Source organism: Streptomyces tibetensis (assembly GCF_007655005.1).
GTDB classification, from domain to species: domain Bacteria; phylum Actinomycetota; class Actinomycetes; order Streptomycetales; family Streptomycetaceae; genus Streptomyces; species Streptomyces tibetensis.
In genome coordinates this window covers 115,344-170,128 of the sequence record NZ_SZVW01000015.1, presented here as the reverse complement: position 1 = coordinate 170,128, position 54,785 = coordinate 115,344, and the positions used below count along the sequence as shown (strand labels likewise).

The 54,785-nt window shown below is 72.5% G+C and carries 54 protein-coding genes and 2 pseudogenes (1 of these 56 only partly in view); 28 read left to right on the top strand and 28 right to left on the bottom strand.

Annotation, left to right across the window (positions count from 1 at the left end):
• Positions 1–5: 5 nt before the first annotated feature.
• Positions 6–374, bottom strand: coding sequence for a hypothetical protein (locus FDO69_RS25760; protein ID WP_104782327.1), 369 nt, complete (start codon positions 372–374; stop codon positions 6–8).
• A gap of 250 nt (positions 375–624) precedes the next feature.
• Between FDO69_RS25760 and FDO69_RS25755 the strand changes: the two genes are divergently transcribed.
• Complete coding sequence (locus FDO69_RS25755; RefSeq protein ID WP_104782228.1) at positions 625–2,703, top strand: SpoIIE family protein phosphatase; 2,079 nt, start codon at positions 625–627, stop codon at positions 2,701–2,703.
• A gap of 6 nt (positions 2,704–2,709) precedes the next feature.
• Here FDO69_RS25755 and FDO69_RS25750 read toward each other — a convergent pair whose 3' ends face one another.
• Positions 2,710–3,513 (bottom strand): putative protein N(5)-glutamine methyltransferase, encoded by an 804-nt coding sequence (locus FDO69_RS25750; RefSeq protein WP_104782227.1) that lies wholly within the window; start codon positions 3,511–3,513, stop codon positions 2,710–2,712.
• A gap of 230 nt (positions 3,514–3,743) precedes the next feature.
• Between FDO69_RS25750 and FDO69_RS25745 the strand changes: the two genes are divergently transcribed.
• From FDO69_RS25745 to FDO69_RS25710, 8 genes are all read left to right on the top strand, one after another.
• Positions 3,744–4,220 carry a MarR family winged helix-turn-helix transcriptional regulator gene (locus tag FDO69_RS25745; RefSeq protein ID WP_389830929.1) on the top strand — a complete coding sequence of 159 codons (477 nt, stop codon included), beginning with the start codon at positions 3,744–3,746 and terminating at the stop codon, positions 4,218–4,220.
• A gap of 87 nt (positions 4,221–4,307) precedes the next feature.
• Positions 4,308–4,913, top strand: coding sequence for a sulfite oxidase-like oxidoreductase (locus FDO69_RS25740; protein WP_104782225.1), 606 nt, complete (start codon positions 4,308–4,310; stop codon positions 4,911–4,913).
• Between the two features lie 7 nt (positions 4,914–4,920).
• Positions 4,921–5,676 (top strand): ferredoxin reductase, encoded by a 756-nt coding sequence (locus FDO69_RS25735; protein ID WP_104782326.1) that lies wholly within the window; start codon positions 4,921–4,923, stop codon positions 5,674–5,676.
• Between the two features lie 99 nt (positions 5,677–5,775).
• Complete coding sequence (locus FDO69_RS25730; RefSeq protein WP_104782224.1) at positions 5,776–6,357, top strand: Rv1733c family protein; 582 nt, start codon at positions 5,776–5,778, stop codon at positions 6,355–6,357.
• 113 nt (positions 6,358–6,470) lie between these two features.
• Positions 6,471–7,439, top strand: a complete 969-nt coding sequence (locus FDO69_RS25725; protein WP_104782223.1) for an acetylxylan esterase — start codon at positions 6,471–6,473, stop codon at positions 7,437–7,439.
• 111 nt (positions 7,440–7,550) lie between these two features.
• Positions 7,551–8,717, top strand: a complete 1,167-nt coding sequence (locus FDO69_RS25720) for a serine hydrolase domain-containing protein (protein ID WP_104782222.1) — start codon at positions 7,551–7,553, stop codon at positions 8,715–8,717.
• Between the two features lie 127 nt (positions 8,718–8,844).
• Positions 8,845–9,654 carry a GntR family transcriptional regulator gene (locus tag FDO69_RS25715; RefSeq protein ID WP_104782221.1) on the top strand — a complete coding sequence of 270 codons (810 nt, stop codon included), beginning with the start codon at positions 8,845–8,847 and terminating at the stop codon, positions 9,652–9,654.
• Positions 9,655–9,709: 55 nt separating this feature from the next.
• Positions 9,710–10,531: an alpha/beta fold hydrolase gene (locus FDO69_RS25710; protein WP_104782220.1), complete on the top strand. Its 822-nt coding sequence runs from the start codon at positions 9,710–9,712 to the stop codon at positions 10,529–10,531.
• A gap of 3 nt (positions 10,532–10,534) precedes the next feature.
• Here FDO69_RS25710 and FDO69_RS25705 read toward each other — a convergent pair whose 3' ends face one another.
• Together FDO69_RS25705 and FDO69_RS25700 are read right to left on the bottom strand one after the other, a co-directional pair.
• Entirely contained in the window at positions 10,535–11,278 is a 744-nt protein-coding gene (locus tag FDO69_RS25705) for a class I SAM-dependent methyltransferase (RefSeq protein ID WP_104782219.1), read from the bottom strand.
• A 4-nt stretch (positions 11,279–11,282) separates the two neighbouring features.
• Positions 11,283–11,846 carry a PadR family transcriptional regulator gene (locus FDO69_RS25700; protein ID WP_104782218.1) on the bottom strand — a complete coding sequence of 188 codons (564 nt, stop codon included), beginning with the start codon at positions 11,844–11,846 and terminating at the stop codon, positions 11,283–11,285.
• A gap of 68 nt (positions 11,847–11,914) precedes the next feature.
• On the opposite strand from FDO69_RS25700, the gene FDO69_RS25695 reads away from it, so the two are divergent.
• The 4 genes and pseudogenes from FDO69_RS25695 to FDO69_RS25680 form a co-directional block, all read left to right on the top strand.
• Complete coding sequence (locus FDO69_RS25695) at positions 11,915–12,313, top strand: nuclear transport factor 2 family protein (RefSeq protein WP_104782217.1); 399 nt, start codon at positions 11,915–11,917, stop codon at positions 12,311–12,313.
• 69 nt (positions 12,314–12,382) lie between these two features.
• Entirely contained in the window at positions 12,383–13,210 is an 828-nt protein-coding gene (locus FDO69_RS25690; protein ID WP_104782216.1) for a class I SAM-dependent methyltransferase, read from the top strand.
• 267 nt (positions 13,211–13,477) lie between these two features.
• The gene (rho, locus tag FDO69_RS25685; RefSeq protein WP_167526678.1) at positions 13,478–14,620 is read left to right on the top strand and encodes a transcription termination factor Rho; all 1,143 of its coding nucleotides are present in this window, start codon (positions 13,478–13,480) and stop codon (positions 14,618–14,620) included.
• Positions 14,621–14,657: 37 nt separating this feature from the next.
• Positions 14,658–15,545: pseudogene (locus FDO69_RS25680) on the top strand (D-alanyl-D-alanine carboxypeptidase family protein); the annotation flags it as partial.
• Between the two features lie 59 nt (positions 15,546–15,604).
• Here the strand turns inward: FDO69_RS25680 and FDO69_RS25675 are convergent.
• A complete protein-coding gene (locus FDO69_RS25675; RefSeq protein ID WP_104782214.1) occupies positions 15,605–16,987 on the bottom strand; it encodes a glycosyltransferase 87 family protein in 1,383 nt (460 codons plus the stop codon).
• Positions 16,984–18,378 (bottom strand): polyprenol phosphomannose-dependent alpha 1,6 mannosyltransferase MptB, encoded by a 1,395-nt coding sequence (gene mptB, locus FDO69_RS25670; RefSeq protein ID WP_104782213.1) that lies wholly within the window; start codon positions 18,376–18,378, stop codon positions 16,984–16,986. Before mptB ends, FDO69_RS25675 begins: the two co-directional genes overlap by 4 nt.
• A 163-nt stretch (positions 18,379–18,541) precedes the next feature.
• Here mptB and FDO69_RS25665 point away from each other — a divergent pair, with 163 nt between their 5' ends.
• Positions 18,542–19,303, top strand: coding sequence for an alpha/beta fold hydrolase (locus tag FDO69_RS25665; RefSeq protein ID WP_104782212.1), 762 nt, complete (start codon positions 18,542–18,544; stop codon positions 19,301–19,303).
• A gap of 28 nt (positions 19,304–19,331) precedes the next feature.
• On the opposite strand, the gene FDO69_RS25660 is transcribed toward FDO69_RS25665, so the two are convergent.
• The 11 genes and pseudogenes from FDO69_RS25660 to FDO69_RS25610 form a co-directional block, all read right to left on the bottom strand.
• A complete protein-coding gene (locus FDO69_RS25660) occupies positions 19,332–20,255 on the bottom strand; it encodes a glutaminase (protein ID WP_104782211.1) in 924 nt (307 codons plus the stop codon).
• A gap of 43 nt (positions 20,256–20,298) precedes the next feature.
• Positions 20,299–21,708: an aspartate ammonia-lyase gene (aspA, locus tag FDO69_RS25655; protein WP_104782210.1), complete on the bottom strand. Its 1,410-nt coding sequence runs from the start codon at positions 21,706–21,708 to the stop codon at positions 20,299–20,301.
• Between the two features lie 120 nt (positions 21,709–21,828).
• The gene (locus FDO69_RS25650; protein ID WP_104782209.1) at positions 21,829–22,845 is read right to left on the bottom strand and encodes an asparaginase; all 1,017 of its coding nucleotides are present in this window, start codon (positions 22,843–22,845) and stop codon (positions 21,829–21,831) included.
• Positions 22,846–22,877: 32 nt separating this feature from the next.
• Positions 22,878–24,320: an amino acid permease gene (locus tag FDO69_RS25645; protein WP_104782208.1), complete on the bottom strand. Its 1,443-nt coding sequence runs from the start codon at positions 24,318–24,320 to the stop codon at positions 22,878–22,880.
• Complete coding sequence (locus tag FDO69_RS25640; protein WP_104782207.1) at positions 24,317–24,994, bottom strand: FadR/GntR family transcriptional regulator; 678 nt, start codon at positions 24,992–24,994, stop codon at positions 24,317–24,319. The genes FDO69_RS25645 and FDO69_RS25640 overlap by 4 nt, the downstream gene beginning before the upstream one ends.
• A gap of 173 nt (positions 24,995–25,167) precedes the next feature.
• Positions 25,168–26,004: an undecaprenyl-diphosphate phosphatase gene (locus tag FDO69_RS25635; RefSeq protein ID WP_104782206.1), complete on the bottom strand. Its 837-nt coding sequence runs from the start codon at positions 26,002–26,004 to the stop codon at positions 25,168–25,170.
• 81 nt (positions 26,005–26,085) lie between these two features.
• Entirely contained in the window at positions 26,086–26,433 is a 348-nt protein-coding gene (gene crcB, locus FDO69_RS25630; protein WP_104782205.1) for a fluoride efflux transporter CrcB, read from the bottom strand.
• Positions 26,430–26,810: a DUF190 domain-containing protein gene (locus FDO69_RS25625; protein ID WP_104782204.1), complete on the bottom strand. Its 381-nt coding sequence runs from the start codon at positions 26,808–26,810 to the stop codon at positions 26,430–26,432. The genes crcB (FDO69_RS25630) and FDO69_RS25625 overlap by 4 nt, the downstream gene beginning before the upstream one ends.
• Positions 26,807–27,262 carry a fluoride efflux transporter CrcB gene (crcB, locus tag FDO69_RS25620; RefSeq protein WP_104782203.1) on the bottom strand — a complete coding sequence of 152 codons (456 nt, stop codon included), beginning with the start codon at positions 27,260–27,262 and terminating at the stop codon, positions 26,807–26,809. The genes FDO69_RS25625 and crcB (FDO69_RS25620) overlap by 4 nt, the downstream gene beginning before the upstream one ends.
• A 193-nt stretch (positions 27,263–27,455) precedes the next feature.
• Positions 27,456–28,413 (bottom strand): annotated as a pseudogene (locus FDO69_RS25615) (SMP-30/gluconolactonase/LRE family protein).
• 48 nt (positions 28,414–28,461) lie between these two features.
• Positions 28,462–28,719, bottom strand: coding sequence for an ArsR/SmtB family transcription factor (locus FDO69_RS25610; RefSeq protein WP_104782202.1), 258 nt, complete (start codon positions 28,717–28,719; stop codon positions 28,462–28,464).
• A gap of 409 nt (positions 28,720–29,128) precedes the next feature.
• On the opposite strand from FDO69_RS25610, the gene FDO69_RS25605 reads away from it, so the two are divergent.
• Together FDO69_RS25605 and FDO69_RS25600 are read left to right on the top strand one after the other, a co-directional pair.
• On the top strand, positions 29,129–30,160 hold the full coding sequence (locus FDO69_RS25605) for a LacI family DNA-binding transcriptional regulator (protein ID WP_104782201.1): 1,032 nt from the start codon (positions 29,129–29,131) through the stop codon (positions 30,158–30,160).
• Positions 30,161–30,291: 131 nt separating this feature from the next.
• Complete coding sequence (locus tag FDO69_RS25600) at positions 30,292–30,681, top strand: MarR family winged helix-turn-helix transcriptional regulator (protein WP_104782200.1); 390 nt, start codon at positions 30,292–30,294, stop codon at positions 30,679–30,681.
• A gap of 10 nt (positions 30,682–30,691) precedes the next feature.
• Here the strand turns inward: FDO69_RS25600 and FDO69_RS25595 are convergent, their stop codons facing one another.
• The gene (locus FDO69_RS25595; protein WP_234388096.1) at positions 30,692–30,946 is read right to left on the bottom strand and encodes a hypothetical protein; all 255 of its coding nucleotides are present in this window, start codon (positions 30,944–30,946) and stop codon (positions 30,692–30,694) included.
• An 8-nt stretch (positions 30,947–30,954) separates the two neighbouring features.
• Between FDO69_RS25595 and FDO69_RS25590 the strand changes: the two genes are divergently transcribed.
• Together FDO69_RS25590 and FDO69_RS25585 are read left to right on the top strand one after the other, a co-directional pair.
• Positions 30,955–31,281 carry a type 2 periplasmic-binding domain-containing protein gene (locus FDO69_RS25590; protein WP_199838312.1) on the top strand — a complete coding sequence of 109 codons (327 nt, stop codon included), beginning with the start codon at positions 30,955–30,957 and terminating at the stop codon, positions 31,279–31,281.
• A gap of 33 nt (positions 31,282–31,314) precedes the next feature.
• Positions 31,315–31,668 (top strand): FAD-linked oxidase C-terminal domain-containing protein, encoded by a 354-nt coding sequence (locus FDO69_RS25585; protein WP_324827395.1) that lies wholly within the window; start codon positions 31,315–31,317, stop codon positions 31,666–31,668.
• Between the two features lie 36 nt (positions 31,669–31,704).
• Here the strand turns inward: FDO69_RS25585 and FDO69_RS25580 are convergent, their stop codons facing one another.
• Complete coding sequence (locus tag FDO69_RS25580) at positions 31,705–32,103, bottom strand: SseB family protein (protein WP_104782199.1); 399 nt, start codon at positions 32,101–32,103, stop codon at positions 31,705–31,707.
• Between the two features lie 280 nt (positions 32,104–32,383).
• Between FDO69_RS25580 and FDO69_RS25575 the strand changes: the two genes are divergently transcribed.
• The 3 genes from FDO69_RS25575 (at position 32,384) to FDO69_RS25565 (ending at position 36,571) form a co-directional block, all read left to right on the top strand.
• Positions 32,384–33,565: an MFS transporter gene (locus tag FDO69_RS25575; protein WP_234388094.1), complete on the top strand. Its 1,182-nt coding sequence runs from the start codon at positions 32,384–32,386 to the stop codon at positions 33,563–33,565.
• A gap of 32 nt (positions 33,566–33,597) precedes the next feature.
• On the top strand, positions 33,598–35,364 hold the full coding sequence (locus FDO69_RS25570; protein WP_104782198.1) for a glycoside hydrolase family 35 protein: 1,767 nt from the start codon (positions 33,598–33,600) through the stop codon (positions 35,362–35,364).
• Positions 35,365–35,500: 136 nt separating this feature from the next.
• Positions 35,501–36,571, top strand: a complete 1,071-nt coding sequence (locus FDO69_RS25565; protein WP_104782197.1) for a LacI family DNA-binding transcriptional regulator — start codon at positions 35,501–35,503, stop codon at positions 36,569–36,571.
• 10 nt (positions 36,572–36,581) lie between these two features.
• On the opposite strand, the gene FDO69_RS25560 is transcribed toward FDO69_RS25565, so the two are convergent.
• Positions 36,582–38,549, bottom strand: coding sequence for a heavy metal translocating P-type ATPase (locus FDO69_RS25560; protein ID WP_104782196.1), 1,968 nt, complete (start codon positions 38,547–38,549; stop codon positions 36,582–36,584).
• Between the two features lie 258 nt (positions 38,550–38,807).
• Entirely contained in the window at positions 38,808–39,512 is a 705-nt protein-coding gene (locus tag FDO69_RS25555) for a helix-turn-helix transcriptional regulator (RefSeq protein WP_104782195.1), read from the bottom strand.
• Positions 39,513–39,596: 84 nt separating this feature from the next.
• Here FDO69_RS25555 and FDO69_RS25550 point away from each other — a divergent pair, with 84 nt between their 5' ends.
• Positions 39,597–40,034: a hypothetical protein gene (locus tag FDO69_RS25550; RefSeq protein ID WP_104782194.1), complete on the top strand. Its 438-nt coding sequence runs from the start codon at positions 39,597–39,599 to the stop codon at positions 40,032–40,034.
• 259 nt (positions 40,035–40,293) lie between these two features.
• Here FDO69_RS25550 and FDO69_RS25545 read toward each other — a convergent pair whose 3' ends face one another.
• Positions 40,294–40,905 carry an NUDIX domain-containing protein gene (locus tag FDO69_RS25545; protein ID WP_104782193.1) on the bottom strand — a complete coding sequence of 204 codons (612 nt, stop codon included), beginning with the start codon at positions 40,903–40,905 and terminating at the stop codon, positions 40,294–40,296.
• 184 nt (positions 40,906–41,089) lie between these two features.
• On the opposite strand from FDO69_RS25545, the gene FDO69_RS25540 reads away from it, so the two are divergent.
• Both FDO69_RS25540 and FDO69_RS25535 read left to right on the top strand, forming a co-directional pair.
• Positions 41,090–42,028: a MerR family transcriptional regulator gene (locus FDO69_RS25540; protein WP_104782192.1), complete on the top strand. Its 939-nt coding sequence runs from the start codon at positions 41,090–41,092 to the stop codon at positions 42,026–42,028.
• Between the two features lie 53 nt (positions 42,029–42,081).
• The gene (locus tag FDO69_RS25535; protein WP_104782323.1) at positions 42,082–42,648 is read left to right on the top strand and encodes a GNAT family N-acetyltransferase; all 567 of its coding nucleotides are present in this window, start codon (positions 42,082–42,084) and stop codon (positions 42,646–42,648) included.
• 94 nt (positions 42,649–42,742) lie between these two features.
• On the opposite strand, the gene FDO69_RS25530 is transcribed toward FDO69_RS25535, so the two are convergent.
• Genes FDO69_RS25530 through FDO69_RS25520 form a run of 3 tightly spaced genes read right to left on the bottom strand, consistent with a single transcriptional unit; the run spans position 42,743 to position 48,311 of the window.
• A complete protein-coding gene (locus FDO69_RS25530) occupies positions 42,743–44,182 on the bottom strand; it encodes an NAD-dependent succinate-semialdehyde dehydrogenase (protein ID WP_104782191.1) in 1,440 nt (479 codons plus the stop codon).
• Positions 44,179–47,046 carry an FAD-binding and (Fe-S)-binding domain-containing protein gene (locus tag FDO69_RS25525; protein ID WP_104782190.1) on the bottom strand — a complete coding sequence of 956 codons (2,868 nt, stop codon included), beginning with the start codon at positions 47,044–47,046 and terminating at the stop codon, positions 44,179–44,181. The genes FDO69_RS25530 and FDO69_RS25525 overlap by 4 nt, the downstream gene beginning before the upstream one ends.
• Entirely contained in the window at positions 47,043–48,311 is a 1,269-nt protein-coding gene (locus tag FDO69_RS25520) for an aspartate aminotransferase family protein (RefSeq protein ID WP_104782189.1), read from the bottom strand. Before FDO69_RS25520 ends, FDO69_RS25525 begins: the two co-directional genes overlap by 4 nt.
• A gap of 227 nt (positions 48,312–48,538) precedes the next feature.
• Here FDO69_RS25520 and FDO69_RS25515 point away from each other — a divergent pair, with 227 nt between their 5' ends.
• From FDO69_RS25515 to FDO69_RS25500, 4 genes are all read left to right on the top strand, one after another.
• Complete coding sequence (locus FDO69_RS25515; RefSeq protein WP_104782188.1) at positions 48,539–50,188, top strand: PucR family transcriptional regulator; 1,650 nt, start codon at positions 48,539–48,541, stop codon at positions 50,186–50,188.
• A 62-nt stretch (positions 50,189–50,250) separates the two neighbouring features.
• Positions 50,251–50,856 (top strand): RNA polymerase sigma factor, encoded by a 606-nt coding sequence (locus tag FDO69_RS25510; protein WP_104782187.1) that lies wholly within the window; start codon positions 50,251–50,253, stop codon positions 50,854–50,856.
• Positions 50,853–51,386: a hypothetical protein gene (locus FDO69_RS25505; RefSeq protein WP_104782186.1), complete on the top strand. Its 534-nt coding sequence runs from the start codon at positions 50,853–50,855 to the stop codon at positions 51,384–51,386. The genes FDO69_RS25510 and FDO69_RS25505 overlap by 4 nt, the downstream gene beginning before the upstream one ends.
• On the top strand, positions 51,383–52,639 hold the full coding sequence (locus FDO69_RS25500; protein WP_234388093.1) for an acyltransferase family protein: 1,257 nt from the start codon (positions 51,383–51,385) through the stop codon (positions 52,637–52,639). Before FDO69_RS25505 ends, FDO69_RS25500 begins: the two co-directional genes overlap by 4 nt.
• Here the strand turns inward: FDO69_RS25500 and paaE are convergent.
• The 3 genes in view from paaE to paaC are tightly spaced (each overlapping or abutting the next) and all read right to left on the bottom strand, a layout consistent with a single transcriptional unit that may run on beyond the window.
• On the bottom strand, positions 52,576–53,691 hold the full coding sequence (gene paaE / locus FDO69_RS25495) for a 1,2-phenylacetyl-CoA epoxidase subunit PaaE (protein ID WP_420878540.1): 1,116 nt from the start codon (positions 53,689–53,691) through the stop codon (positions 52,576–52,578). The genes FDO69_RS25500 and paaE overlap by 64 nt on opposite strands.
• Positions 53,691–54,206, bottom strand: coding sequence for a 1,2-phenylacetyl-CoA epoxidase subunit PaaD (paaD, locus tag FDO69_RS25490; RefSeq protein WP_104782184.1), 516 nt, complete (start codon positions 54,204–54,206; stop codon positions 53,691–53,693). The genes paaE and paaD overlap by 1 nt, the downstream gene beginning before the upstream one ends.
• A protein-coding gene (gene paaC / locus FDO69_RS25485) for a 1,2-phenylacetyl-CoA epoxidase subunit PaaC (RefSeq protein ID WP_104782183.1) crosses the window boundary here: on the bottom strand, positions 54,200–54,785 show its 3' portion. The gene runs 242 nt beyond the window's last position; only the last 586 of its 828 coding nucleotides appear in the window; its start codon lies off the right edge, out of view — the gene reads right to left on this strand; the stop codon is at positions 54,200–54,202. The genes paaD and paaC overlap by 7 nt, the downstream gene beginning before the upstream one ends.

Sequence of the window (54,785 nt, the reverse complement as noted above, 5' to 3'; positions counted from 1 at the left end):
AGCGGTCAGCGGCTCTGCAGACGCACGTGCAGTTCCTTCTCCTGGTCGCCGGAGACCGTGCTGAGATCGTGCACGTCGAACAGCGAGTCCAGGGTCGTGCGGAACCGTTCGATCGCCCAGTAACCGCCGTGCAGGTCGGCCTCGACGGAGGACGACAGGTGAACCGGCCGCGCGCCCTCGTGCTCGTCGGCGACGTCGAAGGTTCCGAGCCACACCGTCGGGCGGGTCTCGTGCAGTTCCTCGGGCACGTCGTCGGCACACCGGTCGGACTCGAAGCAGGAGCACAGTGCGTCGAACACGATCCGGGCGTCGTGCTTGCTGCACCCGCTGATCTCCACCGAGACGGAGTGGGGGTGTGGTCGCTCCTCGTCCATCGCCATCGTGATCGCTCCTCTCGAGGCCACCGGCTGCCGTATCCGCCCCTACCCCAGCAAAGCACCACCTTCCGGCGAGCACTACCTGCGGTGCAGTTCTCCCGGTGACGGTTTTGCGGGGCGGTCCGCGCCGCGGTGGGAGATGGTGGAAGGTGACGGAAAGGGGCCTTCGGGATACGGCTCCGCGCGGTAGAACTTGGGGTGTCGGCACACGACGGCGTGCCGCGAGGACGGCGAAGGCGGGCGTGGGATGGGTGCAGCCGGGTCTCCCGAATCCGCAGGCGACGGTCCGGTGCGCGGATCGGCGCGCCCGAGCGGGCTGCTGGACGTGCTGCGCGTGGCCTCGGTGGTCCTCGACGCCGAGGGCCGCATCGTGCTCTGGAGCCCGCAGGCGGAGGAGCTGTTCGGATACGACGCCCAGGAGGCGCTCGGGCAGTACGCCGCCCGGATCATGGTCCACGAAGAGCACGTCGATCTCGTCGTCAAGTTGTTCGCCGACGTCATGGGCACCGGTCAGAGCTGGGCGGGGGCCTTCCCGATCCGCCGCAAGGACGGCGGCACCCGGCTCGTGGAGTTCCGCAACATGCGGCTGCTGGACGACCAGGGCGACGTCTACGCGCTGGGGCTGTGCGCCGACCAGGGGACCGTGCGCCGGCTGGAGCGAGAGGTGGCCCTGTCGACGCGGATGATCGCCCAGTCCCCGATCGGGCTGGCCGTACTGGACACCGAGCTGCGGTACGTCTCGGTCAACAAGGCGCTCGAGGAGATCAACGGCGTACCGTCCGAGGAACACCTGGGCCGCACCCCGCGCGAGGTGGTGCCCCGGATGGACGTGGACGCCCTGGAGGCCGCGACACGCCGGGTGCTGGAGACGGGCACGCCGGTCGTCGACCAGTCCACGATCGGCCGCACCCCTGCCGATCCGTACCAGGACCACGCCTGGTCGGTCTCGCTGTACCGGCTGGAGAACGCCTTCGGGACCGTGCTGGGCGTGGCCGTCTCGATCGTCGACGTCACCGAGCAGTACCGGGCGGGCATCGAGGCCGAGGCGGCGCGCCGGCGCCTGGCCCTGATCGCCGACGCCTCGGGTCGGATCGGCACCACGCTGGACCTGGACCGCACGGCCCGCGAGCTGGCCGACGTGGCCGTGCCGGAACTCGCGGACATCGCGGCCGTCGACCTGCTGGACGCGGTGGTGCAGGGGCGGCGCACCAGCCTGGGCCCCGCCGAGTCGGCCGTGATCCGCGCGCTGGCGGTCCAGGGGTTCGACTCCGCCGAGGCGCTGGAGGCGGCCGACACTCCCGGGCAGGTCGCCCGGTACGCACCCGACCGGCTCGTCACCCGGTGCGTGCGCACGGCGAGCCCGGTGATGCTGCCGGAGGTCAAGGACGAGGACCTGGTGCACATCGCCCGTTCCCCGGAGGCGGCCGAGCTGCTGGGCCGGGCCGGGGTGCACTCGTATCTGGCGGTACCGCTGATCGCGCGCGGAGAGGTGCTGGGGGCGCTGGACCTCAAGCGCACCCGCAATCCGCTGCCGTTCAGCGAGGACGACCTGCTGCTGGCACGCGAGCTGGCCGCCCGGGCGGCCGTGCAGATCGACAACGCCCGCTGGTACCAGAGCGCCCGGGAGACGGCGCTCACCCTGCAGCGCAGCCTGCTGCCCAGCCATCCGCCGGTCACGGGCGGGCTGGAGGTCGCCTCCCGCTACCAGCCGGCCGGGGCCACGAGCGAGGTCGGCGGCGACTGGTTCGACGTGATCCCGCTGGACGGCGGCCGGACCGCGCTCGTCGTGGGCGATGTGATGGGCAGCGGCATCCCCGCGGCGGCGGCGATGGGGCGGCTGCGCACGGCGACCCACACCCTCGCCTCCCTCGGCCTCGACCCGAACGTGCTCCTGGAACACCTGGACAAGATCACCGCAGGTCTCGAACAGGCCATCGCCACCTGTGTCTACGCCGTCCACGACCCGCACCTGCGGCAGTGCCGGATCGCCAACGCCGGGCACCTGCCGCCGGTGCGGGTCCGGGCCGGGCGGCCACCGGAGCTGCTCGGTCTGCCGACCGGGGTGCCGCTCGGGGTGGGCGGTGTCGCCTTCTCCACGACCACCGTCGAACTCGAACCCGGGGACCGGCTGGTGTTCTACACCGACGGTCTCGTCGAGACCCGGCGCGACCCGATCGACGAACGGCTCGAGACACTGCTGTCCCTGCTCGACGGGCCCGACCTGCCGCTGGAGGACGTCTGCGACCTGCTGCTGCGCACGCTGCACGAACCGGACAACTTCGACGACGTGGCGCTGCTCATCGCGCGGGCGACCGCACCGGACTGAGAGGCCCTACGGCGCGACGCCGACCACCACGTGGGCGTACAGCTCCTCCGACACGGCCAGGTGGGTCGTGAGGCCGCCGCGCTCGAAGGCCTCGACGGCCGCCGGTGCCTGGTGCCGGCTCGTCTCCACCAGGACGCAGCCCCCGGGGGCGAGCCAGCGGGACGCCTCCGCGGCGACCCGGCGCAGGACGTCGAGGCCGTCGGCGCCGCCGTCGAGGGCGACCAGCGGCTCGTGATCCCGGGCCTCCAGCGGCAGCAGCCCGATCTCGTCGCTCGGTACGTACGGCACGTTGGCCGCGAGGATGCCGACGCGGCCCCGCAGCGCGCGGGGCAGCGCCTCGAACAGATCGCCCTGGTGGACACGGCCGCCGGCGGCGGCGATGTTGCCGCGGGCGCATCGCACGGCGGCCGGGTCGATGTCGGCGGCGTGCAGTTCGACGGGGCCGAGCGCGGCGGCCAGCGCCGCTCCCACGGCGCCCGAGCCGCAGCACAGGTCCACGACGACGGCGGCACCGGACGCCCGCTCCAGGGCCTGCTCCACCAGGAACTCGGTGCGCCGGCGCGGCACGAAGACGCCCGGGGCGACGGCGATACGCAGGCCCCGGAACTCGGCCCAGCCGACGACGAGTTCGAGCGGCAGGCCCGCGACACGACGCTCGACCATGGCGGCGGCCTCGGCCGGGGTGCGCGCGGCGGAGAGGATCAACTCGGCCTCGTCCTCGGCGAAGACACAGCCCGCGGCGCGCAGGGCGAGGACGACGCAGTCACGGGAGGACGGCGCGGAAGGGGGGACAGCGGACACAGACGGCATGGAAGCCCAGAGCCTTTCGGAACCGAAGGGCGCTCCGGCGATCGCCTACGACCGGCGATCCGCGAGACATCGAGAGGAGAGCACCCGAACTGACACAGCGGTAATGGGTCTCACCTCCTCGGCTTCCGACGGCCGGGTCCTCCCCCGGCCGGACGGCAACCCTACCCGACGGGCCCGCAGCCCGTGCGGCCCTCGTGACGGCACCCGGCAGGTGGTTGGGCTGTGCAACCATGGAAGGAGCCGAGCAGCACCGTGGTGAGGGAGGGCCCGTGCACACCGCAGACGCCGTGGAGACCATCCAGCGGGAGATGACGGTCTTCGCCCGCCGGGCCAGAGCCGCGGCGGGCCGGATGCACCCCGAGCTGTCGCTGGTGTCGTACACGCTGCTCGGACACCTGGAGGAGAGCGGTGGGTGCCGGGCCACCGACCTGGCCGTCCACTACGCGCTGGACAAGTCCACCGTCAGCCGCCAGGTGGCGGGGCTGGAGCGCGCCGGACTCATCGAGCGCCGGCCCGACGCGGCGGATCAGCGCGTCCAGGTGCTGCACCTGACCGGGGCCGGGCGGCACATCCTGGCCCAGGTCACCGAGAGCCGCCGCGCGGCCTTCCGGGAGCGCCTGGCCGACTGGCCCGCGCAGGACCTGAGCCGGTTCGCGGACTACCTCGTGCGCTACAACGCCTCGCCCGGTCCCGGCCGGCAGGACTAGGACACCCGGCACGTACGGTTGAGTACGCACACACCGAGCACACCGGTCCGGCGGGGCGCCGCCGGCCCGGCCCGGAGGCACCACCGCATGCACATCACCCGAGGCTTCACCGGGCGCCCGCGCGTCGCCGACCCCGGCCTGCCGCCCGGCCAGTACGACGCGGGCGACGACTGGCCCGTCCTGTCGGCCGAGGTCACTCCCGAGCTGGCGGCCGCCGACTGGACCTTCCGCGTGGACGGGCTGGTGGCCGAGCCCCGCACCTGGGACTGGGAGGCGGCGCACCGGCTGCCGCCGTCGGCGTACGAGGGTGCCATCCACTGCGTGACGAGCTGGTCGAAGTTCGGGGTGCGGTTCGCGGGCGTGTCCCTGGACGCGTTCCTGGACCTGGTCCGGCCCCATGAGTCGGCCACCCATGCCGTCGCCTACTCGCACACCGGCTACACCGCCAACCTCCCGCTCGCCGACCTGACCGGCGGGCGCGCCTGGATCGCCTGGGAGTACGACGGGCAGCCGCTCGCCCCCGAGCACGGCGGTCCGGCCCGGCTGCTGGTGCCGCACCTGTACTTCTGGAAGAGCACCAAGTGGATCGGGGGTCTGCGGATCCTCGACCACGACGAGCCGGGCTTCTGGGAGCGCAACGGCTATCACGAGCGGGGCAACCCGTGGGAGGAGCAGAGGTACTCCGGTGACTGAGACCGCCGTGACAGAGGCCTTCGTGCCGCCCACGCGGTTCGCCGTGCCCGGGCGCATCGCCGTGAGCGAGCAGGCCGCGTCCGAGTGGCAGACCGCCACTCTCACCGAGATCCGCCGCGAGACCCCGCACGTGTCCACCTTCCGGCTCGCCGTGCCGGGCTGGCCGGGGCATCTGCCCGGCCAGCACCTGATGGTGCGGCTGACCGCCGAGGACGGCTACGCCGCCCAGCGGCACTACTCGATCGCGTCCGCGCCGGACGACTCCGGGCAGGTCGAGCTGACCCTGGACCACGTCGAGGGCGGCGAGGTCTCGGGCTGGTTCCACACCGTCGCCCGGCCCGGTGACCGGGTCGAGGTGCGGGGCCCGGTGAGCGGCTTCTTCGCCTGGCCCGGAGACCGCCCCGCGCTGCTGGTCGGCGCGGGCTCGGGCGTCGTACCGCTGATGTCGATGATCCGGCACCACCGGGCACGGAACCTGACCGTGCCGCTGCGGCTGGTGGTGTCCGCGCGCAGTCCCGAGGAGCTCATCTACGCCCGGGAGTTGGGTGCGGAGACCACCACCGTCTTCACCCGGAGCGCGCCGGAGGGTGTGGCGGTCGGACGCATGACGGCCGCACATGTGGCGCCGCTCCTGGCCGAGCAGCCTTCCGGTGGGTGGGAGGCCTATGTGTGCGGCTCGAACTCCTTCGCCGAGCACGCCTCGCGCCTGCTGGTGACGGCAGGTCAACCGGTGGACCGGATCCGCATCGAGCGCTTCGGCTGACCCGGGCGTTTCGCCCCGCTCGCGCCGGGCACCCAGCCGGAGGGCTGCGGCGGCCCGCCGCTGTTGCGCGTGGGTGGGCCGGGTGTTGAGGAGGTGGGCATGCGCACCCCGATGCACGGTTGGCGCCGGCAGCGCAGTCCGCTGCGCCGCCGGTCGGATGTCGTCGAAGCGTGGACGGTGCTGGTGGTCGCCGTCCTCGTCGTGGTGGGCGCGCCCCTGGCCGGGGCGGCCGCCGCCCGGTGGGCCCATGGCGAGGCGCGGTCGCTGTCGGTGGAACAGCGGGCCGAGCGGCATCGGGTCCGGGCCGAGGTGGTCGGCGGGAACGACGCATTGCCGTCGGTACGGGCCGGCGGGCAGCACGCGTACCGGGCCACCGTGCGCTGGACGGAGCCGGGCGGTGCCACGCGCACCGCGACGGCCCGGGTCCCCGCGGACTCCCGGCGCGGCGACAGGGTGGACGTCTGGTTCGACCGCCAGGGGCGCAGTGTGCTGCCACCGGTGGACGAAACGGCGGTCTGGGAGCACACCCTCACCATCGGCGCCTGTGCCACGGGCGGTGCGGTGGCCGTGGTGCTCTTCGGTCACCTCCTCGTGCGACGGGTGGCGCTGCGCCGCCGGATGGCCGAGTGGGACCGGGCGTGGGCCCGTGTCGAACCGGAGTGGACGCATCGCAACGCGTGACGGCGCGGGGCCCCGGGGCATCGGAACAAACGCCTGGCCAGTCCTCCGGCCACGGACGTAGTGTGATCATCCGCACTGCCCCTGTAGCTGCTTCTCACCCAAGGCGGTCCTGCATGGCCCTGTTCGACCTTCCGCTCGACGAGCTCCGCGAGTACCGCAGCGCGGTCGCCGAGCCCGAGGACTTCGACGCCTTCTGGTCCAAGACCCTCCAGGAGGCTCGCCAGCACGACCTGGACGCCCGGTTCGAACCGGTCGACACGGGCCTGTCCACCGTCCAGGTCTTCGACGTTACCTTCGCCGGTTTCGGCGGCCACCCGGTCAAGGGCTGGCTGACGCTCCCGGCCGGCGCGGACGGCCCGCTGCCGCTCGTGGTGGAGTTCATCGGCTACGGCGGCGGGCGCGGGCTCCCGCACGAGCACCTGCTGTGGGCGTCCTCGGGCCGGGCTCACTTCGTGATGGACACCCGCGGGCAGGGCAGCGGCTGGGGTGGGGGCGGCGGCACGGCGGACCCGGTGGGCGGCGCGCCCGCGTACCCCGGCTTCATGACGCGCGGCATCGACGCTCCGGAGAACTACTACTACCGCAGGGTCTACACGGACGCGGTGCGTGCCGTGGAGGCGGCCCGATCACACCCCCTCACCGACCCGGCGCGCACGGTGGCCGTCGGTTCCAGCCAGGGCGGCGGCATCACGATCGCGGTCGGCGGACTCGTCCCGGACCTGGCGGGCATCGCGCCGGACGTGCCGTTCCTGTGCGACTTCCCGCGCGCGGCGACGATCACGGACCGGCACCCGTACCGGGAGATCGGTCTCTACCTCAAGACCCACCGTGGCCGCACGGAGGACGCCCTGCGCACGGTGTCCTACTTCGACGGCGTCCACTTCGCCGCCCGCGGCCGGGCCCCGGCGCTCTTCTCGGCCGCCCTGGAGGACCAGACCTGCCCGCCCTCGACCGTCTTCGCGGCCTTCAACGCCTGGAGCCACGAGGACAAGGCGATCGAGGTCTACGACTTCAACGACCACGAGGGCGGCGGCCCCTTCCAGCAGGCGGCCAAGCTGCGCTGGATGCGGTCGTACATCTGATCCGGCCGTTCACCTCCGCCGGGCTTCCGCTCGGTCCGACCAGTCGGTACGTTCATCGCGCCCGGGCCGCGACGCGGCGGTCCGGGCCCGGGACGGTCGGCGGAGGGGTTCATGTCCGAGATCGGGACACAGGTGCACGGTCACTGCGACGCGGCGTTCACGGCGCTGCGCAGGGCGTTCGAGGAGAACTTCCGGGGGCGCGGTGAACTGGGCGCCGCGGTGGCCGTCACCGTCGGCGGCCGGACCGTGGTGGACCTGTGGGGCGGCTGGGCCGACGCGGCGCGCTCCCGGCCGTGGGAGCGGGACGCCGTGGTCAACGTGTGGTCCACCTCCAAGGGGCCGGTGGCGCTGTGCGCGCACATCCTCGCCGATCGCGGACTGCTCGACTTCGACGCGCCGGTGGCCGCGTACTGGCCCGAGTTCGCCGCCGCGGGCAAGGAGAAGGTCCTCGTGCGGCATCTGCTGTCGCACCGCGCCGGTCTGGCCGGTCTGCGTGAGCCGCACTCCCTGGAGCAGCTCTGCGACTGGGAGCTGACCACGCAGCGGCTCGCGGCGACCGAGCCCTGGTGGGAACCGGGCACGCGGTCCGGCTATCACGCGCTGACCTACGGCCATCTGGTCGGCGAGGTCGTACGCCGGGTGTCGGGGCTGCGGCCGGGGGCCTTCCTGACGCGGGAGGTGACGGGGCCGCTCGGCCTCGACTTCCGCATCGGCCTGCCGGAGCGGGACTTCGGCAGGGCGGCCGAGCTGGTTCAGACGCCTCCCACGGCGAACGGTGAACAGGCGGCGATCTTCGCCCAGTCGGCGCCGGCGGCCGTCGCCGCGCTGGCCAACCCGGGGGTGTCCGCCGCGACGGCGAACACCCCGCAGTGGCGGGCCGCCGAGATCCCGGCGGCGAACGGCCATGGCACCGCGCGTGCCGTCGCCGGACTGTACGGCGTCTTCGCGGGCCTCGGCTCCCTCGGGGACCACCGCGTGCTGTCCCCCGAGGCCGCCGAGCGGGTGCGCGAGGGGCAGGGCGGTTGCCGGGACCTGGTGCTCGGCGCCGGCTTCGAGCACGAGACGGAGCTCGGTCTCGGACTCTGGCTCAGCGGCCCCGACGGCTCGTACGGCCCCAACCCGCGGGCTTTCGGACACGACGGCGCCGGCGGCTCCTGCGGGCTCGCCGACCCGGAAGCGGGAGTGTCCCTGGGCTATGTGATGAACCGGATGGGTTCCCGTATCGCCAACGACCCGAGAAAGAGGGCCCTGATCGACGCCCTGTACGACGCGCTGTGAGGGCGGGGCGGGCGACGGTTTCGGCCGAACCACCCGACCGCCCTTCCCAGCTGGTTTAGACCAATGCTAGATCTGGTGGCGCACCGAGCCCGTACGGCTACCGAACGTCACCCACAGGAGGGGCGGCATGGCCCGCACCACCCCGCACGATCCCCCGCCGTCCGAGTCAGAGCCCCTGTACCGCCGGATCGCGGCGGAGCTGCTCGGCGAGCTGCACGACGGCACCATCCCACCCGGTGAACGGCTGCCGAGCGAACGGCGGTTGGCCGGTCGCCTGGGAGTCAGCCGGGAGACCGTACGGCAGTCGCTGGAGCTGCTTCGCCGCGACGGCCTGGTCACCACCGACCGGCGCGGCAGCCACGCCACCCTGCCCGGCCTGCCGGTCGAGACCCCGGCGTCGCTCACCTTCCCGGTGGGCGCCGGGGCCGCGGCCCCGGGCAGTGTCGCCCGCGCCACCGTCACCTGGGAGGCGCCCCGTCCGGACCACGCCGAGGCCCTGGGGCTGGCCCCCGGCCGCCCGACCCTGGTCCACCGCTACCGGTATGCGACCGCCGACGGACAAAGCCTGCGCACCGCCGTGACGTCGTTCTCCGCCGTGGCGCTGGCGGAGGTCGAGGAGCTGGCACGCTACCGCGACCGGGCCGACGGCACCGCCGCCGCGCAGCTGCGCCGGGCCTACGACTGGATGCGCCGGGCCGGTCTGACCCTGCACCACCGCGACGCCATCACCCGCATCGCGAGCGCCCCGTCGGTACGGGTCACCCGGCAGGTTCACGATCAGTACGCCCGCCCGCTGGAGATCACCGATCTCGTGGTGGACGCCCACCAGGACGCGCTGGTCTACGAGTTCACCCTGCCGGGCCGGGCAGCGACGCCCGCGCCCGAAAGCCGCCGGTCACCCGTTCGGCGGACCGCCGACGCGGGTTCCCGGAGATGACGGAGATCATCGAGAGACGGCACGGCTCCCCCAGGCGACCCCCGAGAGGAACCCCATGACCACGTTCACGACCTCCGACGGAACCGAGCTCTGCTACAAGGACTGGGGCGCGGGGCAACCCGTGGTGTTCAGCCACGGCTGGCCCCTCAACGCGGACGCGTGGGACGGGCAGGCCCGGCTGGTCGCCGAGCACGGCTTCCGGGCCATCGCGCACGACCGCCGCGGACACGGACGCTCGGGCCAGCCGTGGCGGGGCAACCACATGGACCGGTACGCCGACGACCTGGCCGAGCTGATCGAGGCACTGGACCTCACCGACGCGGTCCTGGTGGGCCACTCGACCGGCGGCGGTGAAGTGGCCCGCTACATCGGGCGGCACGGGACGGCGCGGGTCGCGAAGGTCGTGCTGCTCGGTGCGGTGCCGCCGCTGATGCTGCGGACGGAGGCCAATCCGCAGGGCACGCCGAAGGACGCCTTCGACGGGATCCGCGCCGGTGTCGCGGCGGATCGCTCGCAGTTCTACTGGGAGCTGAGCGAGGCCTTCTACGGCTTCAACCGGCCCGGTGCCGCAGTGTCGGAGGGCGTGCGGCGGGCGTTCTGGATGCGGAGCATGCAGGCCGGGCTGAAGGGCGCCTACGACTGCGTCGCGCAGTTCTCGGAGACCGACTTCACGGAGGACCTGCGGCGCATCGACGTGCCGACGCTGGTCGCGCACGGGGACGACGACCAGATCGTGCCGATCGCCGCCTCGGCCCACCGGACCTCCCAGCTCGTCAAGGACGCGACGCTGAAGGTGTATCCGGGCGCCCCGCACGGCCTGGTCGGCGACTTCGAGAAGGCGTTCAACGACGATCTGCTGAACTTCCTGCGCGGCTGACCCTCACCTCGGCACCTGGGCCCGGTCCGGCAGCCGGGCCATGACGAGACGCACGCGGGGGCTGCCGTCCGGTCGCCGCCCGAACTCGGGGAGCGGCTGGAGCTCCACCCCGAAACCGACTGCCGCGAGTCCGCGCTGTACGTCCCCGAGACGGAACGCGCGGTAGTACATGACGAACGGAGGCCGCCAGAAGGCGTTGCGCACCCGCATCACGGTGTCGAAGCCGAGCAGCGCCCAGTAGCCGGGCGAGCCCGGGCGGGGCGGGGCGACCAGCGGGAAGGCGAAACAGCCGCCCGGTCGCAGGACGGAGCGGACCTGCGCGAACAGCACGGGCAGTTCGCGGGGCAGGAAGTGCCCGAAGGCCCCGAAGCTCACCACCAGGTCGAAGGCGGGCGCGAAAGGCAGCGCGCGGGCGTCGGCCCGGACCCAGGAGACCGGCGGGCCCGTCGGCGTGACCCGCTCGCGTGCGACGTCGAGCATGCCCGCGCTGAAGTCGACGCCGGTGACCCTCTCCCGGCACACCCCTGCCAGCACACCGACGCCCGCTCCCGTACCGCAGCACAGGTCGAGTCCGGCGTCGAAGGGTCCGGCCGACCGCAGGGCCGAGCCCACGGCGTCGAGGATCGCGTCGGGTGTCCGGAAGGGCGTGTGGTCGAACTTCGGCGCGAGGAGGTCGTAGCCGCGCTCGACGGACGACAGCGCCTGGACGGCGAGTTCGCGCACACTGGGGCCTTCGGGACCGAACATCGGCTCAGCCTAGGGGAGAACGCTGCTGAAGGACGGTGCGTACGCGCTCGCACCAGCGGATGTTCTCCTCCTCGAAGCCGATGCCTCCCATCAGCGTGAGGTAGGGGCCGACACGGTCGGCCTCGCGGAGGTACTCGTCCTCGCTGCGGCCGGCCAGGAGGCGTTCGCGCACGCGCCGGTAGCGGGCGAGCTTGCCGCGGGCCCACGCCTCCCGCTCCTCGATCAGCGCGCGCGTCGCATCCAGGTCCACGCCGTCCATGGCCTGGATCTTGATGAGGAGTTCGTCGCGGATGGTGGTGGGCCGCCGGGGCGGCGTGGCGGCGAACGTGCCGAGGTCCTGTCGGCCGGCTTCGGTCAGCGTGAACATGCGCTTGTCGGGCCGCCGTTCCTGGCGCACCACCCTGGCCTCGATCAGTCCGTCCTGCGCGAGGCGCTCCAGTTCCCGGTAGAGCTGCTGCGGGGTCGAGGCCCAGAAGTTGGCCAGCGACACGTCGAACACCTTGGACAGCTCGTACCCCGAGGCCTCGCCCTCCAGGAGGGCCGCCAGAACGGCGTACTTGAGAGACATGTGGACACCGTATCAAGGGGTGTTATTCTACTCCGCACCTACTCAACAAATTGACCAAGGCGGGTTCGATGCGTGCATTCCGTGAGGCGATCGAGAAGCTCGACCTCGACGCCGCCGAGGCGCTGCTGGCGCCCGATGTCGTCTTCACCAGCCCCGTCGTGTTCAAGCCGTACGCCGGCAAGGCGATCACGGCGGCGATCCTGCGTGCCGTCTCCGGGGTCTTCCAGGACTTCCGCTACGAGCGCGAGATCAACGACGTGAACGGGCGCGACCACGCCCTGGTCTTCGCCGCGCGGGTGGGCGACCGGGAGATCAGCGGCTGCGACTTCATCCATGTCGACGAGGACGGCCTCATCGACGAATTCACGGTGATGGTGCGCCCGTTGTCGGCGGCCCAGGCGCTCGCGGCGGCCATGGGCGAGCAGTTCGAGCGGATCGCCGAGGAGGCACGGACCCGCTCGGTCTGAGCGACACGTCCCGGGTTCCGTTCCCGCGTTCTCCCGGCACTCGCGGCCGGTTCACGGTTTCATGTCCTCATGACGTCCGTCGAGCACGACCGGCTGATGAGGGCCAACCAGGCGAACTGGGACGCCCGCACACCCGTCCATCTCGCCAGCCGCTTCTACGGTCTCGATGAGGACCTCGCACCCGAGCGCTGGTTCGCCCCGTTCGAGTGGGCGGACCTCGGCGAGCTCGCCGGGCGTGACGTGCTGCATCTCCAGTGTCACCTCGGCACGGAGACGATCGCCTTCGCGCGGCGCGGCGCCCGGGCCGTCGGCCTCGACTTCTCGGGCGCGTCGGTGGCGGCCGCACGGGACATCGCGACGAAGGCCGGCACGGACGTGACGTACGTCCGGGCCAACGTGTACGACGCCGTCGAGGCCCTGGAGGGGCGGCGGTTCGACGTCGTCTACACCGGCAAGGGCGCCCTGTGCTACCTCCCCGACCTGGACCGCTGGGCGGGGATCATCGCCCGGCTGCTGCGTCCCGGCGGCCTGTTGTACGTGGTCGAATTCCACCCCCTGCTCAACTCGCTCGGCCCGAAGGCCGCCCCGGGCGAGGGGCCCGAGCTGCTGCTGCGCCACGACTACCTGGGCGGCGGCGGTCCGGTGCGCCGCGACGGGACCCACACCTACACGGACGGTCCGGCCGTCGAAGGTGCCACGGACAGCTACGAGTGGATGCACGGAATGGGCGAGGTCGTGAACGCGTTGACGCATGCGGGACTCGCCGTGCGGCGACTGCGGGAGGGCGACGAGCTTCCCTGGCCGCGCTGGCCGCAGATGGTCCGTACGGAGTCCGGCTGGTGGCGCCTGCCCGAGCCGCGCATCCCATTGCTCTACGGGCTGCTGGCCACGCTGTGACCTGGCTCGCCGAGGCAGGCCCAAGGTAGGCCCACTCGCATTCGCCGCTTTCGGTGGTACATTGCGAAGAGCACTCGTGCACGCCCCTCTTTGCGGGCGCCGGTGCCGTTCTTCATCTCTCTCCTTCATTTCCAGCACCACGACGTGTTCGTCGTATCCGAGGTGCTGTCCCCCGCCGCCCGGAAGCGCGCCACAGGCCCTCCCTTCGCGGCTCTCCCCCCCTTCGCACGTCTCTTGTCCGCCGTCCGTGAAAGGACACACACCACCATGACCACCACACTCGACAACCCACCCGTCCGGCAGCAGTCCCCGGCCCGGACCGTGTCCGGTGTCCTCGACATCGACTCGAACGGGAAGGGGCACCTGCGCGCCGAGCACTGCCTGCCCTCGCCGGCCGACCCGGCGGTCTCCCCCGCGCTGATCCGCCGGTACGGCCTGCGCAAGGGCGACCTCGTCGAGGGCGTGACCGGAGACCGGCGCGCCCTGACCGACGTCGCACACGTCGCCGGCCGTGCGCCCGCGGACCTGCGCGGCAGGCGCCACTTCCGGGACCTGACGCCGTTGCATCCGCACGAGCGACTGCGGCTCGAACACCCGGCCGCCGGCCTCGCCGGCCGCGTCGTCGACCTGATCGCACCGGTCGGCAAGGGCCAGCGCGGGCTCATCGTGGCCCCGCCCAAGACCGGCAAGACCGTCCTCCTCCAGCAGCTCGCCGCCGCCGTCACCGGCAACCACCCCGAGTGCCGGCTGATGATGGTGCTCCTCGACGAGCGGCCCGAAGAGGTCACCGACATGCGGCGCTGCGTACGGGGCGAGGTGTACGCCTCGACCTTCGACCGCAGCGCCCCGCAGCACATCGCGCTCGCCGACCTCGTGATCGAGCGCGCCAAACGGCACGTCGAGGCCGGTGAGGACGTCGTCCTCCTTCTCGACTCGCTGACCCGGCTGTGCCGTGCGCACAACAACGCGGCCGCTTCCGGTGGCCGCACCCTCAGCGGTGGCGTCGACGCGTCCGCGCTGACCGGACCCAAGCGGTTCTTCGGCGCCGCCCGGTCGGCCGAGGAGGGCGGATCCCTCACGATCCTCGCGACCGCCCTGGTGGAGACCGGTTCCCGTGCCGACGACTTCTACTTCGAGGAGCTGAAGAGCACCGGCAACATGGAGCTCCGCCTGAGCCGGGACCCGGCGTCCCGCCGGGTGTTCCCGGCCGTCGACATCACGCCCTCGGGCACGCGCCGCGAAGAACTCCTGCTGCGGGGGCCGGAGTTGGCGGCCGTCCACGGGCTGCGGCGCGTGCTGCAGGGCCGGGACGGGCAGGGCGCTCTGGAGACCCTCCTGGAGCGCATGCGCGAGACGCCGGACAACGCGACGTTCCTGCGGCGCATCCAGCCGACCCTGCCCTCGGGCTGACGCGACGAGATCATCCATCCGGGTGCTAGCGCGCGGAATGCGGCCCCGCCGTCGCCGTGCGGAGCAGGTCCGTTCCTACGTTGATCATATGATCATCGGATTCTCTTCCCGGGTGGCGGCGTCGGCCGGTGCGCTCTGCGTGGCGGGGCTCCTGACGCTGACGCCCGCGGCAGCGGCCGACCCCGGTGGCGCGGAGCCCACGTCACCGGGCGGGCCGAGGGCCGCGGGCCCGCACCCCTCGCTGCTGTACCGACCCGGTATCCAGGTCCGCCCGCGCCCCGGCGCGGCTCGCCTCCCGGAGGTCTCCGCGCTGTCCTGGCTGGTGGCCGACGCCCGCAGCGGCGAGGTGCTCGCCGCCCACAACGCGCACCGCAGGCTGCCCCCGGCCAGCACCCTGAAGACGCTGTTCGCCCTCACCGTGCTGCCCGGGCTGCCGGCGGGCGTCCGGCACACGGTCCGCGAGCAGGAGCTGCGGGGCATCGGTGCCGGCAGCAGCCTGGTCGGGGTCGCCGAAGGCCGCTCGTACCGGATCGCCGACCTGTGGCGCGGTGTCTTCCTCAACTCGGGCAACGACGCCGTGCACGTCCTGGCCGAGCTCAACGGCGGCTGGCGGTTCACGGCCGAGCGGATGCAGGCCAAGGCCCGCTCCCTCGGCGCCCTCGACACCCATGTGGTGTCGCCCGACGGTTACGACGCACCCGGCCAGGTGTCGTCGGCGTACGACCTGGCGGTGTTCGGCCGGGTGGGGCTGCGCAACCCGGACTTCGCCCGGTACTGCGCCACCGTCGAGGCCGCGTTCCCCGGCGACGGCACGTCGTCGTACCCGATCCTCAACACCAACCGGCTGCTGAGCGGCGCCAGGGGCGTGAAGCCGTACCCCGGGCTGATCGGCATCAAGAACGGCTACACCAGCAAGGCCGGCAACACGCTCGTCGCGGCGGCGCGCAGGGACGGGCGCACCCTGGTCGTGACGGTGATGAACCCTCAGGACGGCGGTGGGTCCACCGTGTACGAGGAGGCACGCTCGCTGCTCGACTGGGGTTTCAGGTCGGCCGGGAAGGTCGAGGCGGTGGGCTCGCTCGGCGCGCCGCCCACGTCCACGCGGCCGACGACGACGCCGCCCGCGGTCGCGGCGGCCGTACCGCAGGAGCACACCTCCGCCTGGACGGAGGCGGGGCTGATCGCGGGTGCCGCCGGTACGGGCGCGGCGGTCGTGGTGCTGGTGCTGCGGCTCCCGGTCCGCAGACCGGACCGGAGCTGACCGGCCGGCAGCCACAGCAGCAGACCCAGAGTGATCCAGGCGTAGGTGTTGCTGCCCACGAACCCGTCGATGCCGGAGGCGTCGTCGAACCACAGCCACACCACGCTGGTGCACAGCACCGCGTACAGGGCGCCCGCGATCCTGGGGCGCCCCGCCCGGAGCAGCACGGCGAAGGACGGGAGCAGCCACACCAGATGGTGCACCCACGTGATCGGACTGACGAGACAGGCGGCGAGGCCGGTCAGGGCGAACGCCGCCGTCCAGTCCCCCGCGGCGACCGCCCGGCGCGTCCGCAGCACCCATACGCCGAGGACCGACAGGACCGCCACCGCCCACACTGTGCGGTCCGTTTCACCGAGCCGGGCCAGGATGCCCTGCACCGACTGGTTCGAGACGTAGTCGAGACGCCCCACGCGGCCGGTGTCCCACAGCGCCTCGGTCCAGTAGAAGCGCGAGGCGTCCGGGTCCACCCACGCCGCCAGGGCCGTGGCCCCGAGGGCGACGGCCGTCGCGACCGCCGCCGCGTGCCACCGCCTGGCCACCAGCAGCAGACCGATGAACAGCGCGGGCGTGAGTTTGACCGCCGCCGCGAGCCCGATGCCGGCACCCGCCAGGCGCCCGCGTCCGGTGGCGAGCAGCGTCGCGTCGGCGAGGACGAGTGCCAGCAGCAGCAGGTTGACCTGACCGAAGCTGAAGGTATCGCGCAGTGGCTCGAAGAGGGCGAGCAGACAGGCGATCAGGGCCCAGCCGAACCATCCGGGGCGCCGTCGGTCCGCCCCAGCGAGCAGGCGCAGCACCACGGCGAGGGCGGCGAGGTTGAGCAGCAGGGCGGCGACGATGGCGGTGCGCAGGTCGAGCAGGGCCATCGGCAGCATGGCGACCGCGGCGAACGGCGGGTAGGTGAAGCCGTACGTCGTCCCGGGCACCCGGTAGTCGTACACCCGGCCGTCGTGATGGACCCAGCTGTCGATGCTGCCGTAGTAGACGCGCAGGTCGAACCAGTCGCGCAACAGCGGCACGGTCGCAGTGAAGACCGTCACCAGGGCGGCGAGGGCCAGCACCAGCAGCAGCCGGCCCCGGTCGGTGCGCGGCAGGGCCGGGGTCATGCCGCGCGTCCCGAGGCCGGGGCGAGTTCGGCCTGGTGAGCCTGCCACAGCACGACGAGGGCGAGTGCCGCGCCACAGACGGCCAGCACGAGTTGCCCCGCGTCCGCCGGGCCGCCGCTGGGCAGGACGGACAGCGCGAGCACGCCGGTCACCGCCGCGGTGCGGTGGCGTACGGAGGTGCTGGGTGCGGCGGCGGCGATGAGGAACAGGCCCCACAGGGCGTACCAGGGGCGGATCGCCGGGCCGAGCGCGGCCACCGCGGCCAGGGACAGGCCGAGCGCGTACACCGGCCGCAGGCGCAGCCGCCGCCAGATCACCACGATCGCGACCACGGCGGTCACGACGCCCAGCGCGTGCCAGGCGGGGACGGCGAAGGGGGCGAGACCGCTGCCGAGATGCGTGAGCAGGGCCCGGGTGGCGCGGCCGAGGAGGGTGGTCAGGGCCCAGTTCTGAGAGGAGGCCGGGGTGTTCAGGGCGCCGATCCAGCCGTATCCGGTGCCGGCCACGGCCGTCGCCGCGACGGTGGTCCCCGCGGCCGCGACGGTGGTCCCCGCGGCGGCCTTCGACGGAGCGCGGCCCGCGCGGACCTGGAGGACGACGACGGCGGCGAGACCGAGCACGGCGGGTGCCTTGACCAGAGCGGCGAGGGTGACCAGGACGGCGCCGAGGACGGGCCACCGGCCGCGTGCGGCCACCAGGCCGACGCCGAGCAGGCCGAGCATGACGGCGTCGTTGTGGGCGCCCGCGACCAGGTGCAGCAGGACGAGCGGGTTGAGGGCGCCCAGCCAGAGCGCGGCGCTCGGGTCGGCGCCGTTGTGCCGGGCGAGGCGGGGCAGCGCGGCCGCCATCAGGGCCACGCCGGCCAAGGCGACGAGCCGCATCCCGAGCAGTCCGGCGGGCAGTTCGCCGCTGGTCAGACCCGACAGGGCCGCCGCCACGGCCAGGAACACCGGCCCGTACGGGGCGCCGGTGTGCCGCCAGAGCGGGGCGACCTCGTCGGCGAGCGGACCGCCGAGCAGGGACGGCCCGTGCGCGTAGACGTCCAGGTGCGCCTCCACCATCGCCCCCTGAGCGAGGTAGCTGTAGACGTCCCGGCTGAACAACGGCGGGGCGAGCAGCAGCGGGGCCGCCCATGCCGCGAGCACGAGCAGCAGGGCGCGCGGCGCGGGTGGTCTCGGCCCTCTGACCAGCCGGCCCAGCAGCACCCAGGCCGCGATCAGCAGGACGACGCCGAAGTACGCGCTGACCAGGCCGAGAGCGGCGCGAGCGGAGGCCGGGTGGAGAAGGTCCCCCACGGGCAGGGCACCGGCCGTCTCACCGCCCAGGGCGAGGCAGGCGGTACCGGCCAGACCGAGCATCTGGCAGCGGCGGAGATCGACGGGGAAAGCCATGGCCAACACTCGGGCAGCGTGTCAACGGCGGATGGCCGAAAGGGGACGCGCCCCTCTCCGGAGGGCGGCCCCGCGGTGACCGGCCGGTGATCGCCGGCCGATGAGTTCCCGCCGGGGCGAGAGTCCTACCGGCATCAGCACACCGACGAACGGACGTGATCCCATGACCGGCACCTCGGCCTACGCGAAGGTCAACGGCCTGGAGATGTACTACGAGCTGCACGGCGCCGTCGGCGGGCAGCGGCCCCTGGTGCTGCTGCACGGCGGGGTCCTCACGATCGGCCTGTCCTTCGGGGCCGTCCTGCCGGCGCTCGCGGCCACGCGCCCGGTCGTGGCTCCCGAGCTGCAGGGCCACGGGCACACGGCCGACATCGAGCGGGAGATGAGCGTGCCGGACCTCGCCTCGGACGTGGTCGCCCTGCTGGACGAGCTGGGCATCGAGCGGGCGGATTTCCTGGGCTTCAGCCTCGGCGGACTGACCGCCCTCGAGGTGGGCGTGCGCCACCCCGAGCGGGTGGGACGGCTGGTCCTCGCCGCCACCCACTACCGGCAGGACGGCTACTACGAGGAGGTCCGGGACCCGGAGTACGCCTCACCGCGGCTGCCGAGCCAGGCCGACTTCCAGGAGATGGCCGACGCCTACGCGGCCGTCGCGCCGGACCCCGGGCACTTCGCGGACTTCATGGCCAAGTGCGGGACGGCGGCGCACGCCCCGCTGCCCTGGACCGCGGACGACCTGCGCGCGCTGGCCGCGCCCACCCTCCTGGTGCTCGGCGACACTGACTTCCTGCGCGTCGAGCACGCCGCCGAGATGCGTGACCTGATCCCCGACGCCCGGCTGGCGGTGCTCCCGGACACCACCCACATGGCGCTCATGCGGCGCACGGAGCTGCTGCTGCCGATGCTGGAGGAGTTCCTCGGCTGAGGGCTCGCGGGCGAGGTGGGGCCACCGGTCAGAACACCGACAGGCCGGTCAGGGTCGTGAACCGGTCGAGCGCGGCCACGCCCGCCACCGAGTTGCCCCGCTCGTCCAGGCCCGGGCTCCACACGCACAGGGTGCAGCGGCCGGGTACGACCGCGATGACGCCGCCGCCCACTCCGCTCTTGCCGGGCAGGCCCACGCGGTAGGCGAAGTCGCCTGCCGCGTCGTAGGTTCCGCAGGTCAGCATGATGGCGTTGATCTGCTTGGCCTGGCTGCGGGTGAGCAGGCGGGTGCCGTCGGCGCGGATGCCGTGCCGGGCGAGGAAGCTCGTGGCGAGGGCCAGGTCGGCGCAGGACGCGGCGATCGAGCACTGCCGGAAGTACTGCTCCAGGAGCGTCGGCACGGGGTTGTCGATGTTGCCGTAGGACGCCATGAAGTGGCCGAGCGCGGCGTTGCGGTCGCCGTGGGCGGTCTCGGACGCGGCGACCTCCTGGTCGAAGGTCAGGTCGGGGTTGCCGCTCTCCGCCCGCAGGAACGCCAGCAGTTCGCCCGACGCGTCGCCGGTGCGGGTGTGCAACCGGTCGGTGACGACCAGAGCGCCCGCGTTGATGAACGGGTTGCGCGGGATGCCGTTCTCGTACTCCAGCTGGACGAGGGAGTTGAAGGGGTTGCCGGAGGGCTCGCGGCCCACGTGCTCCCACAGGACGTCGCCCTCGCGGGCCAGGTCGAGGGCGAGGGTGAACACCTTGGTGAGGGACTGCGCGGAGAACGGCTGCCGCCAGTCCCCCACCCCGTACACGGTGCCGTCCGGCTCGGCGACGGCCATGCCGAAGCTGCGCGGGTCGCAGGCGGCGAGCGCCGGGATGTAGTCGGCGGGCCGGCCGCGGCCGGGGGTCCGCTCGATCTCCTCGGCGATGCGCTCCAGGACCGGCCGGAAGGTCGTCGACGACGTCATGATCGGTATTGTCCCTCCGCCGGTCCCGGTGCGCTCCGGCAGGTCAGGCCGGTGCCGGACCGCTGCCGGCGAGAATCTCGGGGCGCAGCAGGCCGGCGAGTGTCTCGGCGGGGAGCAGGCCCTTCTCCAGGACGAGTTCGGCCACGCCCCGGCCGGTGGCGAGGGCCTCCTTGGCGATGTCGGTGGCGGCCGTGTAGCCGATGTGCGGGTTGAGGGCGGTGACCAGGCCGATGGAGTTCTCCACGCTCGCGCGCAGTGCCTCGGTGTTGGCCGTGATGCCGGACACGCACCGCTCGGCCAGGGTCAGGCAGGCGCTCTGCAGGTGCGTGATCGACTCCGACAGGGAGTGCAGGATGATCGGCTCGAAGGCGTTGAGCTGGAGCTGCCCGGCCTCGGCGGCCATGGTGATGGTGACGTCGTTGCCGATGACCTCGAAGGCGACCTGGTTGACGACCTCGGGTATGACCGGGTTGACCTTGCCGGGCATGATGGACGAACCGGCCTGCACCGGCGGCAGGTTGATCTCGCCGAGGCCGGCGCGCGGGCCGGAGGACAGCAGCCGCAGGTCGTTGCAGCTCTTGGACAGCTTGACCGCGATGCGCTTGAGCACCCCGGACATCTGGACGAAGGCGCCGCAGTCCTGGGTCGCCTCGACCAGGTTGGCGGCCGTCACCAGGGGCAGCCCCGTGATGGCCGCGAGGTGGCGGCGGGCCGCTTCGGCGTATCCGGCGGGGGCGTTGAGTCCGGTGCCGATCGCGGTGGCTCCGAGGTTGATCTCGTGGATCAGCTGGACGGCCTCGGCGAGACGGGCCCGGTCCTCGTCCAGCATGACGGCATAGGCGGAGAACTCCTGTCCCAGCGTCATGGGCACCGCGTCCTGCAACTGCGTACGGCCCATCTTGAGGACCTCGCGGAACTCGACGGCCTTGTGGGCGAACGTGTCCTGCAGGACGGACATCGCGTCGAGCAGCCCGCGCACCGCGAACACCGTCGCGATCTTGACGGCGGTCGGGTAGACGTCGTTGGTGGACTGGCCGAGGTTGACGTCCTCGTTCGGGTGCAGGAACCCGTACTCGCCCTTGGCGTGGCCGAGGAGTTCCAGCGCCCGGTTCGCCACGACCTCGTTGGCGTTCATGTTGGTGGAGGTGCCGGCGCCGCCCTGGACGACGTCCACGACGAACTGGTCGTGCAGCTTGCCGTCGCGGATCTCACGGCAGGCCTCGACGATGGCCGCGGCCTTCTTCGCCTCCAGCAGACCGAGTTCCTCGTTGGCGAGGGCGGCGGCCTCCTTGACGGCGGCCAGGGCGTCGATCAGGTGCGGGTAGGCGGAGATGGGCATGCCCGTGATGGGGAAGTTCTCCGTGGCCCGCAGGGTGTGCACACCCCAGTACGCCTCGGCGGGAACGTCACGGTCACCGAGCAGATCGTGCTCGGAACGGGTGGCGGCGGTCATGACGGTGAGGGTCCTCTTCTCTGAGGTACAGGGTGGGAAGCGCCCCTGAAAGGGGCGCGGGGAACTGCGCGACTCGCCACGGCGGACCCGCAGTCGCCGGCCGCGAGGACCGGCACACGGTCAGGGGCGGACCGAGCCGGCGACCGGCTCCAGCGAGCGAACGGGCCGCACACGCCCGACCTCCCGCCCACCGCCGAGCAGCGGCTCACCCGCGAACTCGGTGAGCATGACCGGGTCGACACCGGCCCGGGCCAGCGCGGCGGCAGCCACCGGCACACGCGCCCGGTTCGCACCGTCGGCGATCTTCACCGCCACGGCCCGGCCGTCGGGCAGCGCGGCGACCTGGACCCCCTCGAAGCCGTCCTTGGTCAGGAGCCCCGGCACGGCCCGCATCAGTGCGGCGACGTCCCGGCCGGAGCCGGAGGCCATCTCCGCGTGTTCGCGCATCGCGTCGGCGACCCGGGCCTCGGGCGTGCCCGGCGCGGCGGTGGTGATCCGGGCGGCGGCCCGGGCCAGGCCGTGCAGGGAGAGGGAGAACAGGGGCGCGCCGCAGCCGTCGACGGTGACGCCGGCGATGCGCTGCCCGGTGAGGTCCTCGACGATCTCGGCGATGGCCTGCTGCAACGGGTGGCCGGGGTCGAGGTAGTCCTCCAGCGGCCAGCCGTTGAGGGTGCAGGTGTAGAGCATGGCCGCGTGCTTGCCGGAGCAGTTCTGGGCGAGCCGTGAGGGCAGCCGGCCCTCTCGCACCCAGGCGTCCCGGACGACCGGGTCGAACGGCAGGTCCGGGACGTTGCGCAGGTGGTCCTCGGTGAGCCCGGCGAGTTCGAGGATGCGCCGGGTGCCGGCGAGGTGGCGTTCCTCGCCGGAGTGGCTGGCGGCCGTCAGCGACAGCAGCTCGCCGTCGAGCGGCAGTCCGGCCCGGGCCATGGCCACGGCCTGCACGGGCTTGATCGCGGAGCGGGGGTAGAAGGCGGCCTCGATGTCTCCGATCTGGAGCCTGACCTCTCCGTCGGCGTCGAGGACGACGACGGAGCCGTAGTGGATGCCTTCGACGATTCCGCCGCGGACGAGGTGGGCGACGGGGGCGTGGAGGGGTTCACGGACAAGGGGTGCGTCCGCGAGAGAACTGCTGAACATCACTGCCTGCTTCTCGGGGAGCGACGCGTTCCTCACGCGTCGGCTCCGGTGGTGGATTTGCGTGCGACACGGCCGCGGATGCCGAACCATCCGACGACCAGGGCCCCGACGATCAGCGGCAGGCACAGCACGGTGGTGCGGCCCGCGCCGCCGTCGGCGTACATGAGGACCAGGACGGAGGCGAGGAACGCCAGCGTCACGACCTCGGTCCAGGGGGAGCCCGGGAGCCGGTAGCCCGGGCGGGTCAGCTCGCCCTTCTGGGTCTTCTGCCAGAAGAGGAGGTGACAGATCATGATCATGCCCCAGGTCGAGAGGATGCCGATCGCGGCGAAGTTCAGCACGATCTCGAACGCCTCGGCGGGCACGACGAAGTTGAGGCCGACGCCCAGCACACAGATGCCGCTGGTGAGCAGGATGCCGCCGTAGGGGACCTGGCTGCGGCTCATCACGGAGGTGAACCTGGGCGCGGACCCGGACATGGCCATGGAGCGCAGGATGCGGCCGGTGGAGTACAGGCCGGAGTTGAGGGAGGACATGGCGGCGGTGAGGACGACGAGGTTCATCACGCCGCCGGCCGCCGGGATGCCGATGTTGGACAGCACCGTCACGAAGGGGCTCTCGCCGGCGGTGTACTTGTTCCACGGCAGCAGCATCGACAGCAGCACGACCGAGCCGACGTAGAAGACGCCGACGCGCCACATGATCGAGTTGATCGCCTTCGGCATGATCTTCTCGGGGTTCTCGGTCTCACCCGCGGCGACACCGACCAGTTCGACTGAGGCGTAGGCGAAGACGACGCCCTGGATGATCAGCAGCATGGGCAGCAGGCCCTGCGGGAAGACGCCGCCGTTGTCGCCGATGAGGGACGGGCCCGGGGTGTGGCCGTCGACGGGGTGCTGGGTGACCAGCAGGAAGATGCCGATGCACATGAAGACGACCAGGGCGCCGACCTTGACGATCGCGAACCAGAACTCCAGCTCGCCGAAGATCTTCACCGAGATCAGGTTCACGGTGAGCACCACGGCCAGCGCGATCAGCGCGATGACCCACTGCGGGATGTCGGAGAACATGCCCCAGTAGTGGGTGTAGGTGGCGACGGCGGTGATGTCGGCGATGCCGGTGGTCGCCCAGTTGAGGAAGTACATCCAGCCGGCGGTGTAGGCGCCCTTCTCCCCCATGAACTCGCGGGCGTAGGAGACGAAGGCGCCCGAGGAGGGCCGGTAGAGCACCAGTTCGCCGAGGGCGCGCACGACGAGGAAGGCGAAGAGGCCGCAGACCGCGTAGGCGATGAAGAGCGACGGGCCGGCGTCGGCGAGACGGCCGCCGGCGCCGAGGAACAGGCCGGTGCCGATGGCTCCGCCGATGGCGATCATGTTGACGTGCCGGGACTTCAGGGACTTGCTGTAGCCCGCGTCTCCGGCATCGACATGGATGGAACGTTTCTGCACATCGTCGTGCAGGGACTGCTCGCTCACGCCTCGGTTCCGCCTTCCGTGGGGGTGTCCGTGCGCGAGGAGCGCACGATGTCGGTGAGGGTGGTTTCGACGCGGTCGAGATGGTGGGCCATGGCCTCCACCGCGTCGGTCTCGCAACCGTCGGTCAGCGCCTCGACGATCGCTCGGTGCTCGCGGTTGGACTGCTCGCGGCGGCCGCCCAGCTCGTTGAGGAAGGCGGACTGGCGGGCCAGCGCGTCCCGGATCTCTTCGATGACCCGGCGGAAGACCGGGTTCTGGGCGGCCTCGGCGACGGCGAGATGGAACAGCGTGTCCATGGCGACCCACGCGGTGGTGTCCGTCTCCCGCTCCATCCGGTCCAGCAGGTGGGCCAGGTGGTCGAGGTTCTCCGGGGTGCGGCGCCGGGCCGCGTACCCGGCGACCGGGATCTCGACGTGGCGGCGCACCTCCAGCAGATCGCTGGCGGAGTAGTCGCCGAAGGTGGGGTCCTCGACAGTACTGGCCACGACGAAGGTGCCCTTGCCGGTCCGGGACACGGTCAGGCCCATGGTCTGCAACGCCCGCAGCGCCTCGCGCAGCACGGGCCGGGAGACCTCGAGGGTGCGGCACAGTTCCGCCTCGGAGGGGAGCTTGTCGCCGATGGCGTACTCGCCCCCCTCGATGGCGCCGCGCAGGTACGCCAGCACCGCTTCCATGGCACTGACGCGGCGCACAGGCTGTCCGGCTGTCCGGCTGTCTGACAGGTTCACGGGAGAGATACTCCGGGCGACGGCTTGTGCTGTCAAGGGTGTGCCGAAGGGGCGCGGGGAACCGTGCGACGGGCCACGAGGGCGCCGCAGACGGACGACGGCGCCTCCCGGCAGAACACTCAGCCGTGCAGCACACCCGCTCCGAGCAGCCCGAACAGCAGCACGCCCACCACGATCCGGTAGATCACGAACGCGTTGAAGGAGTGCTTGGCGACGAACTTCAGCAGCCAGGCGATGGAGGCGTACGCCACGGCGAAGGAGACGAGCGTGCCGACGGCCAGCGGCGCCGCCCCCACCCCGGTGCCCAGGGCGTCCTTGAGTTCGTAGAGGCCGGCGCCGGTCAGCGCGGGGATGCCGAGGAAGAAGGAGAGCCGGGTGGCGGCGACGCGGTCCAGGTCGAGGATCAGTGCGGTGGACATGGTGGCGCCGGAGCGGGAGAAGCCCGGGAAGAGCAGGGCGAGGATCTGGGAGCTGCCGACCAGCATCGCGTCCCTGAAGGAGGTGTCGTCCTCGCCGCGCTTGTGCCGGCCCATCTGGTCCGCCGCCCACATCACGCCGCTGCCGACGATCAGGGAGCCGGCGACCACCCACAGCGAGGCGAGGGGGCCCTCGATGAGCGGCTTGGCGGCGAGTCCGACGGCGACGATCGGGATGGTCGCGCAGATGACCCACCAGGCGAACTTGTAGTCGTGGTGGTACCGCTCCTCGCGGTGGCGCAGACCCCTCCCCCAGGCGGAGACGATCCGCACGATGTCCTTGAAGAAGTACACGAGCACCGCGGCGATGGCGCCGACCTGGATGACGGCCGAGAACCCGACCACGGCGTCGTCGTCGACGGGGATGTCCATGAGGCCCTCGACGATCTTCAGATGGCCGGTGGAGGAGACGGGCAGGAACTCGGTCACCCCCTCGACGGCTCCGAGGACGACGGCCTGACCGACGCTGATGACGCTCATGGGATCCAGTTCTGCTCGGGGGCGGGAGCGGAGGGGACCGTCTTACTACACCCGGACGAGAACGGAGCTCATGGACGCGCCTCACATACGCGCCAGCGCAGCCCCCGCGAAGGCCGCGGCAAGGCCGACCGCCACGGTGACGCCGACGTTGAGGGCGGCCTGGAGACGCGCCCCGGTCTCCGCCAGCCGCAGCGTCTCGTAGGAGAACGTCGAGTAGGTCGTCAGGGCACCGCACAGACCGGTGCCGAGCAGCAGCTGGACATGGGTGGCGGCTCCGGCGAGCAGGCCGAGGATCAGGGAGCCGGTGACGTTGACCGTGAAAGTGCCCCAGGGGAAGACCGAGTCATGGCGGGCCTGGACCGCCCGGTCGGTGAGGTAGCGCAGCGGGGCACCCACCATCGCGCCGCAGACGACCAGCAGCCAGTTCACAACGGGTTCTTACCCTTCGCGTCCGTTGTGCCGGGATCGTCCCCGCGTCCGGCGTAGCGGATCACCTCGCAGTCGTCGAGGGTCACGAGCCCCTCGGTGACGATGTCGTCGAGTTGCGGAAGGAAGGCGCGCACGCGTGGCTCGGTGTCGACGATCACCACGGCGACCGGCAGGTCCTCGCTGAGGGAGAGCAACCGCGAGGTGTGGATCAGGGAGGAGGCGCCGAAGCCCTCGATGCCGCGGAAGACGCTGGCGCCCGCGAGGCCCGCCGCGTGGGCGCGGTGGACGATCTCCGAGTAGAGGGGCTTGTGGTGCCAGGTGTCGCGCTCGCCGACGAAAACGGTCAGGCGCAGGGCCCTGCCGGTCAGCCTCGTCATCGTCGCCTTCCTTTCAGCACGCGGCGGGTCGTCCCGGCCGCGAGCCACACCGCCGTGAGGGCCGCGAGCGGGGTCGCGGCGAGGTAGGCCAGCCCGGTGCCGGGACGGCCGCCGTCGATGAGTTTGTGGATGTCGACGGCGTACGTCGAGAAGGTGGTGAAGCCGCCGAGGACGCCGGTGCCGAAGAAGGGGCGGACCAGGGGGTGGGCGGTCCGGATCTCGGTGATGACCACCATGAACACGCCGATCACGGCACAGCCGGCGATGTTGACCCAGAGGGTCGTCCAGGGGAAGCCGCCCGGGGGCGTGGGCCACCCGAGGGAGGCGGCGTACCGGGCGGTCGCGCCCACTCCCCCGCCGAGCGAGACGACCACGACGACGGGCGCCTGGGCACGCCAGGGGGACGGGTGGGGAGTGGTCGCCGGAACGCGGAGGCCTTCGGGGACTGTCATGGGGTGGTCCGTCTCCTACTCGCCGGGGCCCGGAGTCGTACGGGCACGCGCCGTCGCAAGTAGGGACCGTTGGCGGCGTCCTTGCCGCGGTTCGGGTACGGCGGGCCCCACCGCCGCGCCGCGACGGGTCGCGGCCGGAGTTCAGGTTAACCCCGGGGGCGGGGCGGGGTCACTCCGAGGCGGGCGGTGCAGGTCACTTCGGGGCGGGTGGCTCGCAGACCGCCACCCCCCGTTCCCAGACGCTGCCGAGGACCAGGTGCCCGCCCGCTTCGCAGACGCTGGTGGGCATGCGGTAGCCGGAGTGGCGGCGGGCGAGGTGGTGCACGACGCGGCCCTCGTCGTCGAAGGCCTGGAGGGCGATCGCGCCGGTGGGGCGGAACGGGGCGCGCACGGCGATGCGTGCGGCGGCGGCCCGGACACCGGGCGCGCCGCGGTGGAGCAGGTCGAGGGGCGGGACACGGGGCCCGGCGAGCGCGACCCAGATGGGCCCGTCGGGCGCACCGCGCCAGAGGTTGTCGGGCATGCCCGGGAGGTTCTCGGCGAACGGTTCGCTCCGCCCGGCCCGAGGACCGGTGAGCCAGTGGCGCAGGAGCCGGCAGGCGCCGGTCTCGGCGACGACGAGGAAGGACTCGTCCGCACCGACGGCGACCCCGTTGGCGAACTGCAGGCCGTCCAGCACCACCTCGGGCGCGTCGGCGCCGGGCGCGAGCCGCAGCAGCCGCCCCGTCCCGGTGTGTTCGACGATGTCGCCGATCCAGTGCTCCAGGGGGTACCGACGGCTGGAGACGGTGAAGTAGACGCTCCCGTCGGAGAGGGACACGACGTTGCTGCAGAACCGCAGCGGCTCTCCCGCCACCGAGTCGGCGAGGATCCGGACCGTGCCGTCGCCGGTGCCGACCCGCAGCAGGCCGCGTTCGGCGTCGCACACCAACAGGTCGCCGTCGGGGAGGAGTTCGAGCCCGAGCGGCCTGCCACCGGTCTCGGCGAGCACTTCGACGCGGGCCGCGACCGGGTCGGCGAGGGCGTCGAGGCGCAGGATGCGGCCGTCCGCGACGCCGGTGAGGACGGCCGCGCGGGTCGGCGACCACGTCCTCGGGGCCGGGGCCCACCGCGATGTAGTGGCGGGGGACGAGTGCCGTGGGACGGTCCATAGCGCGCGTGTCCTTCGTCGTCGGGGCGATTCCGCGGTGCCGGGTCGCCTACCAGCCCTTCTCAAACATCCGGGCGACCTCGGCGATCCGCATGTCGTCGCGGTGGTAGCGCACACGGCCCGCGGACCTGCTGGTGCGCAGCATGCCGGTGGCCTCCAGCAGCCGGAGATGGGTGACGGCGACCGGGCGCGGTATCGAGAACCGCTCGGCGACGGCGTCCGCGGTGACACCGTCCGCCGCGGGACCGGGTTCCTTCAGCCATGCCAGGATGCGCAGCCGCGTCTCGTCCGTGGGAGTCCTCAGCATGTCGTGCCCCTGCCTCGCGGCTTCGCCCTCTCACCGAGCCTTCCCACTGTCTCGCAGTCGACGCCGCCCTGTCCGGCACTCGGCATCGTTGACCGATACCGAACTACCGTATCGAGGGGCGGAATTCGGATACGCGGGTTAAGGAGGGGAGGGGGCCCGGCGGTCAGGCCCTTCCCCCGGGCTCAGCGGTGCCGGAACCAGGACGCCGACGAGAGCGCCCCGTCGTCGTAGCCGAACAGCGCCTGGTCTCCCGGGCGTTGCCGGATGCAGCCTCGGCGTGGTTCACGCCGTCGGACGTGAGGATGGCCCGGGGGTCGCCGACATGGCTCGCGGTGCTGCCGCTCGTCGCCCTCTTCCTGGTCATCCACCGGTTCTGGAGTCCGGACCTGCTCTCCGGAGCCGTAAAGTCTTGACCATGAACGCTGCCGGAGGCAGGCGCAGGCCGCCCACGATCCATGACGTGGCGCGCGAGGCGGGGGTCTCGCGCGGCACCGTCTCACGTGTCCTCAACGGCGGCCACTACGTCAGCCCGGCCGCCCAGGAGGCGGTCAACGCGGCCATTCGCAGAACGGGTTACGTCGTCAACCGGCACGCCCGCTCCCTGATCACCGGGCGGTCCGACTCGATCGGCTTCCTGCTCACCGAGCCACAGGAGCGGTTCTTCGAGGACCCCAACTTCAACGTCCTGCTGCGCGGCTGCACCCAGGCGCTCGCCGCGCACGACATCCCGCTGCTGCTGATGCTGGCGGGCACCGAGGACGAACGGCGGCGCCTCACGCGGTACATCACCGCCGGTCACGTCGACGGGGTGCTGCTGGTCTCCAGCCACTCCGGCGACCCCGTCGCGAAGCGGCTGCGCGAGGCGGGGGTGCCGCTGGTCGCGTGCGGGAAGCCGATCGGGCCTGCCTCCAAGGTGAGTTACGTGGCCGCCGACGACCGCGACGGGGCCCGCGACATGGTGCGCCACCTGCTGTCGCTCGGCCGGCGCAGGGTGGGCACGGTGACCGGGCCGCTGACCACACCCGGCGGTGTCGAGCGCCTCGCCGGCTACAAGGAGGTGCTGGCGGAGGCGGGCCTGGAGTTCGACGAGCGGCTGGTCGTCTCCGGTGACTACGGCAGGGCGAGCGGCGAGGCGGGCGCCGAGCGGCTGCTGGCGCAGGCCCCGGACATCGACGCGATGTTCGTGGCCTCCGACCTCATGGCACAGGGTGCGCTCACGGCATTGCGGCGGGCCGGGCGGCGGGTGCCGCAGGACGTGGCGCTCGGCGGCTTCGACGATTCGCCGGCCGCCGTGGCCTCCAGTCCCGGTCTGACGACCATCCGGCAGCCCTGGGACCGCATCAGCAACGAGATGGTGCGGGTGCTGCTCGCACAGATCGGGGGCGAGGATCCGGCGGCGGTGATCCTGCCGACGGAGCTGGTGAAGCGGGAGTCGGCCTGAGGTTCGCGGCGCCCTGCCGGAAGCGTTTGCGGTCCGGCGTGGCGGCAGGGGGTCGAGGGTTCCACACCCGGGCGACGAGCCCGTACTGCATGCACGGTCATTGAACCCCGCGCCGGTGTTACCGTTCCCATATGGCGGCGAAAACGGCTGGTGGGCAGCTCGAGGACCGGTGGCGCGACATCCTGTCGGCGCACGCGCGCACGATGTGCGAGATCGACCGGGCGCTGCATCCGCACGGTCTCGGCGCGTCCGACTTCGAGGTCCTGGACATGCTCGCGACCGCGGCGCCCGAGGAGGGCGAGCAGTGCCGGGTGCAGAACCTCGTCGGGCGGGTCCATCTCAGCCAGAGCGCGCTGTCCCGGCTGATCGCCCGGCTGGAGAAGGACGGTCTGGTGACGCGGTCCGTGTGCATGGAGGACCGGCGGGGCGTGTGGGTCGCCCTGACCGCCAAGGGCCGTGACCTGCACGCCGAGGCGCTGCCCCTGCAGCGGGCCGCGCTGGCCCGGACGCTGGGCGCATAGGCCCCGCGCGTCAGACCCCTGCCGGAGTGTCCTGCCGCAGCAGGTCCCGTACGGCATCGAAGGCGGCCGCGACGGTCGCCGGGTCCGCCCCGGAACGGGCGAGCGCACTCATCGGTATGGGTGTGACCGGCGGCAGCGCCGCGCAGGCGGTGAGCCCGTCGGGGGCGGAACCGACCGCGGCGAGCAGGGCCACGCCCTCACCGGTGCGGGCGATGTCGAGGACGCCCGCGAGATACCCCGCGTCCCCGGCCACCTGGGCGGGCACGCGACAACGTGCTGGAGAGCCCGGCGCGGCGGGGCGCGGCGGCCGATCTGATCGCCCGGATCACCAAGGCGTACGCCTACGTCCGCGTCGGCCGCGAGGAAGGCTTCGAGAAGATCACCGCCGCCACCCACCAGCCCCTGACCCAGGCGAGGAAGGATCTCGTCGACCCCCAGAAGCAGCGCCCGACGCGTGCCCGGCCGGTCGGCGACGAGCCATCACCTCCCATCAGAAGGTCGGCGACGCCTTCAACCGAACTCGCAGCACTGAAGGAGCACCTGGACGTGAAGTCCTTCTGGACCACCGCCCTCGACGCCGACCTGAAGAAGGCCCTGTGACCGAGCGCATCGCCGAACTGGCGGCCGAGCACGATCGAGGACATCGCCGTGCCTCGTTCCCGGCTGGCCGAGGCGGTCCGGGAGATCTCGGCGCGCCACGACGTGCCGGTGTTCACCATCGCTCACGCCGCGGACGGCAATCCGCATCCGATCATCGTCGTCGACCCCGCCCTCGGCGGGCTGCCGGACGCGGTGTGGGAAGCGGCGGGCGCGATCTTCGCCCTGGCGCTGCGGCTGGGCGGCACGCTGACCGGGGAGCACGGCGTGGGTGTGCTCAAGCGGCAGTGGGTCGCCGAAGAACTGGGGCCGGCGGCCCACGCGGTGCAGCGGCGGATCAAGGAGGATCTCGACCCCCGGGGCATTCTGAACCCCGGCAAGGCGCTCTGACCTGCCGCGACCGCGTGGGCGCCGGCGCGAGTGCTGCTAGCGGACCAGCAGGGTGCGGACTCCCTCCGAGGTCAGCGTCAGCCGGTGCTCCGAGCTGCCGTCGATGGTGAGCGACAGGTCGTCGGCCGGCCACTGGGCGGCGAGGGCGCCGAGCGGCACCATGCGGTAGCGCGAGACGAACGGCAGCAGTCCGGCCATCTCCACCTCGGAGGTGAACACGGGCACCACCGGTTCGCCGCCGGGCTGCTCCAGCACGGGCAGCGCCACCGTCGAGGGGTTGGCGTTGTCGGCGTCGCCCGCGTCGTCGGGCACGGGGATGAGCACGTCGCTGTTGGCGAGCGCGTCCAGAGCCGCCGTGTCCTCGGTGTTCTCGGCGAGGACGTCCAGTGCCCGCTGGGCGGGCGTGGGCGTGGGGTCGTTTGCGGGTGTCTCCATGGCACATTCCCTGGTAGCGGCGGTCGTGCGGCCTGCCCGGGGCAAGATCCGCCCCGGGTACGGTCCTGCTCGCGTACCCGAACGGCAACGGGGCAATCCTGGTGGATCTTCGGGGTTCGTGGGAGCGCGGGGGAGATCTCGTGGTGGGATACCGGCGAAGCCGGACCTGCTGGGGGATGTTGACGGGCCAGATGTTACCGGTAACATCTGGCGTCTGATCCAGACGTACGCGCCTGTGCCCTGCGCCCCGCCACTCGGTGGCCCGTCCCTCGGAGTCCGCGTGATCGAAGAGCGCGTCGCCCGTCCCTCCTCCGCACCGCCCGGCCCGCTCTTCAGCAGGGCCGCCGTCCTGGCCTCGTGTGCCGGCTTCGTCCTCATCGGGGCGCTGCAGGCGCTGTACGGGCCGGCGATTCCCGCTCTGCGTGCGGAGTTCGGGCTGTCGCCGTCCGCCGCGGGGCTCGGGCTCAGTGCGCACTTCGTCGGTGGTGTCGCCGGTGTGCTGCTGTTCGACCGGCTCTACGGGCGGATCGGAAACCGGCGGCTCCTCGGCAGTTCGTACCTTCTGATGGCCGTCGGCGCGGCAAGCTTCGCGCTGGCGCCCGACTGGCCGACCGCGCTGGCTGCGGCCCTGCTCGCCGGGCTCGGCTTCGGCGGCATCGACTACGGCCTCAACCAGCTGTTCGCCGTGGGCTTCGGCCACCGCTCGACCGCGATGCTGAACATCCTCAACGCGCACTTCGGCATCGGCGCCATCCTCGGGCCCGCCGTGATCGGCGCGGTCGGCTCCGAGCACTACCCGGCCGTCTTCCTCGTCTTCGCCCTCGCCAATCTGCCGTTGCTGCTGTGCCTGAGGGGCGTGCGGAACCAGGTGCCCGCCATGGCCGGAGAACGGGCCGTCGGCGGAGCCGTTCTGGGACGGAGCCTCGGCTCCGTGCTCGCCGTCTTCGTCGTCCTCTATGTGCTGCACGTCGGCATCGAGGCCGGTGTGGGCGGCTGGGAGCCCACGCACCTGGAGACCGTCGGCTACGGCGCGGGGGCCGCCGCCACCGCCACCTCCGTGTACTGGCTCATGATGACCGTCGGCCGCTTCCTGGCCGCTCCGCTGGCGTTGCGCTTCTCCGCCCAGGCCATCATCACCGTCTCCTGCGCGGGGATGACGGTGTGTCTGCTGGCCGCGACCGTCCCGGCATTGGCGCCCTACGCGTACGCCGGTGTCGGTCTGTTCATCGCTCCGATCTTCCCCACCGGTCTGCCGTGGCTGAACCGGGCCGCCCCGCGGGCCCGGCGGGCCGGTGCGCTGGTCATCGCGGCTTCCATGGCCGGGGGCGTCGCCGCGGGGCCGGCTCTGGGCAAGGCCATCGAGTGGTCCGGGGTCCGCGCCGTGCCGCTCCTGCTCTGCGGCGTGTCGGCGCTCTGCTTGTCCGCCACGCTCTGGCTGATCCGCGCCACCCGCTCCCGCTGACCGCACTCCCCCTCCCGAAGGGAAGCTTCCGCATGCCCACCCTGACGACGACGTCCGACGGATTCCTGCTGCACGGTGAGCCGTTCCGGATCATCTCCGGCGCGCTGCACTACTTCCGCGTCCACCCCCAGCTGTGGTCCGACCGGCTGCGCAAGGCGCGGCTGATGGGGCTCAACACGGTGGAGACGTACATCCCGTGGAACCACCACCAGCCCGGCCCCGAGGGCCCTCTCGTCCTCGACGGCTTCCTCGACCTGCCCCGGTTCCTCCGGCTCGCGCAGGAGGAGGGGCTGCGGGTGCTGCTGCGTCCGGGTCCGTTCATCTGCGCCGAGTGGGACGGCGGCGGCCTGCCCGACTGGCTGACCTCCGATCCGGACATCCGGCTGCGCACCAGCGATCCCCGCTTCACCGGGGCCGTCGACCGCTACCTCGACCTGCTGCTGCCCGCGCTCCGCCCGCACCTGGCGGCGGCGGGCGGTCCCGTCATCGCCGTACAGGTGGAGAACGAGTACGGGGCCTACGGCGACGACGGCGCCTATCTGAAGCACCTCGCCGACGCCTTCCGCTCCCGTGGCGTCGAGGAGCTGCTGTTCACCTGCGACCAGGCCGACCCCGAGCACCTGGCCGCGGGAAGCCTGCCGGGGGTGCTGACCGCCAGTACCTTCGGCAGCCGCGTCGAGCGGTCCCTGGCCCGGCTGCGCGAGCACCGGCCCGAAGGCCCGCTGTTCTGCGCCGAGTTCTGGATCGGCTGGTTCGACCACTGGGGCGGCCCCCACCACGTGCGGGACGCGGCCGACGCCGCCGCGGACCTGGACCGGCTGCTGTCCGCCGGGGCGTCGGTGAACATCTACATGTTCCACGGCGGCACCAACTTCGGCTTCGCCAACGGCGCCAACCACAAGCACGCCTACACGCCCACCATCACGTCCTACGACTACGACGCCGCGCTCACCGAGTGCGGTGACCCGGGCCCGAAGTACCACGCCTTCCGCGAGGTCATCGCCCGCCACGCCGGCGTGCCCGACGAGCCCGCCCCGGCCCCGAGTGCCAAACTCCCGCCCACCTCGGTCGAGTTGAACAGCCGGGCACCTCTCCTGCCCCTCGCCGGCTCACTCGCGGCAGCGGTGCGCGCCGACGCGCCCGTGACCATGGACGAGCTCGGGCAGCGCACCGGCTACGCGCTCTACCGCACCACCCTCCCGGTCGGTGGCGACGGCCTGCTGCACTTCGCCCGCGGGGTCGGCGACCGCGCCCAGGTCTTCGTCGACGGCGCGCCCGTCGGCGTGCTGGAGAGCGAACGTCACGACGAGTCGCTGCCCGTGCGGGTGCCGCGCCCCGGGGCGACGCTGGAGGTGCTCGTCGAGAACATGGGCGGCGTCAACTACGGCCCCCGGATCGGCGCACCCAAGGGTCTGCTCGGCCCCGTCTCCCTCAACGGCACGGACCTGACGGGCTGGGACTGCCGTCCGCTGCCGCTGGACGGCCTGGACGCGGTGCCGTTCGCCCCGGCCGGGCAGGCGCCGGTCACCGTCCCGGCCTTCCACCGCGGCACGTTCGCCGTCGACACCCCCGCCGACGCCTTCCTCTCCCTGCCCGGCTGGTCGAAGGGCCAGGCCTGGGTCAACGGCTTCCACCTGGGCCGCTACTGGAACCGCGGCCCGCAGCGCACGCTGTACGTGCCGGCCCCGGTTCTGCGCCCGGGCACCAACGAACTCGTCCTGCTGGAGCTGCACGGCACCACGGCCACCCGCGCCCTGCTCACCGACACCCCCGACCTCGGCCCGGAGAACACCTGGTGAGGCACACTGTGCGTTCCCTCGCCGGCCGCCGGGCGGTTCGGCCCGGCCGAGGACCCCACCGGCACCGCCCGGCCTATGCTGTGCTCCTGCCGGGCGGGTTCAGGACCGCCGTGCCGACCTCGAGGAATCGTCCGCCATGACACCGAGCGCCCCCGACGGCCCTGTTCCCAAGGGCCGCAGCAGGCGCAACTTCGCGGGGGCGCGGCCGGTGATGGCCGACGTGGCCCGGATGGCCGGGGTCTCCAAGCAGACCGTCTCACGGGTGCTCAACGACCATCCGGCCGTCCGGACGGAGACCCGCGAGGCGGTCCAGGACGCCATGCGCACCCTCGGCTACCGGCCCAGCCGCAGCGCGCGGTCCCTGGCCAGCGGCAGGACCCGGATGCTCGGCGTCATCTCCTTCGACGCCGCGCGGTACGGGCCCGCCTCGATCCTCACCGCGATCAACACCGCTGCCCAGGAGGCCGGTTACCTCGTCAGCTCCATCGCCCTCGACACCGCCGACCACGACACCGCCGTCGAGGCCGTGAACCGGCTGTCGGCCGAGGGCGCGGACGGCGTGATCGCGATCGCCCCCCAGCTGTGGGTGGGCCGGACCCTGGCGGAGGCGACCGATCTGGGCACTCCCCTGGTGGTGCTGGAGAACGCGCTCGACGACGAGACATCCCTGGTCACCGGCGATTCCCGCACCGGCGCCCGCAAGGCCACCGAGCATCTCCTCGGCCTCGGCCACACCACCGTCTGGCACATCGCGGGCCCCACGGGCTGGACCTCCGCCCACCATCGGCTGACGGGCTGGCAGTCGACGCTCCGGGCGGCCGGCGCCGCCGTTCCGGACCCCCTCGTCGGGGACTGGAGTGCCGGCGCCGGCTACGACCTGGGCCGTCGGCTGGCCCGGCGCCCGGAGGTGACGGCGGTGTTCGCCTCCAACGACCAGATGGCGCTCGGCCTGCTGCACGCCCTGCACGAGTCCGGGCGGTCCGTCCCCGGGGACGTCAGCGTCGTCGGGTACGACGACATCCCCGAGGCCGCGCACTTCCTGCCGCCGCTGACCACCGTACGCACCGACTTCGCGGAGATCGGCACCCGTTCGCTGCGGCTCCTCGTCGACCGCATCGACGGCCCGGGCGAGTCGCCCCGCATCGACACCCTCGTGCCCGTGGACCTCGTGGTGCGGGCGAGCAGCGCTCCCCCACCGGTGCGCTGACCGCCGTTCGTCAGCCGTCTCCCCCGGCGGCGGCCCGCTGCCAGGCCCCCTCCCTCAGCAGCCGAAGCCCGTTCAGGCCGACCAGGACCGTCGAGCCCTCGTGGCCCGCGACGCCCAGCGGGAGCGGCAGGTCACCGGCCAGGTCCCAGACGACGAGGCCGGTGATGAACACCCCGGCGATCACGAGATTCTGCACGACGAGGCGGCGGGCGCGGCGGGACAGGGCGACCGTGGCGGGAACCGCGGCGAGTTCGTCGCGCACGATGACGGCGTCCGCGGTCTCCAGGGCCAGATCGGAGCCGGCCCGGCCCATGGCGATGCCGGTGTGCGCGGCGGCCAGCGCGGGAGCGTCGTTGACGCCGTCGCCGACGACCAGCACCTTGCGGCCCGCGCTCTCCATCTCCTTGACGGCCGCCAGCTTGTCCTGCGGCAGCAGCCCGGCACGCACGTCGTCGATGCCGGCCTCGGTGGCGAGGTGCGCGGCGGCGCGGGGATTGTCGCCGGTGAGGAGCACCGGAGCGGTGCCGGTGAGCCGGGCGAGGGAGGCGACGGTGGCGGCGGCGTCCGGGCGCGGCCGGTCGGCGATGCCGAGCAGTCCGGCGGGCGTGCCGTCGACGACGACCAGGACGGCGGTACGGCCGGACTCCTCCAGTTCCGCGGCCGCGGCGACGGCGTCGTCCGCGAGCCGGGCGGGTGCGCCGACCTCGACCGTACGACCGCCGACGACGGCGGTGACTCCCACGCCGGGCGCGGAGGTGAAGTCGTGGGCGTCGGGCAGTTCGAGATCCCGCTCGCGGGCCGCGTCCACGACCGCCCGGGCCAGCGGATGCTCACTGGGCCGTTCGGCTGCTGCCGCCAGTGTCAGCAACTCCCGCTCGCCCAGGCCCGATCCGGGCAGCGGCCGGACGTCGGTGACACGGGGGCTGCCCTCGGTGAGTGTGCCGGTCTTGTCCAGGGCGACGGCATCCACCTGGCCGAGCCGCTCCATCACCACGGCCGACTTCACCAGCACGCCGTGGCGTCCGGCGTTGGCGATGGCCGACAGCAGGGGCGGCATGGTGGCCAGTACGACCGCGCACGGAGAGGCCACGATCATGAAGGTCATGGCGCGCAACAGTGCGTCGGTGAGCTGGGCCCCGAAGGCGAGCGGGACCAGGAAGACGGCCAGGGTCGCGGCCACCATGCCCAGCGAGTAGCGCTGTTCGACCTTCTCGATGAACAGCTGCGTGGGCGCCTTGGTCTCGGACGCCTCCTGCACCATGCGGACGATCCGGGCGATCACCGAGTCGGAAGCGTCGCGTTCCACCCGGATCCGCAGCGCGCCGGTGCCGTTGAGGGTGCCCGCGAAGACCTCGTCGCCGGGCTCCTTCGCCACGGGCAGCGGCTCGCCGGTGATGGTCGCCTGATCCACCTCGCTCGCCCCGTCCAGCACGCGTCCGTCGGCGCCGACCCGCTCGCCGGGCCGCACGAGAACGAGGTCGCCGACCTCCAACTCCTCGACCGAAAGGGCCTGTTCCTCACCGGCGGGGCTCAGCCGGGTGGCGGTGGCGGGAGCCAGGTCGAGCAGACCCCGCACGGAGTCGGCGGTGCGGGCCGTGGCCAGGGCCTCCAACGCGCCCGAGGTGGCGAAGATGACGATGAGCAGGGCGCCGTCCATGACCTGCCCGATCGCTGCCGCGCCCAGCGCGGCGACGACCATCAGCAGGTCGACGTCGAGGGTGCGGTCCTTCAGCGCCTTGAGTCCCTCCCAGCCCGGCTCCCAGCCCCCCGTGGCGTACGACAGGGCGTACAGGGCTCCCCAGGTCCAGGCGGGGGCGCCGGTCAACTGCAAGGGCAGCGCGAGCAGGAAGAGGGCGGTGGCCGCGGCGGCCCAGCGCGCCTCGGGAAGCGCGAGAACACGGGTACGCCGCCGGGGCACCGCTCCGGGGCGGGCGGGCTTCGCCCGTTCGACCGGCTGAGGCGCGAGCGTGGAGGTCATCAGGGGTCCTTCTGGCGGGGTCGCGTGGCCACCCACCATACAGGAACACATGAAGACTCATTCATACCTTCATGGAAGAGGTGACCCAGTGTGACCATCTCTGTGTATCCGTTACCGCGCAAAACTGAGGCCCTGACCGACTGCCGGCCTCATGGCCTGCCGCAGCGAAGGGCGGATTCACCGCGGCAGCGCCGTGTGGTGGTGCCCGTGCCGTACTTCTCGGGGGGGATGCGGCACCGGGAGCGGCGGGTGGTGTCCTCAGGACGGGCGCACGCCGGTGTAGGGCGAGGAATCCGGCTCCAGCCGGACGCAGCAGTGACCGGGGCTGGGCGCGAGGCATGCCTGGAGGCCGCTTTCGGCGAGCCCGTCCAGCAGGCCGCGGAGCAGGTGGAGGTTCATGCCGCACACCGTCTGGGTGTGCTCGCGGGCGAGCGCGTGGAAGGGACAGTTGCCCAGGACGATGGCATCACCGTCGGAGCGGGGTTCGAAGCCGTTCTCTTCCAGCACGGCGAACACGTCCGCCTGGCCCGGTCCGGCGAGTTGGGCGCCCAGCACCTGGGCCTTTCGGTGCAGAACCGAGCGGACCGGTTCACCTGTGGATTCGGATTCCTCCAGCGCCTGGGCCAGGAGCCGTCCGGCCAGCTCGTAGTGCCGCTCCGGGAGGCTGACCGTGACCTCTTTTGCGGAGCGCTTGTAGAGCTTGGCGGGCCTACCCGCTCCGGGTCCGGTGCGGCCGCTGCGCCGCTCGTAGACGACGTCGAGCAGCGATTCGTCGGCCAGCCGGTCCAGGTGGAAGGCCGCCGTCTGCCGGGCGAGGCCGAGGGCCTCGGCGGCTTCGTCGCGGCTGACCGGTTCCGGCCGGCGCACGACGTGGTCGTAGAGCCTCCTGCGGGTCGGCTCGTCGAGTGCGGCGACGGCGGAGACGTCGGGGCGGGCTACTTCCTTCGAGGGGTCCACGAACACCAGTGTAAAACCCACAGCGATTGACTAAAGAAGGTTTCCGCGCTTCTATCGTTAATGAGAGTTGCCGATAGAAGGAAGGGCGTCATGTCGTCCGCGACCACAACCACCACATCCGCCGCCTCCCGGCGGTCCGCGCTCAGCGATCCCGGCTACCAGGCGTTCGTCATCCTGCGCACCGGGTTCACCGTGGCGCCGATCCTGTTCGGGCTGGACAAGTTCGCCAACCTGCTCGTGGACTGGCCTGCCTACCTCGCCCCGTGGATCAACGACATCGTTCCCGGGAGTGCCCAGGCGGCCATGTACGCAGTCGGAGTGATCGAGATCGTTGCGGGCCTTGCCGTCGCGCTCGCCCCGCGCTTCGGCGGCTGGCTGGTGGCCGGATGGCTCGCCGGGATCATCGTCAACCTGCTGACCATCCCCGACTACTACGACATCGCGCTGCGCGACTTCGGCCTGCTGCTCGGGGCGGTGGCCCTCGCCCGGCTCGCCCAGCGCTACAACGACAAGCGGCGGTCTCACTGACGGCAGGCAGCGGCCACCGGAGGTGACGAGGCGGGTGGGCCCCTCCATCGGCTCACCCGCAGGGTGTGAAGGAGGTCCGTGTCCGGTCCGCGGACAGTCGGGGCGGCAAGCGGCGCCTTCGGCGGCCGGCCGGTCCAGGTCCGGCCGGGCCGGCGCGCATACAGAGCGTGCGAGGCGGGGATCTCCACGAACGGGTTCGGCCGGTCACCAGCCACCACGGGAACCCGCGCCTCGGCGATCGTCGCCGCGGTGTCGCGGGTTACCCGCGGGTCCACCGCACGTGCTGCAGCTTGCGCGTGAAACGGTGCATGTGGGGGTCCAGCAGCCCGGCCGGCTGTTCCAGCACCTGTTCGCCGGTCAGCCACCGGATGGCGTCGAACTCGCCGTGGTCGTAGTCGGTGATGGTGTCAGCATCGGCAATGAGAAGGTGCCAGAGCGAGACGTCGGTGTGTGCGCCCTGCCCCAGGGTCTGGGTCACGGTGAGGAAGAGGGGAAGCTCGCCGGTGATCGGCGACGCCGCAGCCTCGATACCCAGCTCCTCACGGCACTCGCGCACCACCGCGGCCCACGGGCTCTCGCCCGGCTCGACGTGCCCCCCTGCCGGCAGCCACAGGCCCGACTTGCGGTGCGCGACGAGCAGCAGCTGCCCGAGCCTGTCGTCGAGGACAACGAAGTAGCTCACCAAGTGCATCGCTGGAACATCCGGTTTGCCCAGCCGGTAGAGCGGGGCTCCGCCGGCGATCCACTGCGTGGCGGTCTCCCTGTGTGTGCGCTCCAGGTCGTCCCACGGATCGACAGCACCGATCAGCTCCAGAAGGTGGGCACGCGGCTGATCGTCAAGGGCCATGAGCAGGTGGTTGGTCGAGGGCATCTGCGCATGCTTGCAGGAGTCACTGACAATGGTGATCGACGGACACCGTTCGTTTCTCGGGTACCGGCAGGATGCGGTGCTACGCCGAGTGCTGCTCGGCATCGTCACAGCGTGAGGTGCGATCGGCTGTCGGTGGGTGGACTGCGCTTGAGTCTCCCGTAGGGGGAGACGTCAAGGTAGGGGCATGGACGGCGACATGCTCTATTCGATCGGTGAACTGGCCCGGCGGACCGGCCTGACGGTCAAGACCATTCGGTTCTACTCCGATCGCGGGATCGTGGCGCCGACAGACCGCAGCCCGGCCGGCTACCGCCTCTACGGCATCGACGCCGTCGCGCGCCTGGACCTTGTGCGGACCCTGCGGGACCTGGGTGTGGACCTGCCCACGATCCGCAGGGTCGTGGACCGGGAACTCTCGCTTCCCGAGGTCGCCGCAACGCACGCCGAAGCCCTGGCCGTGCAGATCCGCGTCCTGCGCCTGCGGCATGCGGTGCTGACGGCGGTGGCCGAGCGCGGGCTCACCGCTGAGGAGACGGATCTCATGCACAAGCTGGCCCGGCTCTCCGTGGACGAACGCCACCGTCTGATCGGCGACTTCCTCGACGCCGCCTTCGGCAGTCACGACACGGACCCCGCATGGGCGGGGATCAGGCGCTCGATGACCCCCGAGATAGCCGACAGCCCCGAGGCGGAGCAGGTCCGGGCATGGGTGGAGTGGGCCCAACTGGCCGCAGAACCGGATTTCCGCGCCGGCGTGCGGCGGATGGCCGAGGACCACGCGGCCGAACAGACACAAGACGACACCACGGGCCCTCGCCGTGACCTCGGTGCAGTCGTCCGTGACCGGGTCGGCCCCGCCCTGGCGGCGGGCATCGCCCCGACTTCGCAGCAGGCCGATCCGATCGTTGCGGCGCTTGCGGCTCACTGCGCCGACGTCCTCGACCGCCCCGACGACACCGAGTTGCGCCGCCGGCTGCTGGCCCGGCTTGAGAGTGCGAGCGACCCACGCCGGGATCGGTACCTCCAGCTGCTCGCGGTGATCAACGGCTGGCCCGCTCCGGAGAGCCTGGGGCCGGCGTTCAACTGGTCCATCGAGGCCGTGCGCGTCCGAATGGAACGGTAGTGGGCCGGAGATCGCCGGCGTGGGGGCGGGACACCGCCGCATACCATCGGCAGGTGAACGACATCGTCACCCTGCATGCGAGCCCGACGCCATCCGCTCCCGCCCTCGCCCTGCGTCCCTGGTGTGTGGACGACGTTGCCGCTCTCGTCGACGTGTTTCGGGATCCTGCACTGCGCCGCTGGACGAGCTCGGCCGTGGAGGACGAGGGCGATGCGTCGCGGTGGGTGCGGGACCAGGAGCGAGGCTGGGCAGCGGGGGAACGGTTCGGGTTCGCGGTTCTTCAAACGCACCCCGATTCGCCCCGCGGGCAGTTGGTCGGCCACGTGGTCCTCAAGGAGGTGGCCTCCGGAAAGCCGTCGGCCGAGGTGGGCTACTGGACCGCGGCGCACGCCCGCGGGCGGAGTGTGGCGCCGCGCGCTTTGGAGGCGCTCACCGGCTGGGCCTTCGACGTCCTGGGGGCCGACGCGCTGGAGCGTCTGGAACTCCTGCACCAGGTGGACAACCCGGCCTCGTGTCGCGTGGCGCACAAGAGCCGGTACGGCCTTGACAGAGTCTTGCCGGCGGCGCCTCCCTCCTTTCCCCGCGAGGGCCATCTGCACGTACGGCGCCGGGATGCCTGAGATCCGAATGCCCGGACGACCGACCCACCGGCCCCGACCACGCGGACGGTTCGAGGTCACCCGCCACCGGCCCGCCCAACGACGGGCCCCGCCCTCATCGCACGGGCACCGCCACGTACTGGTACTCCAGGAACTCGTCGATCCCGACGCGGCCGCCTTCACGCCCGAGCCCGGACTGCTTGACGCCGCCGAACGGAGCCGCCGGGTTGGAGACCAGGCCGGTGTTCAGGCCGACCATGCCCACCTCGAGGCCTTCGCTGACGCGCAGGCCGCGGTCCAGTCCCTGGGTGAAGACGTAGCCGACCAGGCCCCAGGGCGTGTCGTTGGCGCGGCGCAGGACCTCGTCCTCGTCGTCGAAGGTGAGGATCGCGGCGACCGGGCCGAAGATCTCCGTGCCCATCAGCCGGCTGCCGGGGTCGACACCGGCCAGCACCGTCGGCGGATAGAAGTTGCCCGGCCCTTCAGGCCTCCGACCGCCCACGAGCACCTCGGCGCCGCGGTCCACGGCGTCGGCGACGAGCTCCTCCACCTTGGCGCGTCCGTTGGCGTCGATCAGCGGGCCGACGTCGACGCCGTCCCGGGTGCCGGGGCCCACCACGAGGGCGCCCATCCGCTCGGCGAGCCGCCGTCCGAACTCGGCGGCGACCGAGCGGTGGACGAAGAAGCGGTTGGCGGCGGTGCAGGCCTCGCCCATGTTGCGCATCTTGGCGATCATCGCCCCGTCCACCGCCACGTCCAGGTCGGCGTCCTCGAAGACGATGAACGGGGCATTGCCGCCCAGCTCCATCGAGGTGCGTACGACGGTGTCGGCGCACTGGGCGAGGAGCAGCCGGCCGACGGCGGTGGAGCCGGTGAACGACAGCTTGCGGATCCGGCCGCCGCGCAACAGCGGCTCACACACCTCGCCGGCGCGGGAGGTGGTGACGACGTTGAGCACTCCGTCCGGCAGGCCCGCCTCCTTGAGGATCCCGGCCAGCGCGAGGCTGGACAGGGGGGTCTGCGGGGCTGGCTTGAGGATCATCGTGCAGCCCGCAGCGATCGCCGGGCCGATCTTGCGGGTGCCCATGGCCAGCGGGAAGTTCCACGGCGTGATCAGCAGGCAGGGGCCGACCGGGCGGCGGGAGAGCAGCATGCGGTTGCGTCCGTCGGGCAGCAGACCGCAGCCGCCGTCGATGCGCACGGCCTCTTCGGAGAACCAGCGGAAGAACTCGGCGGCGTAGGCCACCTCTCCCCTGGCCTCGGCGAGCGGCTTGCCCATCTCGGACGTCATCAGGTGGGCGAGCTCGTCGGTGCGTTCCAGGATGAGCTCGTGGGCGCGGCGCAGGATTTCGCTGCGTGCCCGGGGCGCGGTGCGGGCCCAGTCGGGCTGGGCCTGGACGGCCGCCTCCTCGGCAAGCCGGGCGTCCTTGGGGCCGGCGTCGGCGACGTGGCAGAGGGTCTCGCCGGTGGCGGGGTCGTCGACGGGCATGGTGGCGCCGTCCGCGGCATCCACCCAGGCCCCGCCGATGAACAACTGGGTCAGTACCTCGGTCATGTCGTCTCTCCTGGTTGATCGGCGGCGGGGTCGAGGAGTTCGGCGAGGTGCAGGGCGCGGACGTCCTGGTCGCCGGCGAGATGGTCGATCTGGGTGGCGCAGCTGAAGCCGTCGGCGATGACGGGTCGTCCGTCGAGTGCGTCGAGGCGCGGTGTGAGGGCGAGGTCGGCGACGGCGATGGAGGTGTCGTAGTGCTGGGCTTCGAAGCCGAAGTTGCCGGCGAGTCCGCAGCAGCCCTCGGCCTCGTCCACCGTGCGCACGCCCAGGCGGCGCAGCAGGTCGGCAGGGCGGCGGCCCTTGAAGGTGGCGTACTCGTGGCAGTGGGTCTGCAGCACGACGTTCTCGGGCAGGGGCGGCGGGGTCCAGCCCGGGTCGGCCAGGTCGCTCAGGGCGCCGGTGAAGGTCTGCACGCGGTCCGCCACGCGCCGGGCCGCCTCGCTGCCGAGGAGTTCGGGCACGTCGCGTTTGAGGGCTGCGGCGCAGCTGGGTTCGGCCACGATGATCGGCCGGTCGTCGCCGTTGTCGAGGGCGGCGACCGTGCGGCCCATGATCTTGCGGGCCGTGGCGAGCTGGCCGGTGCTGACCCAGGTCAGCCCGCAGCACAGGCCGTCCCGCGAGGTGCAGGGGACACCGGCGTCGGCGAGCACGCGGCTCGCCGCTCCCGCGACCTGTGGGCGGAAGGCACGGGTGAAGCTGTCGACGAAGAGGACGGCCTTGGCCGGTTCGGTGGTCTTCGCAGCGCGGAGGGTCTTGCGCAGGGCGCGGCGGGAGGCGAAGGCGGGGATTCTGCGCTTGGTGGTGACGCCGCCCAGGCGGGCCAGGAACGTGCCGAGGGGTCCGCGCAGCAGCAGGTTGATCGGGCGGGCCGCGTACCCGGCCAGGGCGGAGGTCCGGGGCAGCCAGCCGAGGGAGTAGTGGGAGCGGGGCCGTAGGCGGCCCTTGTAGTGCTGGTGGAGGAACTCCGCCTTGTAGGTAGCCATGTCGACACCGACCGGGCAGTCGCTGGAGCAGGCCTTGCAGGACAGGCACAGATCGAGGGCGTCCTTGACCTCGGTGGAGCGCCAGCCGTCGCCGATGGCTTCGCCCCGGACCATCTCCTGGAGCATGCGGGCCCGGCCGCGGGTGGAGTCGTTCTCCTCGCCCGTGGCCCGGTAGCTCGGGCACATCACCCCGCCCGCGTCACTGCGGCAGCGGCCGACCCCGACACAGCGACGCACGGCACCGGCGAAGCCGTCCTCGTCGTGCGGGAAGCCGAACGTCGTGTCCACGAGCGGTAGTTCGCGCAGGGCAAGGTCGGTGTCCAGCGGAGCCGGATCGACGATGACACCGGGGTTGAGCAGCCCTTCGGGGTCGAAGGTCTTCTTGAAGGCGGCGAACGCGGCGATCATGCGGTGGCTGTACATGACCTTCAGCAGTTCGCTGCGGGCACGTCCGTCACCGTGCTCACCCGACAGCGTGCCGCCGTGCTCGACAACCAACGCGGCGGCCTCCGACAGGAACCGGCGCATGACCGTCCGGCCTGCGTCCGTGGCCATGTCGAAGTCGATCCGCACATGGACGCATCCGGCGCCGAAGTGCCCGTACAGCACACCGGTCAGCTCGTGGGCGGCGAGCAGCTTGCGGAAACCGCGCAGGTAGGCGGCCAAGTCCGCCGGGGCGACTGCCGCGTCCTCCCAGCCTGGCCAGGACTCCCCGCCGTCGACGAGCCGGGCCGCCAGTCCGGCCCCGTCCTCCCGCACCCGCCACAGCGAACGCCGCTCCGCCGGGCTCGCCACGACCCGGCCACCGCTCAGCCGTCCCAGGGCCTTGAGCGCATCGAGCAACTCTTCGGCCCGGGCGTTCACGGTGGTCTGGTCGTCGCCTTCGAGCTCGACGTACAGCCAGGCCCGGCCCTCGGGCAGGCCGGTGACGGAATCGGGGCCGCGGCGGGCGCGCATGGTCGCGACGATCGCCTCGTCCATGCCCTCCACCGCACTGGGCGCGAAGCGCAGGATCTCCGGCACGTCCTCGGCCGCGGTGACCACGTCGTCGTAGCCGAGCGTGAGGAGGGTGGATGCCTGTGCGGTCGCCACCAGGCGGACCGTCGCGGCGGTGACGACCGCACAGGTGCCTTCGGTGCCCACCAGAGCACGGGTCAGGTCGAAGCCGTTCTCCGGCAGCAGATGCTGCAACTGATATCCCGAGACCTGACGCGGGATCCGGCCCAGCTCGGTCCGGATCAGCGCCAAGTTCTCACCGACCAGACGCTTGAGGTCGGCTTCCAGCCGGGCGACGGCACCGGCGTCGGCCGGGTCCAGCGCGTGCAGCCCGGCGTGGTCGGCCACGGCCCGCACGCCGTCGGCCGTCACGATCTCCAGCGCCTCCACATGCCCGCTGGTCCGCCCGTCGCGCACCGACCGGTTCCCGCACGCGTCGTTGCCGATCATCCCGCCGAGCGTGCAGCGGCTGTGCGAGGACGGGTCCGGGCCGAAGTCGAGCCCGTGCAGCGCCGTCGCACCGCGCAGCGCATCCAGCACCACCCCCGCCTCGACCCGCGCAGTGCGCGCCACGGGATCGATGTCCAGGATCCGGTTCATGTACCGGGAGAAGTCCAGCACCACACCCGGGCCGACGGCGTTGCCGGCCATGCTCGTGCCGCCGCCCCGGGCGGTGACCGGCACACCCGTCTCGCGGCAGGCCCGCACCACCGCGACCACGTCCTCGGCGGCCCGCGGGAAGACCACCGCCCTCGGCGGCACACGGTAGTTGGAGGCGTCGTAGGCGTAGGGGCCGGTGGCCCCCGGGCCGGTCTCCACCCGCAGACCGGGCGCGAGCTCGGCGATACGGGCCACAAGACCCGCCAGGTCGCGGGTGGCGGTGGTCATCGGTCCGACGCTCCCGAGGTTCCGGCCTCGACGGCGTTCGCCCAGGCCCGGAGGCCCTCGTCGACGCCGGTCTCGTCGATCACGAGCGCCGGGATCATACGGACGACCTGGTTCCAGGCGCCGCACAGCAGCAGGAGCAGGCCCTCGTCGATCGCGGCGCGCTGAACGCGGGCGGCGGTCTCCGGGTCGGGGCTGCCGTCCTCGGTGACGAACTCGGTGGCGAGCATGAGACCGAGGCCGCGGACGTCGCCGATGCCCGGGGTGCGGTCGGCGACGGCCTCCAGACCCTGGCGGAGCCGCTTGCCCATCGCCTCGGCGTTCTCGACGAGCTTCTCGTCGCGTACGACGTCCAGTGTCGCGCAGGCGGCGGCGCAGGCGACGGCGTTGGCGCCGTACGTGCCGCCCTGCGAGCCGGGCCAGGCCTTCGTCATCAGCTCCTCGGAGGCGGCGATGCCGGAAAGGGGGAAGCCGCTGGCGAGGCCCTTGGCGGTGACCAGGATGTCGGGGGTGACGCCGAAGTGGTCGTGGCCCCAGAAGCGGCCGGTGCGGCCGACGCCGGTCTGCACCTCGTCGAGGATCAGCAGGAAGCCGTGCCGGTCCGCCCGCTCCCGCAGCCCTTCGAGGAAGGCGCGGTTGGCGGGGACGTAGCCGCCCTCGCCGAGGACCGGCTCGACGATGATCGCCGCCGTGTCGGCGGGCGACGAGATCGTCTGGAGGGTGTAGTCGAGTTCCTTCAGCGCGAAGCGGGTGGCGGTCTCCTCGTCCCAGCCGTAGCGGTAGGCCGTCGGGAAGGGGGTGACGACCACGCCGCTCATCAGCGGCGAGAACCCGGACCGGAAGCGGATGCCGGAGGTGGTCATGGAGGCGGCGGCGACCGTACGGCCGTGGAAGCCGCCGTGGCAGACCAGGACGTTGGGCCTGCCGGTGGCCTGGCGGGCCAGCCGCAGGGCCGACTCGACGGCCTCGCTGCCGGAGTTGGTGAAGAACAGGCTGTCCAGACCGGCCGGCAGCACCTCGCCCAGCTTGTCGACGAGGCGGCGCAGCGGCTGGTGCATGACGGTCGTGTACTGGCCGTGGATCAGCGTGCCCACCTGCTCCTGCGCCGCCGCCACGACCTCGGGGTGGCAGTGCCCGGTGCTGGTGACGCCGATGCCGGCGGTGAAGTCGAGGTAGCGGCGGCCGTCCTCACCGTAGAGGTGGACGCCCTCGCCCCGGGTGGCCACGACGGGCGTGGCCTGGCGAAGGTGCGGCGACAGTGCGGTCATGGTGTCTCCCGGCCGTACGACGAGGTCTGGTGGCTTGGCTCAGCTCCGGTACCCGAGCATCCGAGCCGTCGCGAAACGGGACAACGCGTGATCTGTCCAGCCGGAACCCGTTGTCCGGACGATGTGTCAACCTGCGAACCCCACGGGCACCGCCCGCCCCTCCCGTGGACAGCTCTTGCGCAGGTCAGCGCCGCTTGTCAGAGTGACCGGGCACGCAGGGAGGCACCGTGAACGCTCACCCCCCGACGGCCGGCCCGGACGCCGCCCCGGCCGGCCGTGCGCCGACCCTCGCCGACGTCCTCGCCCTGCCGGTCCTGGCCGCCGGGCAGCCCCAGGTCGTCACGGGGCTGGACCGGCTGGACCGGCCGGTTCGCTGGGTGCACATCACCGAGCTGACGGACCCCGCCTCCTTCCTCAAGGGCGGCGAGCTGGTCCTGACCACGGGCATGCCGCTGCCCGAGGACGCCGCGGGGGTCCGCCGGTACGTCGAGGAACTCACCGAGGTGGGGGCGGCCGCCCTGGTCATCGAACTCGTACGGCGCTACCACCGGCCGCCCGACGCCCTCGTGCAGGCCTGCCGGGCCCGGGGGCTCCCCCTGGTCACCCTGGCCCGTGACGTCAACTTCCTCGAGGTCACGCAGGTCGTGCACGCCCTGATCCTCGGCAGCCAGGCCGATGCGATGCGCCGCACCCAGCGGATCCACGAGGCGTTCACGGCCCTGACGTTGCGCGGGGCGGGGCCGGAGGACGTGGTGCGCGCGGCGGCGGAGATGAGCGGCCGGACGGTCGTGCTGGAGAACCTGGTGCACCAGGCGCTGATCTGCGAGCCCTCGGGGAGCACGGTGGAGGAGGCGCTCGGGGACTGGGAGCGGCGCTCCCGGGCGATCGAACCGGGCGACCACACCGAGGTGGGCGGCCCGGAGGGCTGGCTCACCGCGCCCGTCTCCTACCAGGGCGAACGCTGGGGGCGGCTGGCCATGCTGCCCGGCGACGGCCCGGTCTTCGGTCCGGAGCACGTCACCGTCCTGGAGCGGACGGCGATGGCGCTGACCGTGGCCCGGCTCATCCACTCCACGCCGTGGGAGCGCACGGCCCATCGCAACGCACTGCGGGAGCTGGCGGAGCAGCGCCACCACTCCCCCGAGGACGTCCGTGCCCGCTGCGCCGCGCTGGGCCTGCCCACGGAGGCCGGTGTGTTCCTGGCGATCCTCGTGGACCCGGGGCCCGGCGGGGAGGGTGCCGAGCCGGAGACCCGGCTGCACCGGGAGCTGAGGTCGGCCGGCGTCCCGGCCCTGGTCGGCGAACTCTCCCCCGGCCGCATCGGTGTCCTGCTGGCGTTGCGCCCGGCCCAGCCCTGGCGCCCCGTGGCCGAACGGCTGAGCCGCACCGCGCTGGCTCTGGCCCCGGCGGCGATCGTCGGTGTCGGCTCGGAGGTGGCGGACCTCGCCGACACGCCACGCTCCTTCCGGGAGGCGGCCCGGGTCATAGAGGCCACCCCGCCCGGCCAGGCCCTGCCCGCGGACCGTTCCTTCCACGAGCTGCCGGACGTCGACCTGAGCCGGCTGCTGTACGCGCTGCGCGAGGACACCAGGATCCAGGACTACACCGAACGCCGACTGGGCCGGCTCATCGACCACGACACCCGGCACGGCACCGACCTGCTGACGACCCTGGGCCACTACCTCGACGCGGCCGGCAACAAGACGACGGCGGCCCGTCGCGGGGGCCTGTCCAGGGAGACCATGTACCAGCGCCTGCGCGCCATCGAACGCCTCCTCGACACCGACCTCGAATCGGGCGACCGCCGCACGGAGCTCCACGTGGCGCTCACGGCGTTGCGGGTGCTGCGCGCCGACCGGGGAGCGCATCCCCTGTAACGCTTCTCCCGTCCCGTTCCAAGAACGAGTGACAGGCACCTGCCGACGAGAAGGGGACACGCGTGGACGACGCGGAACGGTTACGGGGCGGGTCCGCTGCGGCGCTCGGCGACCCGCGGCTCTTCGAGGAGTTCTACCGGCGTCACGTCGACGCGGTGCTGCGCTTCGTCGCCCGCCGGGTGGACGACCCGCACACGGCGGCCGACCTGACGGCCGAGATCTTCCTCGCCGTCCTCGACTCGGCCGGCACGTACCGGCCGCACCTCGGCAGCGAGACCGCATGGCTGTACGGCATCGCCCGCAACGTGGTGTCGTCGGAGCGCCGCCGGATCGCCCGGGAGAGCGAACGCGATCGGCGCGTCTGCGGGCGGCGGTTGCTGGAGCCCGACGACATCGCCCGCATCGAGGACAAGCTCGACGCGGAGAGCCCCGGGCGGCGCGTCCTTGCCGCGCTGGAGCGACTCCCCGAGGGTGAGCGGGCCGTCATGGAGCTGATCGCGGTCGACCAGCTCACGGTCACCGAGGCCGCGGCCGCGCTGGGCATCCGCCAGGTCACGGCCCGGGTCCGGCTGCATCGGGCGCGCAAGGCGCTGCGCGAGGAGGCGGACTGCCGGACCGACCGGACGGCGGAGGCATCGCTGGTGTACGTGGCGAGGGGGGAAGCATGAGCGCGAGGACGACGTTCGAGGACCGGCTGCTCACTGAGCTCAAGGGGGAGATCGCCCTGCGGGCGGCGGGGTCCGGGGCGGACGACGTGGGCGGGGCGACGGCTTCCGTGCGCCGCCGGTTCGCCCCGCGGCGGATCGCGGTGGTGGTGGCGGCCTGCGCGGCCGCGTGGGCCGCCACGGTGGCGGTGCCCGGTTCGCCCGCCGACTCCGGCGCGTTCGCGGCGGAACGCCACGACGACGGCAGTGTCGAACTCACCGTCAGGACAAGCGGCTTCGGCATCCACGACCAGCTGGAACTCGCGGAGCGCGTGCGCCCGTGGGGCATCCGGGTGAACGTGGTCGCTCCCGGGGACGTGTGCAGTCCGCGGGAGATCCCCCGGGTGATGGTCCTCACCGCCCAGGGCGACCCCATCCGCGCCTGGCCCGTCACCCTGCGCCGGGGCAGCACGCTGGTGATCAAGAACTCCTGGGGCGAGCCGGTGCCCCGGGACGAGATCGAGCACTACGAGGTGAGGCCCTGCGCCCGGTGAGCGCGCGGTTGGGCTGGCTCGACGCGCTGCGCGGACTCGCCGCCCTCGTCGTGGTGTTCGACCACTCCTCGCACACCTTCATGCCGGGCCTCCGAGCGGAGTTGATGCCTCAGTTCAACACCAGCCGCTACGGCATCATGGTGTTCTTCCTGGTCAGCGGGTACATCATCCCGGCGTCGCTGGAACGCCGGGGCTGTGTGCGGACGTTCTGGATCGGGCGGGTCTTCCGGGTGTACCCGCTGTGGGCGGTCGTCGTCGCGGCGCTGCTCGCCGTCGACGTCCTGGGGCTCACCGAGCTGCGCGACGTCGGCTCGCAGAGCACGCTCACCGTGGCCGTCGCACACGTCACGATGCTCCAGGAGCTGCTGGGGACGCCCAACGTCCTGCTCGTCCTCTGGACGCTGTCGTACGAGATGTGCTTCTACCTGCTGGTCGTCGCGCTCTTCACGGTCCGGCTGCACCAGCGGTCCGCGGCGGTCGCGGTGGTCCTGGCGGTCCTCGCCGGAGTGAGCGCGACGGCGGGTGCCGTGCTGCCGGCTTCCGCGCTGTCCGGTCTGGTCGGCACCGGCCCGCTGATCGCCTTCGCGTCGATCGCCATGGGCGTCGCCCTCTGCTGCGCGAGCTCCGGCTCACCCGTGCCGCGGGTGTTCGGGGGTGTACTGGGGGGAGCGCTGGGGCTCGTGCTGGTCGCGTTCAACGGCACGGTCCCCTTGTGGGAGGGCCTGGTGATCCTCGCCGTCATGTTCCTCGGGACCGCGGTCCATCGTGCCGAGCGAGGGCGGAGCACCTGGCGCCGCGCAGGGGTCACCGCCGTACTGGTGGTCGTCTGTGCCGTGGGAAGCGCCTATCGGTACGGCGACGGCCACCACTTCACCCGGCGCGGCTGGATCACGGCGTTCCTGCTGGCCGTGCTCACCTTCGCCGCCGGTTGGGCATGGCGCGGCCGGCGCGTACCGCGACCGCTGACCGGCCTGGGAGCGGTCAGCTACTCGGTGTACCTGGTGCATCCGGTGCTGCTCGCGGTGATCGACGGCACCGCCGGACGCGGGCACGACGACGACGTGCTCGAAGTGGCCTTCTTCGTCGTCCTGTTGCCCCTGTGCGTACTCACCCACCGCCACGTCGAAGCGCCGGGCCAGGCCTGGGGCCGCAGGCTGGCCCGCCGCTCGGGAGATCGGGCGTCGGACGATCAGGTGTCGAAGTCCACCGTCAGTTCCTCCGACACCGGGAACGACTGGCAGGTGAGGACGTAGCCCGCGTCGACCTCGGACGGTTCGAGGGCGAAGTTGCGGCGCATGTCGGCCTTGCCGTCGGTGATCTGGGCCCGGCAGGTGCCGCAGACACCGCCCTTGCAGGCGAAGGGCAGGTCGGGACGGGTCTGCTGGGCCCCCTCCAGGATGGTGCGGTCGCGGGGCAGCGGGGACGTGGTGGAGCGGCCGTCGAGGGTGACGGTGACCTGGCTGACCGGGCCGGAGGGGCCGGTCTCGGTGTGCCGGACCTCGCGGACGGGCTCGTCGTCCGCGTAGAACAGCTCCTGGTGGACGCGGTCGGCGGGGACGCCGAGGCCGGTCAGGACCTGCTGGGCGGCGCGGACCATGCCGTGCGGGCCGCACAGCCACCAGTGGTCGGCCGACTCCACGTCCACCAGGGCGTCGACGAGCGCCGAGAGCCGCTCGGCGTCGAGTCGGCCCGAGAGCACCTCGGCCTCGCGGGGCTCGCGGGAGAGGACGTGGGCGAGCTGGAACCGCGTCGGGTAGAGGTCCTTCAGGTCGGCGAGTTCGTCGGCGAACATGACCGTGCCGGTGCGGCGGTTGCCGTAGAGCAGGGTGACGCGCGAGCGGGGGTCGGCGGCCAGGACGGACTCCACGATGGAGACCATGGGCGTGATGCCGGAGCCGGCCGCGATGAGGACATGGTGGCCGTGAGCGGTGAGGTCGGGGGTGAAGGCACCGGTGGGCGCCATGACCTCGACGGTGTCGCCGGGGCGTACGTCATGCACCAGCCAGGAGGAGAACAGGCCGCCCGGCACCACCCGGACGCCGATCCGCGGCGCTGTGCCGGCCGGGGCGCAGATCGAGTACGAGCGGCGCTCGTCCCGGCCGTCGACATCGCGGCGCAGGGTGAGCGACTGTCCGGGTGCGAAGGTGAACTCCTCGGCCAGCTCGGCCGGGATGTCGAAGCTGAGGGCCGCCGCGTCCTCGCACAGCGGCTGCACGGCGGCGACCCGCAGGGGGTGGAAGACCGGACGTCGGCGGGCACGCGGGCGCGGCGCCGGGGCGGGGGCCGGCTCCATCAGGTCCTCCATCAGATCTCCTTGACGTACTCGAACGGCTCGCGGCAGGCGAGGCAGCGCCACAGGGACTTGCAGGAGGTGGCGCCGAAGCGGGAGGTCTCCTCGGTGTCGGGGTGACCGCAGCGGGGGCAGGGCACCGAGCGGCGGGGCGGCGACAGCACGAGCGGAACCGGCCCGGCGGCGTGCCGCGGCGCTGCCCCGGGCGGGGCGATGCCGTGCTCGGCGAGCTTGCGGCGGCCCTCCGCCGTGATCCAGTCGGTGCTCCACGGCGGGTCGAGGACCGTGCGGATCTCCACGTGCGCGTACCCCGCCTCGCGCAACCGGGCGGCCACGCCCGCGCGCATTTCCGCCATCGCCGGGCAGCCCGAGTACGTGGGGGTCAGGCTCGCGACGACCGTGCCGTCCTCGGTGAGCGACACCTCGCGCAGTACGCCGAGGTCGGCCAGGGTGAGCATGGGCAGTTCCGGGTCGGGCACCTGCTCGGCGATGCGCCGGGCCCGTCGCGCGTCGCGCAGTGCCGTCACCATGTCGCCTCCGGGTGGGCCCGGGCCACGCCCTGCAACTCGGCCAGCAGCGGGGCGAGATGCTCGGTGTGGTCCCCGGTGCGGCCCGAGCCCGGCAGGGGGCGGTAGACCGGCATGGGCAGTCCTGCCGCCTCGGTGACCTGGCGGAGGACCGCGACGACCTCGTCCCGGACGTCGTACGCCGTGAACAGCTCGCCCAGGTAGGGCGCGACCTGCTCCTGTGCCCTGCGCATCCGGCGGTGGGACTCCTCGGTGCCGTCGCCGAGGCGCACGGCCCACTCGGCCGCGTACTGGCGGTGGTAGGCCAGTTCCTTCAGGCCCTTGGCGGCGATCGCCGCGAGCACCGGGTCGCGGTGCGCGGTGAGCCGCTCGAAGTGTGCGAGGCGCCAGCTGGCGAGCACCAGAAGCCGCACGACGGAGAACGCGAAGTCCCTGTTGGGCAGTTCGGCCAGGCGGACGTTGCGGAAGTCGCCGGCGTCGCGGAAGTAGGCGAAGGCGTCCTCGTCGCGGCCGGTGCCGTCGGCCTGGCCGGCGCGGGAGTAGAGCAGGCGGGCCTGGCCGAGCAGGTCGAGCCCGATGTTG

Excerpts from the sequence above, each read along its gene's own strand:
- FDO69_RS25760 (WP_104782327.1), bottom strand. The coding sequence starts at position 374 with ATGGACGAGGAGCGACCACACCCCCACTCCGTCTCGGTGGAGATCAGC.
- crcB (WP_104782203.1), bottom strand. The coding sequence starts at position 27,262 with ATGACAGTCCCCGAAGGCCTCCGCGTTCCGGCGACCACTCCCCACCCG.
- FDO69_RS25540 (WP_104782192.1), top strand. The coding sequence starts at position 41,090 with ATGGACGGCGACATGCTCTATTCGATCGGTGAACTGGCCCGGCGGACC.
- mptB (WP_104782213.1), bottom strand. The coding sequence starts at position 18,378 with ATGGCTTTCCCCGTCGATCTCCGCCGCTGCCAGATGCTCGGTCTGGCC.
- FDO69_RS25525 (WP_104782190.1), bottom strand. The coding sequence starts at position 47,046 with ATGACCACCGCCACCCGCGACCTGGCGGGTCTTGTGGCCCGTATCGCC.
- FDO69_RS25550 (WP_104782194.1), top strand. The coding sequence starts at position 39,597 with ATGTCGTCCGCGACCACAACCACCACATCCGCCGCCTCCCGGCGGTCC.
- FDO69_RS25650 (WP_104782209.1), bottom strand. The coding sequence starts at position 22,845 with ATGTTCAGCAGTTCTCTCGCGGACGCACCCCTTGTCCGTGAACCCCTC.
- FDO69_RS25580 (WP_104782199.1), bottom strand. The coding sequence starts at position 32,103 with ATGGAGACACCCGCAAACGACCCCACGCCCACGCCCGCCCAGCGGGCA.
- FDO69_RS25725 (WP_104782223.1), top strand. The coding sequence starts at position 6,471 with ATGGCCCTGTTCGACCTTCCGCTCGACGAGCTCCGCGAGTACCGCAGC.
- FDO69_RS25625 (WP_104782204.1), bottom strand. The coding sequence starts at position 26,810 with ATGACGAGGCTGACCGGCAGGGCCCTGCGCCTGACCGTTTTCGTCGGC.
- FDO69_RS25700 (WP_104782218.1), bottom strand. The coding sequence starts at position 11,846 with ATGTCTCTCAAGTACGCCGTTCTGGCGGCCCTCCTGGAGGGCGAGGCC.
- rho (WP_167526678.1), top strand. The coding sequence starts at position 13,478 with ATGACCACCACACTCGACAACCCACCCGTCCGGCAGCAGTCCCCGGCC.
- FDO69_RS25730 (WP_104782224.1), top strand. The coding sequence starts at position 5,776 with ATGCGCACCCCGATGCACGGTTGGCGCCGGCAGCGCAGTCCGCTGCGC.
- FDO69_RS25695 (WP_104782217.1), top strand. The coding sequence starts at position 11,915 with ATGCGTGCATTCCGTGAGGCGATCGAGAAGCTCGACCTCGACGCCGCC.
- FDO69_RS25530 (WP_104782191.1), bottom strand. The coding sequence starts at position 44,182 with ATGACCGAGGTACTGACCCAGTTGTTCATCGGCGGGGCCTGGGTGGAT.
- FDO69_RS25665 (WP_104782212.1), top strand. The coding sequence starts at position 18,542 with ATGACCGGCACCTCGGCCTACGCGAAGGTCAACGGCCTGGAGATGTAC.
- FDO69_RS25660 (WP_104782211.1), bottom strand. The coding sequence starts at position 20,255 with ATGACGTCGTCGACGACCTTCCGGCCGGTCCTGGAGCGCATCGCCGAG.
- FDO69_RS25640 (WP_104782207.1), bottom strand. The coding sequence starts at position 24,994 with ATGGAAGCGGTGCTGGCGTACCTGCGCGGCGCCATCGAGGGGGGCGAG.
- FDO69_RS25570 (WP_104782198.1), top strand. The coding sequence starts at position 33,598 with ATGCCCACCCTGACGACGACGTCCGACGGATTCCTGCTGCACGGTGAG.
- FDO69_RS25635 (WP_104782206.1), bottom strand. The coding sequence starts at position 26,004 with ATGAGCGTCATCAGCGTCGGTCAGGCCGTCGTCCTCGGAGCCGTCGAG.
- FDO69_RS25505 (WP_104782186.1), top strand. The coding sequence starts at position 50,853 with ATGAGCGCGAGGACGACGTTCGAGGACCGGCTGCTCACTGAGCTCAAG.
- FDO69_RS25745 (WP_389830929.1), top strand. The coding sequence starts at position 3,744 with ATGGAAGGAGCCGAGCAGCACCGTGGTGAGGGAGGGCCCGTGCACACC.
- FDO69_RS25690 (WP_104782216.1), top strand. The coding sequence starts at position 12,383 with ATGACGTCCGTCGAGCACGACCGGCTGATGAGGGCCAACCAGGCGAAC.
- FDO69_RS25520 (WP_104782189.1), bottom strand. The coding sequence starts at position 48,311 with ATGACCGCACTGTCGCCGCACCTTCGCCAGGCCACGCCCGTCGTGGCC.
- FDO69_RS25565 (WP_104782197.1), top strand. The coding sequence starts at position 35,501 with ATGACACCGAGCGCCCCCGACGGCCCTGTTCCCAAGGGCCGCAGCAGG.
- FDO69_RS25710 (WP_104782220.1), top strand. The coding sequence starts at position 9,710 with ATGACCACGTTCACGACCTCCGACGGAACCGAGCTCTGCTACAAGGAC.
- FDO69_RS25545 (WP_104782193.1), bottom strand. The coding sequence starts at position 40,905 with ATGCCCTCGACCAACCACCTGCTCATGGCCCTTGACGATCAGCCGCGT.
- FDO69_RS25675 (WP_104782214.1), bottom strand. The coding sequence starts at position 16,987 with ATGACCCCGGCCCTGCCGCGCACCGACCGGGGCCGGCTGCTGCTGGTG.
- FDO69_RS25750 (WP_104782227.1), bottom strand. The coding sequence starts at position 3,513 with ATGCCGTCTGTGTCCGCTGTCCCCCCTTCCGCGCCGTCCTCCCGTGAC.
- FDO69_RS25720 (WP_104782222.1), top strand. The coding sequence starts at position 7,551 with ATGTCCGAGATCGGGACACAGGTGCACGGTCACTGCGACGCGGCGTTC.
- FDO69_RS25610 (WP_104782202.1), bottom strand. The coding sequence starts at position 28,719 with ATGCTGAGGACTCCCACGGACGAGACGCGGCTGCGCATCCTGGCATGG.
- FDO69_RS25755 (WP_104782228.1), top strand. The coding sequence starts at position 625 with ATGGGTGCAGCCGGGTCTCCCGAATCCGCAGGCGACGGTCCGGTGCGC.
- FDO69_RS25560 (WP_104782196.1), bottom strand. The coding sequence starts at position 38,549 with ATGACCTCCACGCTCGCGCCTCAGCCGGTCGAACGGGCGAAGCCCGCC.
- paaE (WP_420878540.1), bottom strand. The coding sequence starts at position 53,691 with ATGGAGGACCTGATGGAGCCGGCCCCCGCCCCGGCGCCGCGCCCGCGT.
- aspA (WP_104782210.1), bottom strand. The coding sequence starts at position 21,708 with ATGACCGCCGCCACCCGTTCCGAGCACGATCTGCTCGGTGACCGTGAC.
- FDO69_RS25715 (WP_104782221.1), top strand. The coding sequence starts at position 8,845 with ATGGCCCGCACCACCCCGCACGATCCCCCGCCGTCCGAGTCAGAGCCC.
- FDO69_RS25740 (WP_104782225.1), top strand. The coding sequence starts at position 4,308 with ATGCACATCACCCGAGGCTTCACCGGGCGCCCGCGCGTCGCCGACCCC.
- FDO69_RS25600 (WP_104782200.1), top strand. The coding sequence starts at position 30,292 with ATGGCGGCGAAAACGGCTGGTGGGCAGCTCGAGGACCGGTGGCGCGAC.
- FDO69_RS25705 (WP_104782219.1), bottom strand. The coding sequence starts at position 11,278 with ATGTTCGGTCCCGAAGGCCCCAGTGTGCGCGAACTCGCCGTCCAGGCG.
- paaD (WP_104782184.1), bottom strand. The coding sequence starts at position 54,206 with ATGGTGACGGCACTGCGCGACGCGCGACGGGCCCGGCGCATCGCCGAG.